This is a genomic window from Massilia sp. H6, from assembly GCF_024802625.1.
Taxonomy (GTDB): domain Bacteria; phylum Pseudomonadota; class Gammaproteobacteria; order Burkholderiales; family Burkholderiaceae_D; genus Telluria.
On sequence record NZ_CP103371.1, the window covers coordinates 3,594,996 to 3,652,666 of the forward strand.

General features: G+C 65.8%; 41 protein-coding genes and 1 tRNA gene (2 of these 42 cut by a window edge). 19 read left to right on the forward strand and 23 right to left on the reverse strand.

Annotation, left to right across the window (positions count from 1 at the left end; translation table 11 throughout):
• From NRS07_RS16195 to NRS07_RS16205, 3 genes are all read right to left on the reverse strand, one after another.
• Positions 1–42, reverse strand: the 5' end (the start) of a protein-coding gene (locus NRS07_RS16195; RefSeq protein WP_259208754.1) for a DEAD/DEAH box helicase. Its footprint begins 1,725 nt before the window's first position; only the first 42 of its 1,767 coding nucleotides appear in the window; its start codon is at positions 40–42; its stop codon lies off the left edge, out of view.
• 170 nt (positions 43–212) lie between these two features.
• Positions 213–1,733, reverse strand: a complete 1,521-nt coding sequence (locus tag NRS07_RS16200; RefSeq protein WP_259208756.1) for a tryptophan halogenase family protein — start codon at positions 1,731–1,733, stop codon at positions 213–215.
• A gap of 74 nt (positions 1,734–1,807) precedes the next feature.
• On the reverse strand, positions 1,808–4,708 hold the full coding sequence (locus tag NRS07_RS16205; RefSeq protein WP_259208759.1) for a TonB-dependent receptor: 2,901 nt from the start codon (positions 4,706–4,708) through the stop codon (positions 1,808–1,810).
• Between the two features lie 526 nt (positions 4,709–5,234).
• Between NRS07_RS16205 and NRS07_RS16210 the strand changes: the two genes are divergently transcribed.
• Positions 5,235–7,091, forward strand: coding sequence for a glycoside hydrolase family 13 protein (locus NRS07_RS16210; protein WP_259208761.1), 1,857 nt, complete (start codon positions 5,235–5,237; stop codon positions 7,089–7,091).
• Between the two features lie 23 nt (positions 7,092–7,114).
• On the opposite strand, the gene NRS07_RS16215 is transcribed toward NRS07_RS16210, so the two are convergent.
• From NRS07_RS16215 to NRS07_RS16230, 4 genes are all read right to left on the reverse strand, one after another.
• Positions 7,115–8,104 carry a diacylglycerol kinase family protein gene (locus tag NRS07_RS16215; protein WP_259208764.1) on the reverse strand — a complete coding sequence of 330 codons (990 nt, stop codon included), beginning with the start codon at positions 8,102–8,104 and terminating at the stop codon, positions 7,115–7,117.
• Between the two features lie 79 nt (positions 8,105–8,183).
• Complete coding sequence (locus NRS07_RS16220) at positions 8,184–8,732, reverse strand: GNAT family N-acetyltransferase (protein ID WP_259208765.1); 549 nt, start codon at positions 8,730–8,732, stop codon at positions 8,184–8,186.
• Positions 8,729–9,256 (reverse strand): GNAT family N-acetyltransferase, encoded by a 528-nt coding sequence (locus NRS07_RS16225; RefSeq protein WP_259208767.1) that lies wholly within the window; start codon positions 9,254–9,256, stop codon positions 8,729–8,731. The genes NRS07_RS16220 and NRS07_RS16225 overlap by 4 nt, the downstream gene beginning before the upstream one ends.
• Positions 9,257–9,298: 42 nt before the next feature.
• A complete protein-coding gene (locus NRS07_RS16230; RefSeq protein WP_259208770.1) occupies positions 9,299–10,615 on the reverse strand; it encodes an amidohydrolase family protein in 1,317 nt (438 codons plus the stop codon).
• A gap of 234 nt (positions 10,616–10,849) precedes the next feature.
• Here NRS07_RS16230 and NRS07_RS16235 point away from each other — a divergent pair, with 234 nt between their 5' ends.
• From NRS07_RS16235 to NRS07_RS16245, 3 genes are all read left to right on the forward strand, one after another.
• Positions 10,850–11,518, forward strand: a complete 669-nt coding sequence (locus NRS07_RS16235) for a phasin family protein (protein WP_259208771.1) — start codon at positions 10,850–10,852, stop codon at positions 11,516–11,518.
• A 133-nt stretch (positions 11,519–11,651) separates the two neighbouring features.
• Positions 11,652–13,418 carry an ATP-binding cassette domain-containing protein gene (locus NRS07_RS16240; RefSeq protein WP_259208774.1) on the forward strand — a complete coding sequence of 589 codons (1,767 nt, stop codon included), beginning with the start codon at positions 11,652–11,654 and terminating at the stop codon, positions 13,416–13,418.
• Between the two features lie 40 nt (positions 13,419–13,458).
• Positions 13,459–15,216: an ABC transporter ATP-binding protein gene (locus NRS07_RS16245; RefSeq protein WP_259213300.1), complete on the forward strand. Its 1,758-nt coding sequence runs from the start codon at positions 13,459–13,461 to the stop codon at positions 15,214–15,216.
• Between the two features lie 21 nt (positions 15,217–15,237).
• Here the strand turns inward: NRS07_RS16245 and NRS07_RS16250 are convergent, their stop codons facing one another.
• The 3 genes from NRS07_RS16250 to NRS07_RS16260 form a co-directional block, all read right to left on the reverse strand.
• A complete protein-coding gene (locus tag NRS07_RS16250; RefSeq protein ID WP_259208776.1) occupies positions 15,238–15,996 on the reverse strand; it encodes a DUF2243 domain-containing protein in 759 nt (252 codons plus the stop codon).
• Between the two features lie 83 nt (positions 15,997–16,079).
• The gene (locus NRS07_RS16255) at positions 16,080–17,642 is read right to left on the reverse strand and encodes a hypothetical protein (RefSeq protein ID WP_259208777.1); all 1,563 of its coding nucleotides are present in this window, start codon (positions 17,640–17,642) and stop codon (positions 16,080–16,082) included.
• Positions 17,639–18,508, reverse strand: a complete 870-nt coding sequence (locus tag NRS07_RS16260) for an ABC transporter ATP-binding protein (RefSeq protein ID WP_259208780.1) — start codon at positions 18,506–18,508, stop codon at positions 17,639–17,641. Before NRS07_RS16260 ends, NRS07_RS16255 begins: the two co-directional genes overlap by 4 nt.
• A 258-nt stretch (positions 18,509–18,766) precedes the next feature.
• Here NRS07_RS16260 and NRS07_RS16265 point away from each other — a divergent pair, with 258 nt between their 5' ends.
• The gene (locus tag NRS07_RS16265) at positions 18,767–20,842 is read left to right on the forward strand and encodes a GGDEF domain-containing protein (RefSeq protein WP_259208781.1); all 2,076 of its coding nucleotides are present in this window, start codon (positions 18,767–18,769) and stop codon (positions 20,840–20,842) included.
• A gap of 50 nt (positions 20,843–20,892) precedes the next feature.
• On the opposite strand, the gene NRS07_RS16270 is transcribed toward NRS07_RS16265, so the two are convergent.
• The 6 genes from NRS07_RS16270 to NRS07_RS16295 all read right to left on the reverse strand — a co-directional run bounded on the left by NRS07_RS16270 (position 20,893) and on the right by NRS07_RS16295 (position 29,337).
• Positions 20,893–21,189, reverse strand: a complete 297-nt coding sequence (locus NRS07_RS16270; protein ID WP_259208783.1) for a hypothetical protein — start codon at positions 21,187–21,189, stop codon at positions 20,893–20,895.
• Positions 21,190–21,282: 93 nt separating this feature from the next.
• Positions 21,283–22,134: a hypothetical protein gene (locus tag NRS07_RS16275; RefSeq protein WP_259208785.1), complete on the reverse strand. Its 852-nt coding sequence runs from the start codon at positions 22,132–22,134 to the stop codon at positions 21,283–21,285.
• A complete protein-coding gene (locus NRS07_RS16280; RefSeq protein ID WP_259208787.1) occupies positions 22,131–25,823 on the reverse strand; it encodes a tubulin-like doman-containing protein in 3,693 nt (1,230 codons plus the stop codon). Before NRS07_RS16280 ends, NRS07_RS16275 begins: the two co-directional genes overlap by 4 nt.
• 21 nt (positions 25,824–25,844) lie before the next feature.
• The gene (locus NRS07_RS16285; protein WP_259208789.1) at positions 25,845–26,315 is read right to left on the reverse strand and encodes a hypothetical protein; all 471 of its coding nucleotides are present in this window, start codon (positions 26,313–26,315) and stop codon (positions 25,845–25,847) included.
• Positions 26,316–26,341: 26 nt separating this feature from the next.
• Positions 26,342–27,844, reverse strand: a complete 1,503-nt coding sequence (locus tag NRS07_RS16290) for a hypothetical protein (RefSeq protein ID WP_259213301.1) — start codon at positions 27,842–27,844, stop codon at positions 26,342–26,344.
• Positions 27,844–29,337 (reverse strand): hypothetical protein, encoded by a 1,494-nt coding sequence (locus tag NRS07_RS16295; RefSeq protein ID WP_259208790.1) that lies wholly within the window; start codon positions 29,335–29,337, stop codon positions 27,844–27,846. The genes NRS07_RS16290 and NRS07_RS16295 overlap by 1 nt, the downstream gene beginning before the upstream one ends.
• Positions 29,338–29,608: 271 nt before the next feature.
• On the opposite strand from NRS07_RS16295, the gene NRS07_RS16300 reads away from it, so the two are divergent.
• Positions 29,609–30,709 (forward strand): hypothetical protein, encoded by a 1,101-nt coding sequence (locus NRS07_RS16300; protein ID WP_259213307.1) that lies wholly within the window; start codon positions 29,609–29,611, stop codon positions 30,707–30,709.
• Here NRS07_RS16300 and NRS07_RS16305 read toward each other — a convergent pair.
• Positions 30,679–31,395 carry an anti-sigma factor domain-containing protein gene (locus tag NRS07_RS16305; RefSeq protein ID WP_259208791.1) on the reverse strand — a complete coding sequence of 239 codons (717 nt, stop codon included), beginning with the start codon at positions 31,393–31,395 and terminating at the stop codon, positions 30,679–30,681. The two genes, NRS07_RS16300 and NRS07_RS16305, sit on opposite strands and share 31 nt — an antisense overlap.
• The gene (locus NRS07_RS16310; protein ID WP_259208794.1) at positions 31,392–31,919 is read right to left on the reverse strand and encodes a sigma-70 family RNA polymerase sigma factor; all 528 of its coding nucleotides are present in this window, start codon (positions 31,917–31,919) and stop codon (positions 31,392–31,394) included. Before NRS07_RS16310 ends, NRS07_RS16305 begins: the two co-directional genes overlap by 4 nt.
• Positions 31,920–32,195: 276 nt before the next feature.
• Here NRS07_RS16310 and NRS07_RS16315 point away from each other — a divergent pair, with 276 nt between their 5' ends.
• The 11 genes from NRS07_RS16315 to NRS07_RS16365 all read left to right on the forward strand — a co-directional run bounded on the left by NRS07_RS16315 (position 32,196) and on the right by NRS07_RS16365 (position 47,182).
• On the forward strand, positions 32,196–33,692 hold the full coding sequence (locus NRS07_RS16315) for a DUF4331 domain-containing protein (RefSeq protein ID WP_259208796.1): 1,497 nt from the start codon (positions 32,196–32,198) through the stop codon (positions 33,690–33,692).
• Between the two features lie 16 nt (positions 33,693–33,708).
• On the forward strand, positions 33,709–33,993 hold the full coding sequence (locus NRS07_RS16320) for a hypothetical protein (RefSeq protein WP_259208797.1): 285 nt from the start codon (positions 33,709–33,711) through the stop codon (positions 33,991–33,993).
• A gap of 64 nt (positions 33,994–34,057) precedes the next feature.
• On the forward strand, positions 34,058–35,239 hold the full coding sequence (locus NRS07_RS16325; protein WP_259208800.1) for a tetratricopeptide repeat protein: 1,182 nt from the start codon (positions 34,058–34,060) through the stop codon (positions 35,237–35,239).
• The gene (locus NRS07_RS16330; RefSeq protein WP_259208803.1) at positions 35,236–36,390 is read left to right on the forward strand and encodes a HupE/UreJ family protein; all 1,155 of its coding nucleotides are present in this window, start codon (positions 35,236–35,238) and stop codon (positions 36,388–36,390) included. Before NRS07_RS16325 ends, NRS07_RS16330 begins: the two co-directional genes overlap by 4 nt.
• A 106-nt stretch (positions 36,391–36,496) precedes the next feature.
• Complete coding sequence (locus NRS07_RS16335; RefSeq protein WP_259208807.1) at positions 36,497–37,936, forward strand: serine hydrolase; 1,440 nt, start codon at positions 36,497–36,499, stop codon at positions 37,934–37,936.
• Positions 37,937–37,950: 14 nt separating this feature from the next.
• Entirely contained in the window at positions 37,951–38,802 is an 852-nt protein-coding gene (locus NRS07_RS16340) for a phytanoyl-CoA dioxygenase family protein (RefSeq protein ID WP_259208809.1), read from the forward strand.
• 177 nt (positions 38,803–38,979) lie between these two features.
• Positions 38,980–41,355: a M1 family metallopeptidase gene (locus tag NRS07_RS16345; RefSeq protein ID WP_259208811.1), complete on the forward strand. Its 2,376-nt coding sequence runs from the start codon at positions 38,980–38,982 to the stop codon at positions 41,353–41,355.
• 86 nt (positions 41,356–41,441) lie between these two features.
• Positions 41,442–43,826: a M1 family metallopeptidase gene (locus NRS07_RS16350; protein WP_259208812.1), complete on the forward strand. Its 2,385-nt coding sequence runs from the start codon at positions 41,442–41,444 to the stop codon at positions 43,824–43,826.
• The gene (locus NRS07_RS16355) at positions 43,823–44,329 is read left to right on the forward strand and encodes a DUF6702 family protein (protein ID WP_259208814.1); all 507 of its coding nucleotides are present in this window, start codon (positions 43,823–43,825) and stop codon (positions 44,327–44,329) included. The genes NRS07_RS16350 and NRS07_RS16355 overlap by 4 nt, the downstream gene beginning before the upstream one ends.
• Positions 44,326–46,383: a TonB-dependent receptor gene (locus NRS07_RS16360; protein ID WP_259208816.1), complete on the forward strand. Its 2,058-nt coding sequence runs from the start codon at positions 44,326–44,328 to the stop codon at positions 46,381–46,383. Before NRS07_RS16355 ends, NRS07_RS16360 begins: the two co-directional genes overlap by 4 nt.
• 49 nt (positions 46,384–46,432) lie before the next feature.
• Positions 46,433–47,182: a 2OG-Fe dioxygenase family protein gene (locus tag NRS07_RS16365; RefSeq protein ID WP_259208818.1), complete on the forward strand. Its 750-nt coding sequence runs from the start codon at positions 46,433–46,435 to the stop codon at positions 47,180–47,182.
• 240 nt (positions 47,183–47,422) lie between these two features.
• Here the strand turns inward: NRS07_RS16365 and NRS07_RS16370 are convergent, their stop codons facing one another.
• Complete coding sequence (locus NRS07_RS16370) at positions 47,423–48,547, reverse strand: DUF1800 family protein (RefSeq protein ID WP_259208820.1); 1,125 nt, start codon at positions 48,545–48,547, stop codon at positions 47,423–47,425.
• A gap of 148 nt (positions 48,548–48,695) precedes the next feature.
• Here NRS07_RS16370 and NRS07_RS16375 point away from each other — a divergent pair, with 148 nt between their 5' ends.
• The gene (locus NRS07_RS16375; RefSeq protein WP_259208823.1) at positions 48,696–49,877 is read left to right on the forward strand and encodes an efflux RND transporter periplasmic adaptor subunit; all 1,182 of its coding nucleotides are present in this window, start codon (positions 48,696–48,698) and stop codon (positions 49,875–49,877) included.
• A 13-nt stretch (positions 49,878–49,890) separates the two neighbouring features.
• Positions 49,891–53,013 (forward strand): efflux RND transporter permease subunit, encoded by a 3,123-nt coding sequence (locus NRS07_RS16380; protein WP_259208825.1) that lies wholly within the window; start codon positions 49,891–49,893, stop codon positions 53,011–53,013.
• Between the two features lie 103 nt (positions 53,014–53,116).
• Here the strand turns inward: NRS07_RS16380 and NRS07_RS16385 are convergent, their stop codons facing one another.
• The 4 genes from NRS07_RS16385 to pepN all read right to left on the reverse strand — a co-directional run.
• Positions 53,117–53,944, reverse strand: a complete 828-nt coding sequence (locus NRS07_RS16385; protein WP_259208827.1) for a YqjD family protein — start codon at positions 53,942–53,944, stop codon at positions 53,117–53,119.
• A 545-nt stretch (positions 53,945–54,489) separates the two neighbouring features.
• Positions 54,490–54,565: transfer RNA gene (locus NRS07_RS16390), tRNA-Thr, on the reverse strand.
• A gap of 101 nt (positions 54,566–54,666) precedes the next feature.
• Entirely contained in the window at positions 54,667–55,668 is a 1,002-nt protein-coding gene (locus tag NRS07_RS16395; protein ID WP_259208829.1) for a class 1 fructose-bisphosphatase, read from the reverse strand.
• A gap of 79 nt (positions 55,669–55,747) precedes the next feature.
• Positions 55,748–57,671 carry the 3' portion of an aminopeptidase N gene (pepN, locus tag NRS07_RS16400; protein ID WP_259208830.1) on the reverse strand. 722 nt of this gene lie beyond the right edge of the window, so only the last 1,924 of its 2,646 coding nucleotides appear in the window; its start codon lies beyond the right edge, outside the window — the gene reads right to left on this strand; the stop codon is at positions 55,748–55,750.

The following is a 57,671-nucleotide window of genomic DNA, read 5'->3' on the forward strand; positions in this document are numbered from 1 at the left end:
AAGATTCAGGTCGGTAAACGTCGGGAGGGGGGTGTCTGACATAGAAAACTTTCGAAAACGGAACTAAACCGCCAGTTTACTCTCTTGCACGGAGAGGGCGGGCACTATTTGAACCGGGTTGGGATGCAGGGGTGGCGCAGGGGCCGGCCAGCCCCAGCAAAAACGGCCCCGCGCGCTGTCGCGCATGGGGCCGCGATTATAGTCGTTCTGCGCTAGTTTTTCCTGGCGGCGCACATTTTGGCAATGTACTCATCGTGTGTCGGCATCACTTTCACGCACTGGGCGATCACGCCACGCACGCTCTCGAGGTAGTCGGCGATGTCAGCCTCGGACTGGGTATCGGCCAGCGGATGGTAGCCATCGATCGGCATGTTCTGCCCTTCCAGCACCTGGATCCAGCCCACTTCGGAAAACAGTTCGTTGTCGACCCGGACCACGCGCCCATGCGAGCGGTACATGTCCATCTTGCGCTGCAGGGTCGCGGGAATGGCCATGTTGGCGCATTCTAGCCAGTAGCTTGAATCGGTGCGCTGGTTCAGCTTGTAGTGCAGCACGATGAAGTCGCGGATCCGCTCGTATTCGAAGCGCGACTGGCGGTTGAATTCCTCGCGGTCGATCGCGCTCCAGCGCTGGTCCGGGAAGAAGTCGACCAGGCGCTGGATGCCCGACTGGATCATGTGGATGCTGGTCGATTCGAGCGGCTCCAGGAAGCCGCCGGCCAGGCCGATGGCGACCACGTTGCGGTTCCAGGCCTGCTTGCGCATGCCGGTCTGGAACTTGATCAGGCGCGGCTCGCCCAGCGCCTTGCCGTCCAGGTTCGCCAGCAGGGTACTGGCCGCCTCGTCGTCGCTGATGAAACGGCTGCAGTAGACGTGGCCGTTGCCGGTGCGGTGCTGCAGCGGAATGCGCCACTGCCAGCCCGACTGGTGCGCGGTGGCGCTGGTGTAGGGGGTCATGCGGGCAGCCGATTCGCACGGCACCGCCAGTGCGCGGTCGGCCGGCAGCCAGCCAGTCCAGTCTTCGTAGCCGGTGTGCAGGGTCTGCTCGATGAGCAGGCCGCGAAAGCCCGAACAATCGATGAACAACTCGCCCTCGACCCGTTCGCCGTTCTCGAGCACCACGGCGTCGACGAAGCCATCGTGCTCACCACCCTGGCGCTGGGTGGCGCGCGCAATCTTGCCTTCGATGCGGGTCACGCCGCGCGTTTCTGCCAGCTTGCGCAGGTAGCGCGCATACAGGCTGGCGTCGAAATGGTAGGCGTAGGCGATATCGCGCAGCGGTGAATTGGGCACGTCGTGACGGGCCGGCATGAACCTGTTGGCCTTGGCGGCCATGCGCGAGATCGAATATTCCTCGAGCGGCGCGGCCTTGCCGGCACGGCGCATCTTCTGCCAGTACTGGTCGAAGGGCACCGTCGCCAGGTCTTGCCCGAGGCGCCCAAAGCCATGCATGTAGCGCTCGCCCTGCTTGCCCCAGTTAACAAATTCGATACCGAGCTTGAAGCTGCCCTGGGTCTCGCGCATGAACTCGTGCTCGTCGATGCCGAGCACGCGGTTGAAGCGCTGGATCATCGGAATGGTGGCTTCGCCGACGCCGACGATGCCGATTTCGTCGGATTCGACCAGGCGGATGTTGTAGCGGCCGTTGAGCATGGTCGACAGCGCCGCCGCGGTCATCCAGCCGGCGGTGCCGCCGCCGACGATGACGATGTCTTTGAGTGCTTGGTTCTGCATGGTGATTTGCCCGTGAATGAAAAACAACCCCTGAGGCGCGAGCCGTCAGGGGTTGCATTGTAGCCGTGCTTACATCAGAACTTGTAGCTGGCGCCGAAGTGGTAGGTACGGCCGTAGTCGACACGGTTGGACGGGTTGTTCTCGTCCGTGGTGAACTCGAGGAACGGTGCGTTGTTCCAGTTCTGGGCCTGGGCATACACGCTCACGCCCTTGAGCCAGCCGCTCTGGATCTCGTACGATGCCTGCAGGTCGACGATGGTGTCGCCCTTGATGAAGGTCAGCTGCTGGTTGTCCTGGAAGTCGGACACCTGGCCCAGGAAGCTCGAACGCTTGCGCGCCGCGGCTGCGACCTGGAAGCCGGCCTTCTCGTAGTACAGGCGCAGATTGCTCACTTTGCGCGACAGGCCCGGCAGCGGAATGCGCACCGCATCGCCACTGACGTTGGCAAAGCCCAGCTTCGGCAGCTCGATGCTGCTGCGGGTATCCGAGTGGTTGACCATCAGGCCAAAGCCGTCGAGGTACTCGCTGACCATCGAGAACGGCAGGTTCGCTGCCAGCTCGAAGCCATAGATGTTGCCGCCTTCGCCGTTACGCGGCTGGGTGAACAGGCCCACCGTCGAACCGGCGAATGGACCGGACAGCGGCAGCGGGGTGGTCGGCGTGATGAATGGCGCGTAGTCGTAGGCGCGCGGCGAACGGAAGATGTAGGTGTCGAGCTTCTTGTAGAAGGTCGCAGCGCTGACATAGGCCTTGTTGCCGAAGTACTTCTCGTACGACAGATCGAGCGCCTTGGCGCGGAACGGCTTGAGCTGCGGGTTACCGCCGCCACCGGTCAGGACAGGCACACCCTGGGTGGCGATACCAAAGCCCTGGCCGGCGCGCAGGTCGTCGAGGTTGGCGCGCGAGACCGCCTTGCCCAGGCCGAAGCGCAGCAGCTGGTCGTTCTTCAGGTCGAACGTCAGGTTCAGGCTTGGCAGCACATCCCAGTACTTGTCGCCCTCTTCGACGCGCTGCGCCGGGCAGGTCTGGGCGGTATTGCCGACGCAACGGGCGCGGTCGACCACGAAGCCGCCGCCGGTCTGGTCGGTGTGGATAGCCTGCACGCCGACATTACCGCGGTAGGACAGGCCGAACATTTCGCCGTCCAGATCAGCCATGAAATAGGCGGTCGAGATGCGTTCCTTGACATCCCAGAACTTGTTGTAGATATCGGCGTCGACCTTGTTGGCCAGCGCGTAGACCGAACCGAGCGAGCCGCGCGGATCCCACGACACCACGTTGAAGCCCGAGGCGCCGGCCTGGGCGATTTCGCTGCCTGGCGCGGCCGCGGCCGCGTATGGGCCACCGTTGCCGGCGATGATCAGGCGGCCTTCTTCGCCGGTACGCGCCTTGTCGCGCGCAGTGAGGTTAAAGCCATAGGTGGTGGCGATGACCGGACCCCATTCGACGGCCTTCTTGGCAGTCAGGCGAATCGCCTTGACTTCGTCTTCCACGTAAGGCTGGGCCAGGTAACCGGCCTGTGGCGAGGTTTCGCCGCCGGACCAGCCCATGACGTCGGTCAGGCGCGCCACCGAACGGTCGGCATAGTTGCTGCCCGGGGTGTATTTCACGCCAGTGACGTTGCTGCCGTCAAAATTGGTATAGCGCAGGGTATCCTGGGCACGGCCTGGCAGGCCGGCGGTGGTTTCGTAGCGCGAGGCCAGCTTGGTCGCTTTCGACCAGGTCAGGTCGGCGGCGGTGGTCCAGTCGTCGAACTTGAATTCGTTGTTCCAGCCGATCGATTTCAGGTCGTCTTCAGCGCCTTCGTAGTGGTTACGGACCACGCCCTTCCAGTTGCTGACGGTGCCGCTGGTGGCCACGCCATTGGCCACGGTGGCCTGGCTCAGCACGTGCTGCAGCTCATACTTGCCGCCGGCATTGTAGGCGACGCCGCTTTCGAAACCGGTCTTCTTCAGGCCGCTTTCGCCGGACGAGTAGAACATGTCGACGGTCGACTTGAAGTTACGGTTAGGACGGTATTGCAGCGTGGCGAAGGCGCCGTCGCGGCTGCTCGTGGCTTGCTCGGTGTCGTAGCCGAAGCCGCCCGGCACTTTCACGTCGACGCCGTTGTATGGCAGCGTGCCGACGCCCCACGAATTGAACTTGGACTGGCCGCCGCCGGTTTCTTCGTAGCTGGTGAAACCGACCGCCACGCCGATGGTGCGGTTGGCGAACTGGTCGATATACGACAGCGTGTAGCGCTCGCCATCGCCTTCTGGCAGGCCATCGCGCTGTTTCACGCCGGTGCGGCTCTTCTTGTAGCTGCCAGCGACGGTGCGCTTGCCGAAGTCGAGCGGCTGCACGGTGCGCAGGTCGATGGTCGAGGCCAGGCCCTGGCCGATCAGGCTGGCGTCAGGGGTCTTGGCGATCAGGATCGAACCGACCAGCTCGGCCGGGAACAGGTCGAATTCAGGCGAGCGGGCATTGCCGGTCGAGGCCATTTCGCGGCCGTTGAGCAGGGTGCCGTTGAAGCTTGGCGACAGGCCGCGCACCGAGATCTCGGCGGCCTTGCCCGAGCTGCGGCTGCGCTGGGCCGACACGCCTGGCAGGCGCGAGATCGACTCGGCGACCGACTGGTCGGGCAGCTTGCCGATGTCTTCGGCCGAGATGGCTTCGACGATCGAGCTGGAATTTTTCTTGATCGAGATCGCAGCTTCGATACCGCGGCGGATACCGGTGACCTGGACCGTGGCAACGCCAGGGGTCGCGCCCGGTGGCGTTGGCTCGGCGGCGGCGGCAGCCTGCTCGGCCGAGGCTGGAGCGGTCGCGACGCTGCTGGTGGCGTTGGTCGTGGTGGTGGTGTTGTCCGCGGTCGATTGCGCGTGGGCGCTGCCCGCGAGCGCGGCCAGGAAGATGGCGCAGCCGGTTGCGACCGGGCTCAGGTGAAATGCGAGGCGGACCGGTTCAGCGGTGCGCTTGGTTGCGAAGATGTTCATGTGTCCCCTCAAAAAGACAGATTTTTATTTTCTCGAAACTACAGCGCAACAGGCAGCACGGCAGCCCCAAGCAAACGATTTATACGTTCTACCGAGAATTTTGTACTAAAACTAGATGCACTGTCAACGAGAGTTGCTTGTGACTACGATAATGGCACGATTTCCCAAAATGATACACAAACACCATTGCAGCGCGTTGTATTTGGACTACAGCGAAGCCTCGCCGATGTTGTAGTCGAACTACAAACGCTTCGCCAAACTGCCGAATCAACGGCTATCAGGACGCCTGGAGAGTCAGAAGCCCCCCTTATAATTCACTTAGGAAAAGAAGATTGTCTTATGGTAATGTGTACTTTGACTAGATGAAATACCCGCTCCAATGTTTGATGTGCAAGGTATCTGTAGTACGCTTTGCCCACCACAACACTGCCAGGCGGTCTTCACGCTCCAGGCGTGGCACATAAGCTGTAGTCTGACTACGCAGTCAGCCCAGCTGCCATCCGGATGCTGGAGCGCCCACACCCTCATGAAACAGTTCTTTGCCAGCATCCTCCTCGGCAGCGCCATACTGGCCCCGGCCGCCGCTGCCCCTACCCCCGCCATCGCACATATGGAACCGCCCTTCTGGTGGGCTGGAATGCAGCACAAGACGCTGCAACTGATGGTGCATGGCGAACGCATCGCCGACCTGGAACCGTCGCTGTCCTATCCCGGCGTGCGCATCGCCAGCGTCACCCGCGTACCGAGCAAGAACTACCTGTTCATCGACCTGGAGATCGGCGCCGAGGCCAGGCCGGGCAAGTTCGACCTGCGCTTTAGCGGCTCCGGGCGCCAGGCCAGCTACGGCTACCAGCTCCTGGCGCGCGAACAGGGCTCGGCCCAGCGCGTCGGTTTCAATAGCAGCGATGCGATCTACCAGGTAATGCCCGACCGTTTCGCCAACGGCAAACCGGCCAACGACAGCACCCCCGACACACTCGAAAAGGCCGACCGCGCCAACGGCTCCGGGCGCCATGGCGGCGACATCGATGGCATCATCGGCCGCCTCGACTACATCCAGAAGATGGGCTTCACGCAGTTGTGGCCAACGCCGCTGGTGGAAAACAACATGCCGGCCTATTCGTACCACGGCTATGCCGCCACCGACCATTACCGGATCGACCCGCGCTACGGCAGCAACGAAGACTTTCGCCGCCTGTCGCAAGAGGCCAGGCGGCGCGGCATTGGCCTGATCCAGGACGTGGTGCTGTCACACATCGGCAAGTCGCACTGGTGGATGACTGACCTGCCCACGCCGGACTGGGTCAACTATGGCAAGTTCGTTCCGACCCAGCACCACCGCACCGCCGTCCAGGATCCGTATGCCTCGCAAGAAGACGCCGACAACTTCACCCGCGGCTGGTTCGTCGAGAGCATGCCCGACCTGAACCAGTCCAATCCGCTGGTTGCCAATTACCTTATCCAGAACAACATCTGGTGGATCGAATACGCCGGCCTGTCGGGCCTGCGCATCGATACCTTCGGCTATTCGGACGGCGCCTTCCTGACCGAATACACGCGCCGCATCATGCAGGAATACCCGAAGCTGAACATGGTGGGCGAAGAATGGAGCAAGCGGGTGCCGGTGGTGGCGCGCTGGCAGCGCGGCAAGGACAACGTCGACGGCTACCGCGCCTCGACCCCGAGCATGATGGACTTCCCGGTAGCTGAAAGCCTGCGCACCGCGCTGGCCGACAAGGATGGCCGCAACATCTTCGGCGACGTCTACGAGACGCTCTCGCTCGACTACCTGTATCCGGAGCCGGGCAACCTGGTGCTATTTACGGCCAACCACGACATGTCGCGCATCTGGAGCGTTGCTGGCGAGGACTTCGACCGCTACCGCATGGGCATGGTGTTCCTGATGACGATGCCGCGCATTCCCCAGTTCTACGTGGGCGACGAAATTTTGATGACCAGCGCCACCAAGGAGCGTGACGACGTCAGCTACCGCAGCGACTTTCCGGGCGGCTGGGCTGGCGACAAGGTCGATGCTTTTGCGGGCACCGGCCTGGGCGCGCAGCAGCGTGCGGCGCAAGACCTGGTACGCAAGCTGGCCAACTGGCGCAAGGGCCAGCCGGTCATCCACCATGGCAAGCTGATGCACTTCGGCCCGCACGACAATACATATGTCTATTTCCGCTACCACGGCAAGGACAAGGTGCTGGTTGCCTTCAATGCCAACCCCAGGGAAATGGTGCTCGATACCGGGCGCTTCCGCGAAATGCTGGCCGGGGTGGCTGGCGGCGTCGATGTATTGAGCGGAAAGCGCTTCGACTTGCGCAGCCAACTGCGCCTGCCGGCAGGCGCAAGCGTGATCCTGGAACTCGATCCGGCCAAATAAGCCGCTGCAAAGGGGCGCTTGCCTCAGGCTGGATCATCCAGCGCACTGTCGGCGGCGCTGCGCGCCTGGCTGCGCGACGGTCCCTGCACCATCAGGTGCAGGCGTCCTTCGAGCACGCGGAAATGCAGTGGCATCGCCATCTTTTCAATTTCGCCGTCGGTGGCGACCTTCAGGCGCTTGCGGCCGTAGACTGCGGGCGTGCTCACCGTCAGGCGCTTGAACGCGAAGGCCTCGACGTCGGCCTCGCCCAGGCGTCCCAGCGCGGCGCGCACCAGCAACCCGAACAGGCCGAGCTTGCCCATGGGGCGCGGCGCAATGGCCACCAGCTGCCCTTCTTCCACCGCCCCGGTGAGCCCGCCCATGCCGACCTGTTCGAGCTGCAGCCGGTTGTTACCGACGAACAGCGTCGTCGTGCGCAGGCGGCGTTGCTTGCCGTCTTGCTCGAGCGTGACGCGCAGGTGGCGGGCCGGACGCAGCATGATCTTGATCGCCGAAAAGATGGCCACCAGCCGGCTACGTCCGTAATGGCGTTTGTCGTGCTCGCGCTCCTCGAGCAGCTTCGGATACATGCCGACGCTGGCGTTCACCAGGAACACCTTGTCGTTGATCATGCCGACCTGGACCGCCCGCACGTGCGCGCGCAGCAGTGAGTAGACCGCTTCGGTCAGGTCTTCGGGAATGCCGTGGGTGCGGCCGAAGTAATTGAAGGTGCCTTGCGGGAGCACGCCGAAGGTGCAGCCGGCCAGCACCGCTTCATGGGCCACCGTGTTGATGGTGCCGTCGCCGCCGGCCGCCACCAGGATGCCGCCGCTGGCGACGGCGCGCCCGGCCATGCTGCGCGCGATGTTCTGCAATTGGGCCGGATCGCCGACCAGTTCAAGCTGGCAGCTGCGGCCGGCGGCGGCCAGCACGGTTTCGATGGTCGAGCGGCGCAGCTCGGTCTCGGAACTGCCCGATCCGGCATTGAGGACAATGAAAAAAGGGGCGTCGGGACGCGGCTCGGTGGTTGGCATCGATGGATCGGCTAGTTGTTGAAGTCTTGTAATAACACCATCGTAGCACCACAGCGCGCGCGCGCCCGTTACCCTTGCGTCAGGCCGGCGCGGGCGACTCCATCAGATAGATATTGACACCCGGCTGGCCCGGATCGAGCACCGCGAATCGGTCCAGGCGCATGCCCAGCTTGAGCAGCAGCCCGATCGAAGCGAGGTTGGCCGGGGCGGCGATCGCCGCCAGTTGCGCGATCCCCAGCGTACGGGCATGCCGGGCGACCGCCTGCGCGGCCTCGAAGGCATAGCCGTGGGCGCGATGGCGAGCCAGGAAGGCATAGCCGATGTCGACCTGGTCGAGCGCCTCGCGCTTGACCAGGCCCGACAGCCCGATGGGGACGCCACCGTCTTGCAGCTCCACCACGTAGAGCGAGTGGCCGCGGCTGCGCTGCATCGCCACCGGTCCTTGCTCAAGCGCCCGGGCTGCCGCATCGAGTGTGCGCAGGCCGCGGTCGCCGATATGAGCGATGAAATCCGGGTCGTTGGTCGGTTCAAGGTAGAAGGCGGCGTCGCCGGAATCGGCCAGCCGCAGGCGCAGGCGCGCGGTGCACAGAATTTCGCGCCGTGCGCAGCTGCCCGCACCTGCGCTCATGCATCCACCGTCGGCCAGTAGTCGGGGTCTTTCAGCAACTGGTACATCACGTAGGCGTCGACATAGCCCAGGTGCTTGTGACGATAGGCCTTGGGCAAGGTGCCGACGATCGAGAACCCGAGTTTCTTCCAGAGCCGCACGGCGGCGGTATTGGTGCTCACCACATAATTGAACTGCATTGCTAGATAGCCCTGCTTGCGGGCCTCGCCGAGGCTATGCTCTCCCAGCAGGCGGCCGATGCCGGCCCCCTGCGCCGACGGACTGACCATGTACGAGGCATTGGCCACATGGTGGCCGCGCCCGACCTGGTTCGACACCAGGCGGTACATGCCGAGCACGCGCGAACCGCCGGCGGTCGCCACGAAGCTGGCCACGTCGGGGCCGAGCCAGTAGGCGTGGCCCGCCTCGCGCGTGAGGGCGGTGGTAAACGGGTAGGTTTCGCCAGCGCTGACATGGACACTGAAAATGCTCCACATCGAGTCGAAATCGTGGTCGCCGGCGCGGCGGATCTGAATGTCTTTCACGGAGCTTGAAAAGTCGGTACCGACGCCTGAAAACGGCCTATTCTAGCCGGGATCGCCGGGCTTTTCTGGCGCCGCTTGCGTATCGTGCGCGGCATGGCGGAAATCGGTTGCGCAAGGCCGTCCGGGCAGGTACAGGCTGGCGCGCGCGGGCGGCGCCTCGGCCAGCACCTGGCCGCGCCGGATCACGATCTTGCGCGCCGCGCGCAGGCGGATCGCCTCCACCGTGGACCCGGCGTCGAGCAGCACCAGGTCGGCGTGGCAGCCCGGCGCCAGGCCATAGCCCTCGAGGCCGAGGATGCGCGCCGGGGTCGCGCTCACCGCCAGGAAGCATTCGTGCATCGCCGCGCTGCCCGTCATCTGCGCCACGTGCAGGCCCATGTGCGCCACTTCGAGCATGTCGCCCGAGCCCATGCCGTACCACGGATCCAGTACGCAGTCGTGGCCGAAGGCGACGTCGACCCCGGCCGCGAGCAGTTCCGGCACCCGGGTCATGCCACGCCGCTTTGGATAGGTATCGTGGCGGCCCTGCAGCGTGATGTTAATCAGGGGATTGGCGATCGCCGCCACGCCGCTCTCGGCGATCAGGGGCAGCAGCTTGCTCACATAATAGTTATCCATCGAGTGCATCGACGTCAGGTGCGAACCGGCCACCCTGCCCTGCAGGCCGAGGCGATGGGTTTCGTAGGCCAGCGTTTCGATGTGGCGCGACAGCGGGTCGTCGGTCTCGTCGCAATGCATGTCCACCCGCAAACCCTGCTCGGCCGCGAATTCGCACAGCAGACGGATCGACTCCGCGCCCTGCGCCATGGTGCGTTCAAAATGCGGGATGCCTCCCACCACATCCACCCCCATCGCGATGGCGCGCCGAAGATTGGCGAACGCGCTGGCACTGCGCAAGAGGCCGTCCTGGGGGAAGGCGACCAGTTGCAGGTCGAGATAGGGGGCGACCAGACGCTTGACTTCCAGCAGCGCCTCGACCGCCAGCAGCCGGTCGTCGCAGATATCGACGTGGCTGCGAATCGCCAGCAGCCCGCGCGCCACCGCCCAGTCGCAATAATGCATGGCGCGCTCGATCAGCGCTTCTTGCGCCAGCAGCGGCTTGAGTTCACCCCACAGGCGGATGCCTTCGAGCAGGGTCCCGCTGCGGTTCACGCGCGGTAGTCCATGGCTGAGCACCGAATCCATGTGAAAGTGGGCGTCCACGAACGGCGGGGTGACCAGGTCGCCGCCGGCGTCGATCTCGCGCGCGCCCCGGGCCGCGAGACGCGTTTCGACGGCGGCGATCCGGCCGCCGTCGATGCCGATGTCGATGCCGCGGCGGCCGTCGGGCAGGGTGGCGTTGCGAATCACGAGATCCATGCGGGCTCCTTGTCTTGGTCGGCTTATTGTAGCGGCTGCTGGCAAGGCGCAGGCGCCCCGACCACCCGGCGCGCCGGACGGTCCTGCTATGCCAGCCGCATCGTTTATGCTGCACCGCAATATTTCTTATCAAGAACAGAGTGTGAGCAGGACAAGTTTCCCTTTGCAAGCAAAGGCATTCATGGATACACTAGCCGATATTGCAGCGCGCCATAAATGACTAAAGGAAACACTATGACTTCACTTGCAGAGCAGTTTTTCGCAGCAGCAGCAGGCAAGACCGCGTTCCCGATGCCGTTTGCGCCAGCGCCCGGGGGGCAGATTCCCGCCCCGTTGCGCACCCAGGTCGATTTGCTGCAATCCTTCACCAGCCAGGCTTTCGACAGCGCCAGCCGCGTCCTGGCCCTGAACCTGGCCACCTCGCGGGCGTCGGTGGAATGCGCCACCCGTGCCGCGCAGTCGCTGCTCGCCTCGCGCGATCCGCGCGACTTCCTGACCCTGGGCGGCGCTGCCGAAGAACAGATGCATAGCCTGATGAGCTATAGCCGTGAACTGATGCGCATTGCGGGGGGTGTGCAGCCGGATGCCGCGGGCTTGGCGGCAACGGCGGCAGACACCGCCCATGCGGCCAGCCCGGCGTCGGACGGCGAAACCGAACTGGTGGTGGTGGCGCATTCTGGCCAAGAACAGCAACAGCAACAGCAGCGCGTAGCCGAGCAGCCGGCAAGCCAGTCCGAGCCGGTGCCCGTCGCCGAACAGACCGAGATCGTGATGGCCGCCGGCCAGGGCGAGCCGCAGGCCGGCGTCGCCCCGCATCCTGCCAGCGCGCCGGTGCCGGCCGCCGAGGCCACGGTCCAGGTGCCGAAAATGGCGCGGCCATCGTCGTCCAGGCGCCGCAAGTAAGCCACCTGAAGCGGGGGGCGGGCGCTACGCTTGACAGGCAAAGCGACTACACTAGCGGGCTTCGGCCCGCTTTGTCGTTCTTCGGCCACATCGTTGGCCACCTCGTCGGGCACTTCATTTTCAAGGAAACTGCATGAGTCTTGCACGGCTGATCGGCGGATTCGTCCGCCGGCATTGGCATGCCTATGTCTCGTCGGCCTTCATGCTGGCCGGTGTGTCAGTCTGCACGGTCTTGATACCGCGCCAGGTGGGCGCGCTGATCGACGGCCTGGCCGCGCACCGGCTCGACCAGCACGGGCTGCTGGTGGGGCTGGGCCAGCTGCTCGGACTGGGCCTGGCTATCTATGTGCTGCGCGTAGGCTGGCGCATCCGCCTGTATTCGGCCGCCTATCATCTTGGGGTCGAACTGCGCACCCGCCTGTATGCGCGCCTGGCGGCGCAGGGTCCGGCCTTCTACGGGCGCCAGCGCACCGGCGACCTGATGGCGCTGGCCACCAACGATATCGATGCCATCGAAATGGCCGCCGGCGAAGCCATGCTGGCCGGTTTCGACGGCACCCTCACCTTGTTGATGGTGCTCGGCATCATGACACTCGGCGTCGACTGGCGCCTGGCCAGCATCGCCCTGCTGCCCTTTCCGCTGATGGCGCTGGCGTTCTGGCGCATCTCGTCGCATATCCACCAGGCCGAAGGCGATGCGCTCAAGCGCTTTTCTGCGTTGAACGACCAGGTGCAGGAGTCGCTCACCGGCGTGCGTACGCTGCGCGCGCTTGGCCTCGAAGAGCGTAGCGCCGCCCAGTTCAGCGAGCTGGCGGGCAAGGCCGCGGACGCGAGCCTGGCCGCGCAGCGCTGGGAGGCGGCCTACGAGCCGGCGGTCGGCCTGACCCTGACCGCCGCTACCGGGCTGACGCTGGGCCTGGGCGGCTACCTGGTCTGGAACAACCAGTTGAGCGTCGGCGCGCTGACCAGCTTTTCGATGTACCTGGGCCAGCTGATCTGGCCGATGTTCGCGGCCGGCTGGGTGCTGTCGCTGATCGAGCGCGGACGCGCGGGCCTGGCCCGGCTGCAGCCGCTGCTGGACGCGCCGCTCACGGTCGACGACAACGGCACGCTGGAGCAGGTCGGGCATGGCCCCCTGGTCGTCGACGGCGTCACTTTCGCCTACGGCGACGCCGAGCGCCCGGCCCTGAGCGAGGTCTGCGTAACCGTGCAGCCGGGCCAGACCCTGGGCCTGGTCGGCCCGACCGGTGCCGGCAAGTCGACGCTACTGCGGGTCTTGCTGCGCCAGGCGACGCCACAGCAAGGCAGCGTCACCTGGGCCGGCCATCGGCTCGAAGACTACCGCCTGGACGCGCTGCGCGCGGCCATGAGCTGGGTGCCGCAAGAGTCCTTCCTGTTCTCGGCCACCATCGCGCAGAATATCGCCCTGGCGCGCCCGGATGCCGCGCGCGCCGAGGTTGAAGAAGCGGCGCGCATGGCCTCGATCCACGACGATATCCTGCGCTTCCCGCAGGGCTACGACACGCCGGTGGGCGAAAAAGGCATCACGCTCTCGGGTGGCCAGCGCCAGCGGGTGGCGATCGCCCGCGCGCTGCTGGCAGACAGTTCGCTGCTGCTGCTCGACGATGCGCTGTCGGCGGTGGACACCGGCACCGAAACGCGCATCCTCGCGCACCTGGCCGAGCTGCGCGCGAGAATGCGCTCAACACCGGGGCCCGCGCGCGCCGCCATCATCGCCAGCCACCGCCTGTCGAGCGTGGCCGCGGCCGACCATATCGTGGTGCTCAAGGACGGCCGCATCCACGAGGCGGGCACCCACGACCAATTGCTGCTGCACGACGGCTGGTACGCCAGCCAGTGGCGCTATCAACAACTGGAGGCCAGCATCGATGCGCAATGACACCGACGCTGCGGCCGGGGACGACCCGTCGGCCGCCACCATGAAAGACCAGGCCAGGCACGCCGCGCGCCTGCTGCGCCGCGCCGCCCACCCCGACCGCCTTCACCTGTACTGGGCCACGCTGTGGCTGGTGCTGGCCGCGGGCCTGGAAGTCATTGGGCCGCTGCTGGGCAAGATGCTGATCGACGACCACCTGTTGACGCGCAACCTGGACTGGAACCGCATCTGGCTGCTGCTCGGGGGCCTGGTACTCACCGGCTGGACCGCCTCGTGGATCCGCTACCTGCAGCTGATCCGCCTGTCGGGCCTGGCGATGCGCTCGGTGCGGCGCCTGCGCGAATGGGTCTATGGCCACGTGCTGCGCCTGCCGATGCGCTTTTTCGACCATGCCATCACCGGCCAGCTGGTCAGCCGGGTCACCAACGACACCGAAGCGGTCAAGACGCTCTACATCCAGGTTCTGTTCGTGATGCTCGATTCAAGCATCGTGCTGGTCGGCACACTGGCGGCAATGGCCTGGCTCGACTGGCGCCTGATGCTGGTGGTGCTGGCGCTGGTGCCGGCGGTGGTCGGCATCGTCTGGCTCTACCAGCGCCTGTCGGCGCCGGCGGTAACGCGCGCGCGCGCCCTGCGCAGCGACATCAACGGCCAGATGGCCGAGTCGATCGGCGGCATGAGCGTGCTCCAGGCCAGCAATGCGCAGCAGCGTTTCGGCGCGCGCTTCCTGGCCACCAACCGGGCGCACCGGCGCGCGCGCCTGGCCGAACTCAAGGCCAATGCGTTTTTGCTGCGTCCGGCGCTGGATTTGCTCAACGTGGTGCTGCTCACCGTCGTGATCTACGGCTTCGGCCGGCGCGAAATGAACGCCATCGAGGTCGGGGTGCTGTACGCGTTTATCACCTATATCGCGCGGGTGGTCGAGCCGCTGATCCAGATCACCATGCAGTTCAGCGGCCTGCAGCAGGCAGTGGTCGCGACCGCGCGCGTCGAGGCCCTCATGAATGAGGCCGGCGCCGCCGAACATGCGCTGGGGCGCATCGGCAACGATGCCGCGTTCGACGCGCAGGCTCCAGCGGTGCGGGTAAGCGGCCTGGACTTCGGCTACTCCGAGGGCCAGCGCGTGCTGCACGACCTGTCGCTGGACGTGCCGCAGGGCGCGTTCTTCGGCATCGTCGGCCATACCGGCAGCGGCAAGTCGACCTTGCTCTCGCTGCTGCTGCGCTACTACACCGCCGACCGGGGTAGCATCGAGATCGGCGGCCTGAACCTGGCCTCGATCGGCAACCAGCGCTTTCGCAACGAGGTGGGCCTGGTGCCGCAAGATCCCTTCATCCTGGCCGCCACCGCACGCGAAAACATCGACATGGGGCGCGGCCTGGCGCAGGCAGACATCGAGGCGGCGGCGCGCGCGGCGCATGCGCACGGCTTCATTTCGATGCTGGAACAGGGTTACGAGACCCAATTGGGCGAAGGCGGCTCGCGCCTGTCGTCCGGCCAGAAGCAGCTGGTCGCGGTGGCCCGCGCGCTGGCTGGCCGGCCGCGCATTCTACTGCTGGACGAAGCCACCTCGCGCATCGACAGCGCCACCGAACAAATCGTGCAGGAAGCACTGGAAGAACTGCGCGGCACGGTGACCATCATCGCGATCGCGCACCGCCTGTCGACCATCCGCGCAGCCGACCGTATCATCGTGCTCAACCACGGGCGCATCACCGAGCAAGGATCGCACGAGGCCCTGATGCGAATCGAGGGCGGGCTGTACCAGCGTCTGTATCTGCTGCAGCAGATCGCGGTGTAGCGATTATGGATATTGGCAGGATTAGCCACGGCTCCAGTTGAAGCACCCTGCCGGCACACCGGCGCCGCTTACCAACAGGGCGCCATGGCGGTAGAAGTCCCAGCGCCGCTGCGCGGGCACCGCCACCACCACCACAGCCATGGCGCGGTCGCTCCAGACCAGGCGCGCATCGAGGGCGTCGAGCGCGGCGAAGACCTGGCGCGGGCCGGCGCCGGGCGCGAACACCACCGTGGCCAGGCCGGTCTGCGCCGGCGGCAGCAGGGCCCAGGCGCCGGCGCCTGAGGTGACGGCGGCCAGCACCAGCATGGCGGCCGCGCCGTTGAGCCCCCCGCCTGCGCCCTTGCGCAGCAGGCGCAGCCCGAGTGCCAATGGCAAAATCCCGAACCCGGCCAGCCATAGCAGGTCCCATAGCAGCGGATTGGCGCTGTCGATGCGGATACGGTGGATCTGCAGCAGCCAGTGCGACAGCACCGTATCGGCGATGTGCCAGGCACCGAATCCGACCAGCAACGCCCCCAGCAGCGGCCATCCCGGGATACTGGCCGCAGCGCGTTGGTGCTGCTGCCACCACAAGCCGGCCAGTGCGGCCAGTGCGATCACATACATCAGCGCGTGGAAATAGCCGTCCCACAGAACCTGCAGGCGCAGGTCGTCCATGCCCGCTACCTGGCTCAGCAGATGATGCCACTGGAGGATCTGGTGCAGCAAGATACCGTCGAAGAAGCCGCCCAGCGCGAACCCCAGCGCAACGGCCCAGCGGACCCACGATGCTTTCCACATTGCACACACCTCGCGTCGATGCAGGACCGCTCCAGTATAGCCAACCTGCCCCCTGCACCAGGCACGCTTGCCAGCGGCAACCGCTAGCGGCGGCTCCAGGCGATCCCGGCCGCCAGCGCCGCGAATCCTGCCGCAACGAAGCTTGCTGCGGACAGCAGGCTGGCGGCGCCGTGGAAGCCCACGATATCCATCATCGGCACCCCCGTGACATTGATCATGACGTAGAGCCCGAACAGGAACAGGCCAAGGAACAGCCGCGGCGTACGGCTCAGCTGGCCGAGCAGGGCCGCCACCGAGGCCAGGGCCACCATGCCGGCAGCGGCGGCAAAGGCGCGCACCGGCTGGTCCATGCTCCAGCGCAGCACCAGCACGCCAATGAACAGCGCGCCGAGCAGCACCGATGCCGCCCACTGGCGCACGAAGCGCTGGCCCGCGCCTCCGGGCAGCGCGCCGCTCAAGCCATCGCAGCCGGCACTGAGGTCGCGCGTGGTGCTCTCGCTGCTCAAGATGCCCCAGTAGGCGAGCGCGCCGGCCAGTACGCCCGGCAGCAGCGCGCCGGGCAGCAGCGCCGCGCTCACGCTGCTGGCGGCGATGGCCAGGATCGCGCCGGGCGCCGTGGTCAAGACCAGGGCCAGCTCGGCCAGTACCTGCCCCGGGGCGCCCGGCGTGCGCGCGGCCAGCCGCATCAGCGGTTGCACCAGGCGCGCCAGCGGCCGCAGCCAGCCATTGAGCACGGCCAGTGGCGAACGGCGCCGACGCGCCCTGCCGGCCTTGACGCGGTCGGGCGAGAACCGGTGGAACAGCATGGCTGCCGCCAGCAACGGGGCCATTGCCAGCAGGCCAGTCAACAGGCGATTGGCGATGTGGGCGCCGCTCCATAGCCATTGCGGCAGCGCATGGGCCGGGAGCGCGGCATCGAAGGCGATGGCGCCGACGCCCACGTTGTCGGTGCCCAGCTGCAGCTGCATCACCTCCATGGTCAGGGCAAGGCCGGTGAAGTCGACGAGCGACACGGCCGGGGGCGCAACGCCCTGCTCGACCATCGGGCCGAGCGACAGCATCGCCATCCAGAGCAGGAAATACAGGATGTCTCCGCCCTTGCCCATCAGCGGCGCCCAGCTGTCGCAGAGCACCGCGCAGCTGGCAGCGAACAGCACCATCGGCAGCAGCATCACGCAATAGGTTTGCAGGTAGACCAGAGGCTGGACCGGGCCTTCGCCGCGTAGCAGGTGCAGCAGAACCATGGTGAGCATGAACGCACCGAGCAGGATCGCCAGGCCGCCGACGGTTCCGAGCCAGCGGCTGGCCACCAGCAGCAGGTTGCCCGCAGGGGTGGCGCCCACCACCGCGCCGATGCCGCAGCGCAGGTCTTCGCCGGTGCGCCCGCGTGCCAGGTAAAAGCCGGCCAGCGAGAACAGCAGGCCGGCGAGGCTGGCGCTGCCCAGCGCCAGCGCCGAGCTGGTGTACAGCACTCGCGCCCCGTCCACCACCAGCAAGGTACTGCCGCCCGCAGGGTCGGCAATCATGGCCCAGCTGATGGCGGCGATCGCCAGTACGGTAGCCAGGGTCGACAGGCGGCGCATGCGCAGCCGCACTTCGTTCGCCGCCAGCACGCCCACGGTGCGCAATGAGACATGCCGCATCATGCGGCCTGCGCCTGCAGCGCATAGCGCTGCGCCATCAGCGCTTCTTCCAGGCTCGGCTCGGCCTCGCAAGCGCCAAGGCAGGGCAGTTCCGGGTGGGCGATGCGCAGCGCCACACGCTCTCCCTGGCGCTGCGCCTGCAGCACATGGACGCGCTCGCGCAGCGCCGCGTAGTCGTGCTCGGCGACCTTGACCGTCCAGATCTGGCCACGGGCGCGCTGCAGGATCGCCGCTGGCGTCTCATGCGCCACCAGCCGGCCGGCGCGCATGACCACCAGTTCGGTCGCGATGCTCTCCACGTCCGACACGATATGGGTGGACAGCAGCACCAGCTTGCCCTGGCCCAGCTCGGCCAGCAGGTTGCGAAAGCGCAGCCGCTCTTCCGGATCGAGGCCGGCGGTGGGCTCGTCCACCACGAGGATGTCAGGATCGTTCAGCAGGGCCTGGGCAATCCCGAGCCGGCGCTTCATGCCGCCCGAGAACGATGCGGCGGCCCGGTGGGACTGGTCGTGCAGGTTCACCAGTTCGAGCAGGTGGCGAATGCGGGCACTGTCGCGTACCCCCTTGAGCGCGGCGAAATACTGCATGAATTCGAGTGCGCTCAGGTTCGGGTAGACGCCGAAATCCTGCGGCAGGTAGCCCAGCCGGTGCCGGATCGTCTCGGGCTTGCGGGCGATATCGACCCCGTCGAACAGGATCTGGCCGCTGGTGGGACGGGTCAGCGTGGCAATCATCTGCATCAGGGTCGACTTGCCGGCGCCGTTGTGGCCGATCAGGCCGGCAACGCCGTGCCCGAGGCTGAGCGTGACGTCCTGCACTGCCCTGACTTGTTTGCCAAAATGCTTGGTGACGCCGCGCAGTTCAAGCATGCGTATCTCCTTGTTGGAATAGTTGGCTCAACTATAAGAAAATGTCGCAGCGGTGAACAGAAATTTGCGACAGGCCGTCGAAACGGCGTCACGGGCGTCAGATGAGTGGTCCGGACCCGGCCTGCGTGGTGCTGTCAGCGCCTATTTGTATGTGTCATTTTAGTGACAAGCGAATAGATATTTAATTTCCTAAGCGCAACAGGAATATAATGTTTCATTCATCTTGTATTACTTTTTGTTGGCTACCCGAGACCGCTCATGCTTAATAGCCCGCCTCGCACCACCGCGCGTACCCGACGCATCGCGCTTGCCGCGGTGCTGAGCATTGCGGCAGCGACGGCCATGGCAGGCGCGGACAAGGTCAATGACGCGGCTCCGCTGGCGCAGCGCCTGGCCGATATCCGCGAAATCAACAAATACGCGGGCAAGCGCGCCCTGCCGCTGCTGCAGGCCATCGAGGCCGAGGGCCGCGCCGCGCCGCTACCCGAGCGCATTGAATTCCTGAACCAGCTGTCCAACGCCTATGACGCGGTAGGCAAGCTCGACGAAGCCAATGCGGTCGCGGACGAGCTGGTGGCGCTCGGCCGCCAGTACGAGAACAATGCCGCGCTGGCCAAGGGTTTGCTGCGCAAGGCGTATATGGCCTACCGCGGCTCCGAGCTGGCCGAGTCGCACCGCCTGGTGTGGGAAGCGGAAAAGCTGGCCGCTACCACCGATGACGCCGAGCTGAAAGTGCGCGCGGCGATCTCGTCGGGCGATTCCTGGGCCGAGGAAGGCAATTTTCCAAAGGCACTTGAGCGCCTGCAGACCGCGGCCACGATGGCGCGCAAGAACGGCGACCCGGTCCAGGTGGTCATGTCGCTCAACGCACTGATCAGCCTGTATGGTCAGATGCGCGAATACGACAAGGGCTTCGAAGCACTGGCCGAAGCGCTCGAGGCGGCGCAAAAGACCAATTCGCCTGGACGCATGGCAACGCTCAAGCATGCCGAATATGGCCTGGCCGTGTCCACCGGGCAGTACCAACGCGGCCTGAAGGCGCTGCTGGAAAGCCTGGCGATCGAGCGCAGCATCGGCGCCGATTCGATGGTGGCCTATTCGCTGGTCAACCTTTCGGACTGCTACCTGAAGCTGCGCGATTACCGTAACGCCGCCACGTATGCCGAGCAGGCCGTCGCTGCCGCCCGCACCCTTAACGACGCCGGACTCGAAGCGACCGCGCGCCTTAACCTGGGCCAGGCCTACCTGGCCCTGGGCCGCGTCGCCGAAGGCAAGCGCCATATCGAAGCCGGCATGACGGCCTACGAAAACCTCGGCGACCAGCCCGAACTGCAGATCGTGCTGGTCGAATACGGACAGGCGCTCGAGCGCATGGGCGACCTGCCCGGCGCACTGCGCGCCTACCACCGCGAGCGCAAGATCTCGAACGAGCTGTTCCAGAAACGCCGCCAGCGCGCGGTGCTGGACCTGCAGGAAAAATACGAGACCGAGAAGAAGCAGCGCCAGATCGAACTGCTGCGCAGCGAGAACGAAGTCAATCGCCTGCAGCAACGCATCATCTGGCTGCTGGCGGCGATCTTCGCGCTGACGGCGGTCGTGGTCGGCCTGCTGTACCGCAAGGTACGCCATGCCAACGCCCAGCTGTTTGAGAAGAACAAGGAACTCAAGCAGCAGAGCGTGCGCGATCCGCTGACCGGACTGTACAACCGCCGCCACTTTTTGGATTACATGCGCAGCGAGCCGCAGCCGCAGCCGCAGCCAAGCATGCGCGCCGCCGGTGCGATCGCCAGCGAGCAGTGCGGTGGCCTGTTCCTGCTCGACGTCGACCACTTCAAGCATATCAACGATACCTATGGCCACGCCGCCGGCGACGCCGTGCTGACGGCCATCTCGGCCAGCCTGCGCGAGATCCTGCGCGAAACCGACATGATCGTGCGCTGGGGCGGTGAAGAATTTTTGGCCTTCTTGCCGACCGTGCCGCGCCACCGCCTCGACGAAGTGGCGCAGCGCATCCTGAGCGGCATCTCGGCGGTATCGATCGCGCATGGCGGCCACACCCTGGCGGTCAATGTCTCGATCGGTTTCGCACCCTTCCCGCTGGCCTACGGCGACGAGGTACTGCCGTGGGAGCGCGCGGTCAACGTGGTGGACATGGCCTTGTACCTGGCCAAGGCGCATGGCCGCAACCGCGCCTATTGCGTGCGCAGCTTGGGCGACCCGGCCGAGGTCAGCCTCGAGGACATCGAGCAGAACCTGGAGCGGGCATGGCGCAATGGGCAGGTCGACCTGTCGGTGGTGCATGGCACCGTGCTGGAGCAACGGGCCAGCGCCTGAGGTGGTAGCGCACGCGCTTTAGCGATGCGCGCGGCCAGGCACGGCAACGACTAGTCGGCGATGTCCTTGATTTTCTCGCCGGCGTCTTCCACCTTCTTGCCGACCTGCTCGGCAGTGCGCTCGAGACCGCCCTTGGCGTCCCGGGTCGCGTCCTTGATCTTGTCGCGCGCTTCGGCGGTGGCGCGGTCGGCCCGGGCCAGCTCGTTTTCGACCTGGCGCGACACCCGCACGCCGGCATCGTCGAGCGCCTTGCCGGCCTTTTGGGCCGGCCCGACTGCGTCGTCATCACGGTTGCAGCCAGCCAGCGCGGCAAGCGCCAGCAGCATGACAAGGATCGGGGTTTTCATGTCGCACTCCTGCTATCTAGTTGCCAATAAGCATACACCGATGGTGCAGGACACGGTGGATCGATCGTCGCGTGCATCGGGGTCAGCGCAGGCTTATTCGCCACGCCTCGGGTCTGCCAGCGGATGCTCGCGCTCGTCGTTGATGTCTTGCATCAGCGCGCGGGTGGCGTCGTCCTCGCCCCAGCGTCTGGTAAAAGTCGCCAGGCGCGCCAGCGCCTTGTCATAGGCGCGTGCGCGGCGCAGTTTCTGCACTGCAGCGCCAGTATCGGTCCAGGCCCTGGCGCGCTGCTCGGCGCGCGTGCAATCGGCCGCCGCCTTGTTCAGCGACGACTGCACCTGGCGCAACTGCTCGGACGTGGCGCGGGTGCCGCGCAAGGCAATCAGTTCATCTTGCGCGTCGCGCGCCTTGCATTCGACCGCCAGCGACACCGCGCGTTCCATGCGGCGCTCGATACGGCTGCCTTCAGGCTTGACCACGGTCCAGACCACCCCCAGCAGCACCAGCGCGGCGACCCACGAGCGCAGGCGCACCGGGGGCCGCTGCGGCGGGCGCGCCGGCAGCGGCGCGGCGCGGACTCCCGGCGGCGGCGGTATGCCGGGTCCGGCCCCGCTAGCGGTGGCGGGCGGCGGCGTGGCCGGGACGGCCGGTGCCGAGGGCGGTGGCGCCGAGGTGGGCGCGCTGGAGACGGCAGGCGCGCCAGGAGCGACTGCAGCGACCGCAGCGGCCGCAGCGGCGACCGGCTGGACGGCAGGCGGCGCTGGCGCCGGGCGTGGCGCCAGCGGCGGCGGCTTGTCCAGCAGCGGCGGCGCGGTGACGGTCCGCTGCGCTACCTGCTGGGCAGTGCCGCACCAGGGACAAAAGTTCACCCGCCTCGGCATCAGGCGTGCGCAATGGGGGCCGATGCAGCGGTGGAGCGTGTCGTCTTGCACCATACCGTCCTTCATTCAGGATCCGGGATGGCGTTATCCACGTCATCCGGATCGGGAATCAAGTGATCAAACACCATTGCCAGTTCTGGCAGCGCGCCGACGGTGCTCCACTTGTCGGTTTTCGGGTTCCAGGCCATGCTCCAGGCGCGGGTCGCCGCATCGACCTCGCCGCGCGCCGCCAACTGGACGATCTCGTCGACCGTGAACGGACCGCGCTGGGCGCCCTGCATGAACAGCTTGTAGCGCGGCTGGTCCGCCGGTTGGGGGTCGTGACCGATCCGGGGCTTGGCCAGGTCGACCGCCGCTGCAGCCGGCGCTGCCAGCGCCCGGGCGGCGCCTTCCTCGCTCATGAGGTAGGCCGGCAGGATCACGCGCTTGTCCACCGGACGCTCGACTTCCCAGCTGTAGGCATCAAGGCTGGAGTCGGGCACCGTTTCGGTCCATTGCCCGATACTGGCCAGCGCGGCCTCGATTTTCACCGGCGCCAGCGATGGGTCGAGCGCGGCGGCGCGGCGAATCCACTCGTCGTAGAGGCGCCGCGCGGTGATGTTCGGCAGCGAGGGCGACGGCAGCTGGGCGCCGGTTTCGTCGACTTCGAGCCGCGGCTCGTACACGCGCAGCTGGTAGTGACGCATCAGCGCCGCCAGCAGCAGCAACTGGTGCGCACCAGCATTGGCCAGGCGATGTCGCACCGCGTTGATCACTCCGTCGCGGTAATACGGCGGCAAGCCGTTGGAGCGGACCGCGAATTCGTTGCCGATCTGGAGCCACTCGCCCGAGCCCGGCTCGACCTCGAACAGGTATTGTCCGCGCGGCTGGAAACTCGCCTCGCGGTCGCCCAGGTCTGGCTTGCGGCGGATGACGCCGAGCGCGATCGCCTGCAGGAACCATTCGTAGTCGTCGGCCAGGCGATTGAGTTCGTCCATCGATGGCGACAGCGGATGGCGAAAGCGGGTGGCGTCGAAATGCAGGTGGGTCGGGATCTTCGGGTTCTCGATCTGGTACGAGGCGCGCCAGGTCGGCAGCCCGCGCAGCACCGTCATCGGATAGCCCGACAGCTCGATATAGCAAACCGCCTTGCCCGCAATGCCCGTGTTGACCACGGATAGCAAGTCGCCATGGAAGTGGCCGGTCGGCACCGCCGCGCGTAGTTCGGCCTCCATCTTGCGCCAGGCGCCGGCGTCGCCGACGCCGATGAAGCATTTGAACTGGTCGGCGGCAGGCGTGAATTCGGCCGAGAAGCGCGCATTCACCCAGGGCATCGCACTACGGATCCATTCGGCAAATACACGCTGGCGCTCTGGCGGGCTCATGCTTGATAAGCGTTCCAGCAGCGGGTCGACCGGCTCGGGCTGCTCGAGCTCCTGGCTGGTCAGCTGCAACTGCGCCCGGCGAAACAGCTTGAGCAGCAGGTCGGCGCGCAGGCGCTCGTCGCCCAGCTGCGGGAACAGCCGCGCCGAGCCGCCGAATTCGAGCAGCACTTCTTCGCTCCAGGCGCCGACGTCGCCACTGAGGCGTAACGGCGGCGGCAGCACGTCGGCGGCCAGCTTGATATAGGTCGCATGTTCCTGGCGCGCATCGGCGCGCAGCTGGCTGATGCGCTGGTCGGCCGCTGCCAGCATGGCCTGGACCTGACGCCGGCCCTCCTGGAATTCGCCGGCGATGCCGCTCCATTGGGCCTGGCCCTGCTCGTCGGTGCTCTGGGGCTCGCCCAGCCAGGCCGACATGTTGCGCATTACTTCGATCGACTGGTTGGCCGCCACCGCCAGCAGGTGGAAGCGCAGGTAGTCGGCCAGGTCGCGCTTGAGGTGGTTCATTACTTCGCGTGCCTGCGGCTCCTTGCCGAACATGCGGTTCGACGCCTGCGACAGGTTATTGAGCGACTCTTCCACCTGGCGGGTGCGCAGCGCATCGCGGATGTCGCGGTAGCGCCGTCCATTGCGCTCGGCATTGGCCAGGTCGCGCTGCGACAGGCGCGCCTTGACCTGCTCCAGCAGCGACAGCACGAATTCGAGACCGCCCTGCTTGCGGTCGTCTAGCAGCGCGTAGAGCCGCTCGCGCACTTTATGTTTCAGTTCGCCACTGAGTTCCCCGGTCCTGCGCTTGATGCGGTCTTCGCTGGTCTCGGCGGTGGCGCCGGCTTCGCGGATCGCGTCGCGTTCGAGTTGCGGCAGCAGTTCGGCCACCTGCTCGCGCCACTGCCTGATGTCATACGAGGCCATGATGCGGTCGACCTCGAGCTGCACCTTGCTCTCGACGCGCTCGAGCAGCGAGCGCCCGTCCTTGTCGAGCAGGAGGGTGCTGGTCAGCGCGTATTCGGGGAACGGCGTGACGTCCACGGTGCCCTTGCGAAAGTCCGGAAAGGCATCGAACGGGCGCTCGCCCATGTCCATCTGCTCGCGCATGAAGGTGTCGCGTTCGCCGTCGCCGGCGCGGCGCGCGGCGCTGACGCCGTCGCGCGCGCCGCCCTTGCCGTCGGTACCGACCAGCCCAAAGAAGGCCTTTACCATCAAGCCGGCCAGTTCATAGGCGCGGATATCGTCGCGCAGGCTCTGCTGGGTATCGAGCACGGCCTGGCCAAAGGCCGAATAGACCTTGGAATAAGACAGGCGCATGTCGCCGAAACGCTGCTCGGGCACGCGCGGGTTATAGGGCCCCAGCTTGTGCTGCTGCTGGTTGACCGCCACCGAGCGCTTGCGGTTGGCAAAGTCGGCCGAGGCAAAATCTTCGAACAGGGTGTCGGCTACCATCTGGTAGAGGTCCTTGACGTCGAGCGTGGCCTTGTTGGCGAGATTGGCGGTGTCGACGAAATACACGTCATCGAACGGAGCACCCTTGCCCGCGATGCTGTCCGGGTCCATCCACTGCACCTGCGCATTCATGTCGCGCATCGCGGTTTCGAGTTCCATCAGGGTGGCATAGGCGTTCGCCTCGGTGCGCTCCTTGTTGGCCTTGGCAAAGCCGCCCGGCATGAACATCACCAGGTCGACCTGGCTGTCCGACACCTCTTGCCGGGCGATGGCCTTCGACAGCCAGCCCAGGTCGATGGCACTGCCGGCGCCGGTGCCGCCGGCACACGAGGCGATGACGACGATGCGGAACTTCGAGGTGTCCACCTGCAGGCCGAGGCGCTGGTAGTTTTCCTTGCGTTCGATACCGGCATTACTGCTCAAAAAATTGAGTGCGCCCTTGATGCGTCCGCGCAGCTTGGGATATTTGTCGTACAAGTATAGGCGCGCCAGCGCGCGGATCTGGCCGGCGCCCTTCGAAGGATCGATGCCGAGCGAGCGCAGCTTCTTGGGCCGCAGCGGCATCCAGCTTTCGATCAGCGGAAAGCGCGCCAGGCTGTCGTCAGACTCGTGGTATTGCGGCAAATCGAGCGGCTCGACCAGGCGCTCTTCTTCGGTGAGTTTCACCAGTTCGTACCAGGGGTCGGTGCGCTGCGACTTGCCTTCGTCGATCACGGCATTGTTGTCGAGGTCGAAGTGCAGGAAGCGCGCCACCGGGAAGTCGCCGATCGATTCGACGCGGGTCGGGTGGTGCCGGTTCCAGACCGCCGACAGGATGCGGCGGCGGATGCGCATCATGACTTCCATGCCGGTGCCGCCGGCGCCGATGAACAGCGTCGGGCGCAGGTCGACCTTGAGCTCGGATTTGGCGTTCACGCCGGGATTGAGGCTAGCAGGAGTAGGAAATTCAGCCATGGCATAGTTCTTTCAATGATCTTAACGACGGCCGACGAACAGGGCCGCGACCAGCGCGATCAGGCCTACCGCCACCAGCGGGCCGGTAACGGCGAAGGTCAGGAATTGGCTGGCATTAATGATCGCCAGTACTGCGGCCGCCGATAAAAAGGCCAGGCCCACGAACAGCATCCAGCCGGCGCTGCCCGCCGACGACGGCGCCACGCGCCGCACGACCAGGTGGTGCACATACGCGTTACGCACGAAGAAATACACCACCAGCAGCACCACGAACACCAGCGCGCCGATGGCCAGGTCGCGCGTCGAGGTGTCGGTCACGGGTGCCGGTGCACCAGTGGTGCCGGACACCACTTCGACCGGGCGGCCGGCGCGATCCGACCCGGCATCGGGCGTGGCCTCGGGCAGCCCGTCGCGCGAGCCAGTCGATTCGTCGGGCAGCTTGAATCCCGGGTCGGCCTGGGATGGTGTCGATGGAGACTGGTTTGCCTGCATGGTTCGGTTTCCTTTGTTGTTGTTGTCTAGCGGCCGAGCCGTACCTGCGCGCCTTCGCGCACATCAAGCAGCTGGTGGCCGAACAGGGTGGTCTTGAGCTGCGCCACCTGGGCGCCTGCCTTGTCGTAGATGGGTTGGACCGTGCCGGGCCGGGCGCGCATGGTGCGCGGCTCGTCCTCGACGGTGAGCTGGGCTAGCCGCGGCCGGCCGTAAGCCCAGGCTGCGGCGCCAAGCGCCGCCAGCAGCGCCGCCGCAAGGCCGCCCAGCACTGCCAGCGGCGCCATGCCGTAATGCACGCGCACCTCCAGGGGCAGCACCGCGCGCGATGCCTGCACGGTGCTGGGCGGCGTGAAGATGTCGGGTAGCGGGTCGCCCGGGAACAGCGCGGCCATGCGCTGGCGGAAATCCTGCGACAGCGCCAGTTTCTGCTTCGCCAGGCGCAGTTCGATCTGTCCTGGCAGCACATAGGCCGACCCGGCCGATTTGAGCGCCGCCATCGACCATTTGTCGGGCAGCTGGGCGACCGGCAGCTGCATGGTCGAGCCCAGCGGCACCGGCCTGCCCGGCGCCAGCTGGTCCACGCGGCTGCTGGCCAGCACGATCTTGCGGTCTTCGCCGGCCAGTATCGAACGCGCGCTAAGCTCGGCCGAGGTGATGGTGTACGGGTACATCGCGTTTTCGAGCTGCCATCGGATGCTCGCCTGCGGCGTGCGGGCATCTGGATCGACGTCGGCGCGCAGCGTTCCGCCGGGCGCCTGCGAAAACGCCACGCCGGGCGCGTTTTCCACCTGCGCGGGGCTCAAGCGCACGGTATCGCGGTCGAGCGGCTTGAGGCGGGCCGGCCGCTCGGTGATCACGCTGGCCACGCGCCCCGACGCTAGCAGCGCGTCGAGCGCACGTTCGCCGGGCGCGCCGACCGCAAAAGCGTAGACCATGAGCCCGTTGGCGCTGTAATGCCTGCCCTGCACCGGCATGCGCAGCGCAAAGGCCACCACCTTGTCGATTGCCGCGCCGCGGTGGATCAGTTGGTAGAACTCGCGGTTGCGGGCGGCAGTGGCCTGGTCGTTATTGGGGCTGTTGCGGTTGTTCGTCACCAGCCAGACGATGCCCGGTTTGCCGCCCAGCGCGCTGACGATCGCAGCCTGCACGGCTTCGCCCAGGTCGGTATCGGCCAGTGCGGCGCTGCCCGGCTTGCGCGCCACTTCGAGGCCGGCCAGCGCCTGGTCGACGCGGCTGCGCACTGCCTTCGGCTCGGCTTTGAACGACAATAACGCCCGCGGTGAAGGGGCATTCGGCATGGACTGGTTAAAGGCCGCCAGCACCAGCGCGTCGCCGGGCTGCACCACGGCCCCGGCCAGCGCACCGACCAGCGGCTTGAACTGCGAGGCCGGATCGGTATAGAACGGCTCCATCCAGCCCGAGTTCTGCACCAGAAAAACGTGGGCGGTGGCGGACGGCGCCGCGCCAGCCGGCAGCGCCGCGCACAGCAGCAGCAAGGCCGCGGCGAGCGATCGGCATGCGGCGCCCATCACGCCGGCTCTTCCAAGCGCCAGCCGCGGATCTGGTTCCAGTCCGGATGGTGCAGCCACAAACAGCCGGCGTAAACAAAGGGCAGGCAGTCGAGGGGCCGCGACAGGCGAACCACTTCGTCCAGGATGACATTGCGCCGGCCAATCCATTCGACCGTGGTACGGGGCAGCACACGCGCTTCGAGCGCATCTTCGGCGCGCCCGGTGTATTTGTGAAACCGCAGCACCAGCCCGCTTGGCTGGCTACGGTTGTTATTAAAGCCGCGCAGCAGCGGCAGCACCAGCGTATCGTCCTGGTTCGGGTCTTCGACATGCTCGCCGGACCAGGGCTCGTCGAGGACCGGGTGGCCGCGCCGGAACAAGAAGTTGGCAAAACCCAGGCGTGCACCGTCGATCGGCGCACTTTCGGGCCGGTCGGCGCCCAGTTCAAGGAAGGAATAGCCCTGGCCGTCGTGGCCGATCTGCCACAGGCGGCCATCGCGGCTCTGGGTCGGGCCGCCGAAATCGAGGCGCGGCTGCCAGCCCGGCGGCCACGGCGTGAACAGCGGCGGCGCGCCCGGACGCCAGGCTAGCTGGCCCTGTTGGTGCAGCCAGAACAGCCGGCCGTCGTAGCCGATCGGGCGCGACCAGCCGGCCCGGGGCAGGTCGGGGCAGGCGTATTCTTCGATCTCGAGCAGGTCGCTGCGCGCGCTCCACAGGCGCACCGTGCCATTCATATCGGCAGCGGGCCCGATCAGGCAGGCGATGTGGCGGCGCATGGCGCCGGGCGCGGCCACCAGCGGCGCCTCGAGTACCGGTTCGGTGCGGTAGGTTTCGCTGACCGGGTTGATCCACAGGCGCTGCAGGCCGCTGCTGGTGGGCACGATCGCCACCTCGCCGCGGCGCGGTTCGAGCACCGGCAGCCAGGCATAGGCAGAGGCGGTAAAGGCCAGGCTGGCGGCGCCATCGTCGGGCGTCATCACATGCCACAACCCGGCCAGCGGATCCCAGTATTGCAGCACGCCGCGCGTGTGCGCCAGCGCCAGCAGGCGCTGCTCGGGAAAACCGTAATGGGACGCCGCGAACACGCACTGCGCGTTGGGCGGCGCCGGCAGGGCCAGGTCGGGGCGGCCGACGTGGGGCGCGGCCGGACGCTCCTCGAGGCTGTCGCCCAGCGCCAGCGAGGTCACCGGCAAACCATGCGGAACATGCCGCGGCAGCTGGGCATCCATGCCCGGCCCCCACCAACCGGGCTGGCGCGCAGGCGTCCCCGGCAGCCGCAGCAGGCTGCGGCCGCAGTGCGGGCAAAAGGCGAACCCTTCGGGAAAGATCGGTGCGCAGTCGCAGGCGACCGGCAGCGAGGCGCCGAGCAGATGGGCGACGTCGGGCAGACGGCCCCGGGCGTGGTCACGCCAGTCGATGCGGCCCAGCCCTTCGGTGGCCAGCAATGCGAACTCTCCGCTGCGCTCGTCTTCCTGCCAGACGCTGGCAGGGGTTTCCCATCGGTGGTTCATTGTCCTCGGCTTGCCTCGTGTTGTCGACGTCGTTGATCGTCCAGGCTCGGGTTGCAGGACGATCCAGGTAACTGTCCAGCCTCCGGGCCGGTACAGGATGTTGTTGTTGCTCAAATCATAGCAATGCCTACTGTCGCGCGTCGCCCTGTACACGGGGTAGCGCACCATGACACTTTCGGGATCAATAAACAAGCCAATTGGCCGCCGGCGCGAGGAACTTTTGCCTGGCATACGTATAATGGCTGCCCCTCTCCTGCTCTTCCGGCCAGACATGCACGCCATCGACACCACCGAATTTCCGCACCCCGGCGCCCTGCCGCTAGAGGCCATCGATGCCGCCACCGGGCACCTGCGCGATGTGCTGGCACATGCCCTGGAACACGGTCCGGCGCAGGCCGCGCTGGTGGTGCACGACGCGCGCACCCCCTTGTCGCGCGCGCTGTTTGAAGCGTATCGCCGCAACCTGCCAGACGCGCTCTTCATCGACTTCGACACCGCAACCCCGGAGGCGGTGCTGGCGGCCTTTCGGGCGATGGCGCCGCATGACCTGGTGGTGCTGGTGCAGTCGACCAATTTCCGCCTCGACGGCTTTCGCATCCGGGTCGAGCTGTTCAAGCTGGGGCTGAAGGTCATCGAGCACGTTCACCTGTCGCGCATGCCGGGCGCGCAATCGGAACACTATATCGAGGCACTGGCCTATGACCGGGCCTACTTCCGCGGCGTGGGGCACGCGCTCAAGGCGCGCATCGACGCGGCGCCGCATGCGCGCGTGCTCGGCGGCGGCGACACCCTGTACTTTACTTCGCCGCTGGAGCCGGCCAAGCTCAATATCGGCGACTACAGCGGCATGCACAATGTCGGCGGCCAGTTTCCGATTGGCGAAGTGTTTACCGAAGCGCGCGAGCTCGAAGCGGTGCACGGGCGGGTGCAGGTGCATGTCTTTGGCGATACCGCCTACCGCAGCAACCGGCCCGACGTCCCGGTCACGCTGGTCATCGAACGCGGACGCGTGGTGGCAACCGAGAACGCCACGCCGGCTTTCCAGCAGGTGCTCGACAATATCGCGGCTGACGAGGGCGAGGTGTGGGTGCGCGAACTGGGCTTCGGGATGAACCGCGCGTTCACGCGCGAGCGCCGGGTCGACGATATCGGCACCTATGAACGCATGTGCGGCATCCACCTGTCGCTCGGCGCCAAGCATGGCGTGTACCAGAAGCCTGGCTTCAAGCGCAAGGACGCGCGCTATCACATCGATGTATTCGCGGTGACCGACGCGGTGTACCTGGGCAAAGAGCGTGTCTACGCCGATGGCGCATGGATCTGCGCCATCGACGCGCCCGCTCAGGTTACCGGGATCCAGCCGCCCTTGTAGAGCACCGGCCCGCTCGGGCCGTTCGGGTCGGGCGAGCCGCCTTTCGGTTCGAGGCTGACCGCCAGCAGCGCCACGTCGGCGCCGATCCCCTGCGCGGTGAGCGCCAGGGTAAGCGGCTGCCCGCTACCCTGCTCGCCAGGTTCGAGCAGGCCGAGCGAACGCGGCTTGCCTTGCTGCGGAATCGCCCACAACTGCAGCACCTGGCCGGGACCGATCGGCGCGCTTGCCACCAGGCGCACCGTAAGCAGCTTGCGTTCGCGGTCGGCGGTGACGAGCAAGGCGGCCTGCGCCTTGTCGTCGAGCAGGGTGGCGATATCGCTCACGGCCGGTTCCGGCGCGCGCTGCATGACAGTCACCAGCAGCAGCGCCGCCGACATGCTCGTGGCCAGCCCCAGTCCACGCCAGAAGCCGAGCGATCCATGACGCCAGAACTGCCAGGCCGGCGCCGCTGGCTGCAGCCCGAGCCGGGCCTGGATCGCGCGCCAGACCTGCTGGCGCGGCGCGGCCGCCGGAACGAATTCTGCCATGGCACCGATCCGGTCGCGCCATTCGGCGACCGTGCGCCGCAGCGCCGCATCGCCATGCATCAGGCCTTCGAAGCGGCGCCGCGCCCGACCCCGCAGGGTGCCGAGTACATACTCGGCAGCCAGCTGCTCGCGCAAGGGTTCATTGTCGCGCAGGTTCATCCCGTCTTCCTTCCATTCAGGCAGGCGTGCAGCCGGGTCAGGCTGCGCCGGATCCAGGTCTTGACGGTCCCCAGCGGCAGCGCCAGCTCGCGCGCCACCTCGCTATGCGACAGATCCTGGAAAAAAGCCAGTCCGACCGCGTTGCGGTGGGTTTCCTCGAGCGCCGCCATGCAAGCGGCCAGGGCTTTTGCCTCGCTGCTCACCTGCAAGAGGTCGGCCGGGTTCGCTGCCGGATCGCGCAGGGTTGCCAGCACCGCGTCGTCCAGCTCAGCGCTGCCGAGCTCGAGCTCGTGGCGGTGGCGCCGCAGCACATCGAACGACTTGTTGCGCACGATCGTCGACATCCATGCCATGGGCGCCGACATGCCCTCTTGGTAGTCGCGCGCATGGTGCCAGATCGAGACGAAACTTTCCTGCAGCGCTTCCTCGGCCAGCTCGCGCCGGCGCAGGATATGCAGGGCCAGGCCGTACAGCCGGGCCGAACTTGCTTGATATAAGTTTTCAAAAGCACAAGCGTCGTTCATCGCGGCGCCACGAATCCAGCCGTTGAGTTCTAATGAATTTGGCAAATTTGCCGATTGGGCCATAATTGCTTTCGATGCACGGTGGAAAGTTACCGAAATTGCCGGGATGGAACAGTGAATTTATCACATTCGTCTTATCTCGATAAATTTCAAATAATTTGAATCCGAACATGCACGCGCTGCGTATACGTTGTACCAGGCAGTGAAAAATGGTGAAGAACGCATCAAAAAACAATGACCTCCCCGCGAGGGGATTACAAATCAGAGGAGATTCACATGCAATTCGGTAAGAAAAAACAACTATGGGCCGCAGCCCTCGCGTCGGGCGCAGCCCTGGCAGCGTTTTCCCTGCCTGCGGCGGCGTCGAGCCACCGCGAAGCACCGTTCCTGACCAACGCGCCCAAGGTCGACGGCACCGACTTCTACATGTTCCGCAGCTACGCACCAGGCCGCGAAGGCTTCGTGACGATGATCGCGAACTACATTCCGTTCCAGGATCCACAGGGTGGACCGAACTTCTACCAGTTCGACAACAACGCCCTGTACGAGATCCACCTGGATAACAACGGCGACGCGAAAGAAGACATTTCTTTCCAGTTCCGCTTCAAGAGCACCTCCAAGCGCACCGCCCTGAACATCGGCGGCAAGCAGGTGCTCATCCCCCTGATCAACTCGAACACCATCAGCGGCGTCAACCCGGCTTCGCTCAACGTGCGCGAAACCTATACCATCGACATGGTCAAGGGCGATCGCCGTACCGGCACCCGTACCCGCCTGGCTGGTAGTGGCGGCGCAACAGAATTCGACAAGCCGGTGGACAATATCGGCGAGAAGACCTTCGGCGGCGCGAATGGCTACGAGACCTATGCCAACCAGCATATCTATGACGTCGCCATTCCGGGCTGCGGCACCGGCCGCGTGTTCGTCGGCCAGCGCAAGGAATCGTTCTATATCGCAGTCGGCAAGATCTTCGACCTGATCAACCTGAACCCGCTCGGCGCCGAAGTAAACGGCAACAAGAACGATCTCGAGAACAAGAACGTGAGCTCGATCGCGATCGAAGTGCCGATCAGCTGCGTGGTCGCCGCGGGCGAGCCGGTGATTGGCGGCTATGCCACCGCCAGCATGCGCCAGGGCCGCCTGATCAACCCGACGCCGGCCAGTGGCATCAACAATGCCGTGAAAGAAGGCGGCGCCTGGACCCAGGTCTCGCGTCTCGGCATGCCTCTGGTGAACGAAGTCATCATCGGCCTGGACGACAAGGACCGTTTCAACGCTTCCAAGCCGAAGGATGACGGACAGTTCATCAACTACGTCACCAATCCTTCGCTGCCGGCCATCATCGAGACGCTGTTCCCATCGGCCAAGGCACCGACCAACTTCCCGCGTAACGACCTGGTCACCGCCTTCCTCAAGGGCCTGCCGGGTGTTAACCAGCCGAAGAACGTCGTGGCTTCGGAAATGCTGCGCCTGAACACCGCTATCGCACCGACCGCGCTGGCCGCGCAGAACGCCATGGGCGTGGCAGGCGGCGACAACGCCGGCTTCCCGAACGGACGCCGTCCGGCCGATGACGTGACCGACATCGCGCTGCGCGTCTCGATGGGCGCCCTGTGCGCACTGACTGGCGCCAACGACGCTCTGGGCGTGGGCTGCAAGCCGGCCGATGCACCAGCCGGTGGCCTGGCGCTGACCGACGGCGTGCGCAAGACCGCGGTGAGCTACAAGCCGGCCTTCCCGTACCTGAATACGCCGCTGCCGGGCAACCAGTAAGCGCAAGGAGAATGCCATGACTTCAACTACTCCCCGCAAGCACGCGCGCAACGCCGCGCTGCTGCTGTCGGCCGCCCTGTTGCTGGTGGCCTGCGGCGGCAGCAGCGACAGCGACAATTCGACGACGCCGCCGCCAACCGGAGGCACCGTCGTGCCGCCGGTGGCGTCCACCGACACGTTCTTCGAGATCGTGCTGGCGCGCGTCAAGGCGCTGCTCGATAACGACGAACCGATCCAGATCGAAAACTTCACCGTGACCGCGCCTGAAACCACGGAACCGGAGCCGGTGCCGTCGAACTGATGCACCATAATGGCGGGAATGGGGACGCAAGTCCCCTTCCCGCCTTTTTTCTTATGGAGAACCGATGATCGCGTTCGTCTACCCGCTGGTACTGCTGGCGGCCCTGTACACCGGCGCGGCGCATGCCGCGCCTTACATTCCGGCAAGCGGCAGCCAGGTGCTGGAACGCCTGCCGGGACGGCTCGATCCGGCCCAGCGCGAACTGGCACGCCTGCGCGCCGAACTGACTGCCAGTCCGAATGACCTGCCCCGCGCGACCGAACTGGCGCGGCGCTATATCGAACAAGCGCGCCGCGATGGCGATCCGCGCTACCTGGGCTATGCCCAGGCGGCCCTGGCGCCCTGGTGGAGCGCCGAGCGCGCCACCGCGCCGGCCGACGTGCTGGTGCTGCGCGCCACACTCGAACAAAGTACCCATTCCTTCGATGCCGCGCTGGCCGACCTGAACGAGGTTGTACGGCGCGACAGCGGCAACGCCCAGGCCTGGCTGACGCGCGCCACCATCGAACTGGTCACCGGCGACTATGCCGCGGCGCGCACCAGCTGCGCGCGGCTGTTCGGCCGCGCCGGCGATCTGGTGATCCACACCTGCCTGGCCTCGGTGGGCAGCGTAAGCGGCACCGCGCCCGCCAGCTACGAGCGGCTGCGCCAGGTACTGGCTTCGCGCGCCGACAGCCCGGCGCCCCTGCGTGCCTGGAGCGCGACGCTGCTGGGCGAAATGGCCGAACGGCTCGGCAAGCACGCTGTCGCGGAAACCCATTTCCGCGAGGCGCTGGCGGCCGATCCACAAGACAGCTACCTGCTGGCGGCGTACGCCGACTTTTTGCTCGAACGCGGCCGTGCCAAGGAAGTGCTGCCGCTGCTGGCCGAGCGCACGCTGGCCGACGCCCTGCTGCTGCGCTATGCGATTGCGCTCAAGACCACCGGCTCGCCCACGGCCGCCCCCCACATCGCGGCACTGCGCGCGCGTTTCGAGGCCGCACGGCGGCGCGGCGACGTCGTGCACCGGCGCGAAGAAGCGCGCTTCGCCCTGGCGCTGGACGGCAATCCCGCCGCCGCCGTGCGCCTGGCGAAGCTCAACTGGGCAGTACAGAAAGAACCGGCCGACCTGCGCATCCTGGCGCAAGCCGCGGCCGCCAGCGGCGATGCCGAGGCAACGCGCCTGGTGCGCGACTGGATGCGCCGCCACGCGCTCGAAGACCGCTCGCTTGACGCCACCTTGCGCAAGCTGGGAGCGCCAGCATGAGGCGCGCAGCAATGCAAGGCGCGCTGCACCCCTGGCTGGCCCTGTTCGCGGCACTGCTGCTGCTGTGCAGCCAGAGCGCCCATGCCCACAAGGCCAGCGACAGCTACCTCAACCTCGAAGTGCGCGAACGCCAGATCGAAGGACGCTGGGACATCGCGCTGCGCGACCTTGAACTGGCGGTCGGCCTGGACGGCGATGGCGACGGCGTGCTGACCTGGGACGAAGTACGCAGCCGCCACGCCGCGATTGCCGCTTACGCACTGTCGCGCCTGAAGCTCTCTGCCGACGGCGACAGTTGTCCGCTGCAGGTCACCAGCCAGCTGGTCGACAACCATACCGACGGCGCCTATACGGTGCTGATGCTGCGCGGCGAGTGCGGCGCTCCGGTAACCACGCTGGCGCTCGACTACAGCCTGCTGGCCGACATCGACCCGCAGCACAAGGGACTGCTGGCGCTGCGCCATGGCAGCTCGACCTCCACCGCGATTTTCAGCCCGGAACAGCCGCGCCAGCAACTGCAGCTGGCCGAGCCTTCTCCTGGCCGCCAGTTCCTCGACTACCTCAAGCACGGCGTCTGGCATATCTGGATCGGCTTCGACCATATCCTGTTCTTGCTGTCGCTGCTGCTGCCGGCGGTGCTGGTCTGGCGTGATCGCCGCTGGCACGGGCGCGACAGCCTGCGCGCCGGCGCCTTCGACGTGGTGCGCATCGTCACCGCGTTCACGCTGGCCCATTCGATCACCCTGAGCCTGGCTTCGCTCGGCATCGTCACGCTGCCTTCGCGCCTGGTTGAATCGGCGATTGCCGCCTCGGTGATCGTGGCCGCTCTCAACAATATCTGGCCGATCGTGCACCGCGGCCGCGCCTGGTTCGCGTTTGGCTTTGGCCTGTTGCACGGTTTCGGCTTCGCCAGCGTGCTGGCCGGCCTGGGCCTGCCGCAGGACGCCTTGCTGCTGCCGCTGCTGGGCTTTAACGTCGGCGTCGAGCTCGGCCAGCTCGCCATCGTCGCGGTCTTCCTGCCAGTGGCCTACCTGCTGCGCAACGGCGTGTTCTACCGGCGCGCGGTCATGGTCGGCGGCTCGGCCGTCATCGCGCTGCTGGCCGGCGTGTGGCTGACCGAACGGGTGTTCGACCTGAGCTTGCTGGCATGAGCTGACCCAACTTGACCTGGCGGCCTGTTACCGGGCCCTTGCGCTGCCTGTCCGTTGTCCGGATACTCCTTGTAGAGCTATCAAAAAAAAACTACAAGGAGAGAGCGTGCCTGGACACAAGAACATCGCAGCGCTGGCAATCTATGCGCTGAGCATGCCGCTGGCAGCGGCGACGACATCGCCACAGGATGCGCAGGCCATCGCCCGCATCGAACGCAGCCTGCCGTCGGCGCTGGCGATCGCAGGCCAGACCATCGCAACGCGCACGCTGGCCGCCGAGATGCAGCGCCTGCACGTGCCCGGCGTGAGCGTCGCCGTCATCAAAGACGGCAAGATCGCGTGGGCCAAGGGCTATGGCGTGACGCAGGCGGGCGGCGCGCCGGTCACGCCGCAGACTCTGTTCCAGGCTGCCTCGATCAGCAAGCCAGTCACCGCACTGGCTGTCTTGCGCATGGCCGAAGCTGGCCAGCTGGCGCTCGACGCCGACATCAATACCATCCTGACCGGCTGGAAGCTGCCGACCGGCGCCGCCACGCGCCCGGTCAGCCTGCGCCAGCTGCTCTCGCATACGGCCGGCACCACGGTGTCGGGTTTTCGCGGCTATGCGGCCGGAGCGCAGGTGCCGACCCTGCTCCAGCTACTGGAGGGGCAGGCCCCGGCCAACAGCGGCCCGGTGCGGATCGAAGCGGCGCCTGGCGAGGCCTGGAACTATTCTGGCGGCGGCTACAGCGTGGTGCAGCAGGCTATGATCGACCGCGCCGGACAGCCTTTCGATACGCTGATGCACGCGACGGTGTTCAAGCCGCTCGGCATGACGGACAGCAGCTTCGCCCAACCGCTATCTAGCGCCTCTTTAGCGCGCGCGGCCCTGCCCCACGACGCCAGCGGTGCGTTGATTGCCGGCGGTCCGCACACCCATCCCGAACTGGCGGCAGCCGGCATGTGGACCACGCCTAGCGACCTGGCCAGGTTTGCGCTCGCGCTGCAGCGCGGGATGGCAGACGCCGGAGCCGATGGTGCGCTGTCCCCGGCCATGACGCGCACGATGCTGCGCCCGGTGATGAACAACTACGCGCTCGGCCTCGAGATCGACGGCAAGGCGTCGCAGCAGGCGTTCGGCCATGGTGGGCGCAATGTGGGTTATCACAATTCGCTGTACGCCTACGTGCAGCGCGGCGACGGCGTCGTCGTCATGACCAACGGCGACGGTGCGCGAGAACTGGTGCAGGGACTGATCCGCGCCATTGCCGCCGAATACCGCTGGCCGAGCTACCAGACCGTCCAGCGCAAGGCGATCGCGCTGCCGGGGGCGACCCGCGCCAGGCTGGCCGGCCGCTATGGCATCAATGGCGCGACCGCATTCGAGATCGCCGACCGCTCGGGCAAGCTGATGATCGCGCTGCGCGAAAACCAGTGGGAGCCGCTCTACGCCGAATCGGCGCGCAGGCTGTTCGTGCTCACGCGCGAGCTCGATCTGCACATGGCGGACAAGGGTGGGCGGCTCGAGAGCGGGTCGTTCAAGACCGACTTCCAGCGCATGCCTTAGAATTCGCGTCCATCATGCTCACACCAGAACAGCGCGAACGCTACCAGCGCGACGGTTTCCTCGTCATCCCCGATTTCAAGAGTCTTGACCAGATCGCCGCGTTGCGCCGCCGCGCCGAAGAAATGGTCGCGGCTTTCGACCCGACCGAATCGCGCGCCATCTTCACGACCAAAGACCAGGCGCGCGCCAGCGACGACTGGTTCCTGGGCTCGGACAACACGGTGCGCTGCTTCTTCGAAGAAGAAGCCTTTGGCGCCGACGGCCAGCTGCGCCAGGCCAAGTCCCTGTCGATCAACAAGATCGGCCACGCGATGCACGATCTCGACCCGGTGTTCGACGCCTTCGCTCGCGACCCGAAGCTGGCCGGCGTGGCACGCGGGCTTGGATTGGCGCGCCCGCAGCTCTGGCAGTCGATGTATATCTTCAAGCAGCCCGGCATCGGCGGCGAGGTGCGCTGGCACCAGGACGCCACCTTCTTCGACAGCGACCCGATTACCGTGACCACCTTCTGGTTCGCCCTGGAAGACGCCACCATCGACAATGGCTGCCTGTGGGCCGAGCCAGGCGGCCACCGCGGCCCGCTGCGCGAACGCTTCCTGCGCGATGACGACAAGATCACGATGGAAAAGCTCGATGCCACCCCGTGGCCGGATGACAGCACGGCAGTGCCGCTGGAAGCGAAGGCCGGCACACTGGTGTGCTTTCACGGATTGCTGCCGCACTACAGCGCTCCGAACCGGTCAACGGTGTCGCGCCACGCGTTCACGCTGCACGCGACCGACGCGTCGTCCGTCTATTCGCCGCGCAACTGGATCCAGCGCGACGACGGTTTTCCGGTGCGCGGGTTCGACCCGGCCGGGTCTTGACCGGCGAGCACTGCCCAAGGCCTGTCCAGTATCTGACCAAAATCTGCCCAGCTCCCGGCCCGGCGCGCCCGGGCTGCATATGCATCATGTATCCGTTTTTTTACAAATCCACTGAGCAATGCAGAAGTGGTAAAGCTAGAATACTTTTCTTATTCTAAATAAAATATCAGGGGAATCATGATCCGTTTGCCCATCGGGCTGGCCGCGCTATGCCTGAGCGCTTCCGTTCTCGCCGCCGCGCCGTTTGACGACAAGTTCCGCCAGCTCGACGAGTTGCTGCCGACACCGGGCAGCGTGCGCACCGCCTCGGGCGCGCCGGGACACGCTTACTGGCAGCAGCGCGCCGACTACACGATGCGCGCCACGCTCGACGAAGCCAGGCGCGCGATTACCGGTACCGGCACGGTCACGTATCACAACAATTCCCCCGATACGCTCAAATACCTCTGGCTGCAGCTCGACCAGAACATCTACAACCGCAATTCGGACGCGCGCACCACCGCAGTCCTGCCCTCGCGCCAGGCCTGGGCCCAGGCCAATACACCTGAAACGGGCGTGAAGTTCGACGCCCTGCGCACCCTGCTCGAGGCCGGCACCTTCGATGGCGGCTTCAAGATCAGCAATGTGCGCGACAGCAGCGGCCGTGCGCTCAAGTACGTAATCAACCGCACCATGATGCGGATCGACCTGCCGCAGCCGCTCAAATCCGGCCAGCGCGTGTCGTTCAACCTCGACTGGAACTACAACATCAACGAGCAGAAGGTGCTGGGCGGGCGTTCCGGCTACGAGAAATTCGACGACAAGAACGACCTGTTCGAAATCGCCCAGTGGTTCCCGCGCATGGCGGCCTATTACGACGTGGCTGGCTGGCAGCACAAGCAGTTCCTGGGCGCTGGCGAGTTTACGCTGGAATTTGGCGACTACGATGTGCGGATCACGGTGCCGGCCGACCATATCGTTGCCTCGACCGGCGAATTGCAGAACCCGGGCGAAGTGCTCACCAGCACCCAGCGCGAGCGCCTGCGCCAGGCGCGCGGCGCTAGGAAACCGGTCCTGATCGTGACCCAGGGCGAAGCCGAAGCGGCCGAGAAGTCGCGCGCCACCAGCGTCAAGACCTGGCATTTCAAGGCAAAAAACGTGCGCGATTTCGCGTTCGCGTCGAGCCGCAAATTCATCTGGGACGCCCAGGGCATCAAGTCGGGCGACACCGACGTGATGGCGATGTCTTACTACCCGAAAGAGGGCAACCCGCTGTGGGAGCGCTATTCGACCCAGGCGATCGTCCACACCATCGAGCAGTACAACAAGTATGCGTTCGACTACCCCTACCCGACCTCGATCTCGGTGAACGGTCCGGTGGGCGGCATGGAATACCCGATGATCACCTTTAATGGTCCGCGACCAGTCAAGGACAAGAAGACCGGTGAACTGACCTATTCGAAGCGCACCAAGTACGGCCTGATCGGCGTGATCATCCACGAAGTGGGCCACAATTACTTTCCGATGATCGTCAATTCGGACGAGCGCCAGTGGACCTGGATGGACGAGGGCCTCAATTCCTTCGTGCAGTCGATGGCCCAGGAAGCCTGGGAAGAGACCTGGGACGGCATGCGCGGCGACCCGCGCACGATCGTCAACTACATGCGCAGCGCCAACCAGGTGCCGATCATGACCAACTCCGAGTCGGTGCTCCAGTTCGGCAACAACGCCTATGCCAAGCCTGCCGCCGCGCTCACTATCCTGCGCGAGACGGTGCTGGGCCGCGAACTGTTCGATTTCGCCTTCAAGGAATACTCGCAGCGCTGGAAGTTCAAGCGGCCGACGCCGGCCGACTTCTTCCGCACCATGGAAGACGCCTCCGGCACCGATCTCGACTGGTTCTGGCGCGGCTGGTTCTACACCACCGATGCGGTCGACGTGAGCGTGGACGGCATCAGCGAATACACCATCAGCAGCAAGGACCCGGAGATCGAAAAAGCCTGGCAGCGCGCGCGCAAGCAGGCCGAACCAATCTCGATCACCGACCAGCGCAATGCAGGCATGCCGCGCCGGGTCGATGCGCATCCCGAGCTCAAGGATTTCTATAACGAGAACGACGACTTCACCGTCACTAACAAGGACCGCAACAAGTTCGCCGAGACGGTGCAGGAACTGGAAGACTGGGAAAAAGCCTTGCTCAAAGAGGGCAAGCACCTGTATCTGGTCGACTTCTCGAACAAGGGCGGCCTGGTGACGCCGCTGGTAGTCGAAATCGAAACCAGGAGCGGCAAGAAATACATCGAGCGGATTCCGGCCGAAGTGTGGCGCTATTCGCCGCAAAAGGTGACCAAGCTGTTCATCACCGACGAGCCGATCGTGGGCCTGGTGCAAGACCCTTACTGGGAGACCGCCGACATCGACGTGAGCAACAACGCCTGGCCGCGCAAGGCGACGCCATCGCGCCTGGAGCTGTTCAAGACCGAGCGCGATCCGGCCACGGGTAACCTGATGCGCGACTTCAATACCAAGCTCAAGACCAAGGAGCAGAAAGAAGAAGCGCCGAAGTCCGAGTAAGGACGACCGACGTCGTGGGCACTTCGCCCATCCTCCGGCAGGGCTGCATGCCCTGCCGTTTCTATATTGAAGATGACGCCATTCGCATGAACATCACACCACTGCAGGCGGCCTTTGGCGCCGTATTGCTCGCACTATCTCTAGGCGCTGTTGGCGCGCCGGCGTTCGACGATAAATTCCGCCAGCTCGACGAGCTGCTGCCGACACCGAATGACACCCGGGCCGCCTCCGGCGCGCCGGGCCACCGCTACTGGCAGCAGCGCGCCGACTACCGGCTGCGCGCCACACTGGACGAAAACAGGCGCAGCATCAGCGGTTCGGGCACGGTCACCTACACCAACAATTCGCCGGACACCCTGCCCTACCTGTGGGTGCAGCTCGACCAGAACATGTTCCGCGCCGATTCGGACAACCGCCGCATCGCAACCCTGCCGGGGCGCGATGCCTGGCAGGCGCGCGGCAACGACGGCGTCAAGTTCGACGCCCTGCGCGCCACGCTCGAGCAGCACCGCTTTGTGGGTGGCATCAACATCACCAGTGTGGTGGGTGCCGATGGGCGCGCCTTGCGCCACACGATCAACAAGACCATGATGCGGATCGACCTGCCGCAGCCGCTCAAGTCCGGCCAGCGCGTGTCGTTCAGCCTGGCCTGGAATTTCAACATCCCCGAAATGAACGTCGTCGGGCGCCGTACCGGCTACGAAAAGTTCGACGATGGCAACGATATCTTCGAAATCGCCAAGTGGTTCCCGCGCATGGCGGCCTACTACGACCTCAAGGGCTGGCAGAACAAGCAGTACCTGGGCGACGGCGAGTTCACGCTCGAATTCGGTGACTACGACGTGCAGATCACCGTGCCGGCCGACCATATCGTTGCCTCCACCGGCCAATTGCAGAATCCTGACCAGGTGCTCACCGGCACCCAGCGCGAGCGCCTGCGCCAGGCGCGCAGCGCCAGGAAACCGGTCCTGATCGTGACCCAGGGCGAAGCCGAAGCGGCCGAGAAGTCGCGCGCCACCACCACCAGGACCTGGCATTTCAAGGCCAACAACGTGCGCGATTTCGCGTTCGCCTCGAGCCGCAAGTTCATCTGGGACGCCCAGGGCATCAAGTCGGGCGAGACCGACGTGATGGCGATGTCTTACTACCCGAAAGAGGGCAACCCGCTGTGGGAGCGCTATTCGACCCCGGCGATCGTCCACACCATCGAGCAGTACAACAAGTATTCGTTCGACTACCCCTACCCGACCTCGATCTCGGTGAACGGTCCGGTGGGCGGCATGGAATACCCGATGATCACCTTTAACGGGCCGCGACCAGTCAAGGACAAGAAGACCGGCGAGATCACTTATTCGAAGCGCACCAAGTATGGCCTGATCAGCGTGATCATCCACGAAGTCGGCCACAATTACTTTCCAATGATCGTCAATTCGGACGAGCGCCAGTGGACCTGGATGGACGAGGGCCTGAACAGCTACCTGCAGTTCCTGGCCGAGCAGGCATGGGAACCCGACTACCCGGGCCGCCGCGGCGAAGCGCGCGACATCGTCGACTACATGCGCAGCACCAACCAGGTGCCGGTCATGACCAATGCCGAATCGACTCTCCAGCGCGGCAACAACGCCTATGCCAAGCCTGCTACCGCGCTCAATATCCTGCGCGAGACGGTGCTGGGCCGCGAACTGTTCGACTTCGCCTTCAAGGAATATGCCGACCGCTGGAAGTTCAAGCGGCCGACGCCGGCCGACTTCTTCCGCACCATGGAAGACGCGTCCGGCACCGACCTCGACTGGTTCTGGCGCGGCTGGTTCTACACCACCGACGCGGTCGACGTGAGCGTGGACGGCATCAGCGAATACACCATCAGCAGCAAGGACCCGGAGATCGAAAAAGCCTGGCAGCGCGCGCGCAAGCAGGCCGAACCGATCTCGATCACCGACCAGCGCAATGCAGGCATGCCGCGCCGGGTCGATGCGCATCCCGAGCTCAAGGATTTCTATAACGAGAACGACGACTTCACCGTCACTAACAAGGACCGCAACAAGTTCGCCGAGACGGTGCAGGAACTGGAAGACTGGGAAAAAGCCTTGCTCAAAGAGGGCAAGCACCTGTATCTGGTCGACTTCTCGAACAAGGGCGGCCTGGTGACGCCGCTGGTAGTCGAAATCGAAACCAGGAGCGGCAAGAAATACATCGAGCGGATTCCGGCCGAAGTGTGGCGCTATTCGCCGCAAAAGGTGACCAAGCTGTTCATCACCGACGAGCCGATCGTGGGCCTGGTGCAAGACCCTTACTGGGAGACCGCCGACATCGACGTGAGCAACAACGCCTGGCCGCGCAAGGCGACGCCTTCGCGCCTGGAGCTGTTCAAGACCGAGCGCGATCCGGCCACGGGTAACCTGATGCGCGACTTCCGTACGCCCTTGAAGAAACCAGCCGACAAGCCGGCGGGCGACAAGGCGGCGCAATGATGCCCGGACGCTGCAAGCTGTTGTTCGCTGCCGCGCTGCTGTGCCTGAGCGCCGCCGCTGGCGCCCACCGCTTCCATAGCGGAATCACCGAACTGGCGTTCAACCCGCGCACGGGCAGCACCGAGATCGTGCATACCTATATGGCGCACGACATCGAAGCGCTGCTCATGAACACCTACGGGCGCCAATTCGACCTCGGCGACCCTGACGACCAGGCGGTGCTGCGCAAGTACGTCGACACCCAGTTCTGGCTCAAGGGCGCAGACAATGCGCGCTTGCCGGTACGGTGGGTAGGCTTGACTGCAGACTCGCAAAGCGTCGTCATTTACCAGGAACTCGACAATGCTCCGCTGTCGAAGACCGTCACCATCCGCCAGGGCGTGCTGATCGACTTTTTGCCTGACCAGGTGAACACTGTCAATGTCAACAATCTGGGTAAAATCCAGTCGCTGACATTTACCCACGCTACGCTCGAACAACCCCTCCACACCCGCGCCCCATGACCCTTCGCCCGCTGCACCTTGCCATCGCCGCATTAATGTTCCATAGCTCGGCCAGCGCCGACGATTTCGTGCTGCAGCGCGTGCTGGTGGAAGGCGCGCGCGCCAACCAGATCGGCCTGAGCGACGCTGCCAGCGCCGGCAGCATCGGCGCCAGGGAGCTCGACAAGCTGACCGTGTACCGGCCCGGCGAGCTGCTCGAGGCCACGCCCGGCCTCATCGCGAGCCAGCATAGCGGCGAAGGCAAGGCCAACCAGTTCTACCTGCGCGGCTTTAACCTGGACCATGGTACCGACCTTGCCACCTGGGTCGACGGCATGCCGGTGAACCAGCGCAGCCATGCGCATGGCCAGGGCTGGACCGACGTCAACTTCTTGATTCCCGAACTGGTCACGCGTCTCGACTACCGCAAGGGTCCGTATTCGGCGGCGGATGGCGACTTTTCCTCGGCCGGCAAGGCGTCGGTCGCCTATGCGAACCGGCTGGTGGCGCCGCTCGCCTCGGTCACGCTGGGGCAGGACCGCTACGCGCGCAGCGTCGTTGCCGTCTCCCCCGAGGCGGCGGGCGGCAATCTGCTGGCCGCGCTGGAGCTGCTCAGCAACGACGGCCCCTGGACCCGGCCAGACGGCTACCGCAAGATCAATGCAGTGCTGCGCTACAGCCGCGGCTACGAGAACAATGGCTGGCATGTCGCGGCGATGCATTACCGCGGCCACTGGAACGCTACCGACCAGGTGCCGCTGCGGGCAGTCGCCAGCGGCCAGCTGGGACGCTTCGATACGATCGACCTGAGCGACGGTGGGCAAGCCCAGCGCACCAGCATCTCGGGCGCCTGGCGCCGCACGACCCAGGAGACCGCGACCAGCCTGAGCGCCTATGTCATTCGTAACCGCGTCGACCTGTATTCGAACTTCACCTATTTTCTCGACGATCCGGTCAACGGCGACCAGTTCAGCCAGCCGGACCGGCGCGTGACCGCGGGCGTCGGCGCCAGTCATACCTGGCATCTGCTGCGCAGGGGCGCGCTGACCACGGACATGACGGTGGGCCTGCAGGCGCAGAACGACAATATTTTCAATGGCCTGTACGCCACCCGTGCGCGCCAGCGGCTGGCAACTACCCGCGAGGATCACATCACCCAGGGTAGCGTCGCCGTATACGCGGAAAATGCGACCAAATGGAGCGAAGCCCTGCGTACCGTGGTCGGGGTGCGCGCCAATGCCTTCCGCTTCGAGGTCGACGGCGACCGCCCCGAGAACGCCGGGCGCGCCAGCGATTCGCTGGTGACGCCGTCGCTGAGCGTTGCCTACGGCCCCTGGAAGTCGACCGAGTTGTACTTCAATTATGGGCACGGCTTCCATAGCAACGATGCCCGCGGTACCGTGGCGACGGTCGATCCGAAAACCCTGGCAGCGGTCGAGCGCACGCCCGGACTGGTGCGCTCGCGCGGCATGGAGCTGGGCCTGCGCACGGTGGCGATCCCGAAAATGGAAACCACGCTGTCGCTGTACAGCCTCGATTTCGATTCGGAGCTGGTCTATATCGGCGACGCCGGCAATACCGAAGCGGGCGACCCCAGCCGCCGCGTCGGCATCGAGCTGTCCAACAGCTACCGCGCCAACAAGTGGGTGTCGGTCAATCTCGATGCCGCTTATGCGCACGCGCGCTCGCGCGGCGGCAGCCCGGCTGGCGAGCGCGATGCCGGCCGCCGCATTCCGGGGGCGGTCGAAGGCGTGGCCCAGCTGGGCCTGAGCGTCGATCGCGCCGGCCCGTGGTCGGGCGCGCTGCGCCTGCGCTATTTCGGCCCGCGGCCGCTGATCGAAGACGACAGCGTGCGCTCGCAAGCGAGCGTTACCCTCAATGGCCGCATCGCTTACCGGATCAGCAAGGAGCTGCGGCTGGAGCTGGAAGGCTTTAATCTGGGCAACCGGCGCGACTCGGCGATCGACTACTATTACGCCTCGCGCCTGGCCAACGAAGCCGAAGGCGTGGACGACATCCATTTCCATCCGATCGAGCCGCGATCGTTCCGACTTACCCTCGTCAAGAACTGGTAGAAAGCTGGCTGGCCAGACCGGGAGCGTAGAAAAATGCTACGCTAACCGGATGACAATACGTGAACTCCCCTATACCGCCCCGGCAGACCTGGCGCAAGCCGTGCGCAGCGAAGGCTATGCCCTGCTGCGCCCCCTCGATGTAGCGCGCCTCGCCGGCTGCACCCTGGCTGAACTCGAGGCGCTCGCACCGAGCTGGGATCGGCTTGAAATCGACAACTACCTCAAGGATGGCGGCCGCTATCGTCGGCGCCGCCATTCCTGCTTCATCGACGAAGGCGGCAACCAGGCCAGCGCGCTGACCCAGACCCCCCACCGCGCCCACTGGCAGCCAGTCGAGTACAACGCCCTGCACGGCGGCATGCACCGTTTGTTCGAACCAATCGAGCCGGCAACCGTCGCCAAGCCTGCCTGGGGACGGCTGCTGCGCGCGCTGGGCGAAGTCTGTTCGCAGGTCGCCGGACGCCACACCTGGCACGTCGAAGCGCACCAGTTCCGTATCGACACCGCCGACGGCATCGGCCGCCCTACCCCCGAGGGCGCGCACCGCGATGGCGTCGACTTCGTCGCCGTCATCCTGGTCGAGCGCACCGGCATCAAGGGCGGCGAAACGCGGGTCTTCGAAGCCGAAGGCTCGATGGGCAAGCGCTTCACGATGATCGAGCCCTGGACCTTGCTGCTGCTTGACGATGCCGCCGTCATCCACGAATCGACCCCGATCCAGCCGCTGGGCGAGCATGGCCACCGCGACACCCTGGTCCTGACCTGGCGCGCCGGCGCCTTCCAGGGCCAAGGCGTCTGAACCGGCACGATCGACAACAGGATAAAAAAACAGGATAAAAAAACGCCCACCAGTCTTGCGGCTGGCGGGCGAGAATCCAATTTCCGGAGAAAACTGGAGGAGACAGATTCAATATAGCGCAGTTTTTTGTGCGCCGCAATACCGTACGATTACTGCCATCATTGGTGCAAGGAAACGTTTCCACAGCATGACAAGAAAGGCCTGTTTGCTGCATTGCGCAAAAGCATTTTCGTGCCCGTATCAATAGCGCAGGAAGGCTGCGCTCGACAGCGTTTCACGCAAGCCTTCCGGGTCTGCTGGCCGGTTGCGCGCAGCTGCCATTGCCACAGCCGACGGTGTTGGCGCTACCATCAGCACCGGTCCGGGCCGGGCCAGCTCCCCCGCCTGCCCGGGGTCTTGCACCGACGCGCGCAGCGGCGGCGCCGACGAAGCCTGCTGGTGCGCTGCTGGCGCGGCGCCAGCCAGCATCAAGCGCCCCTGCACAAGCTGCGCCACGAAGCAGGCGCGCTCGTCGGCACTCATCGGCACCGCCCGCCCATAGACCGGGGCGCCGGCCCGTGCCAGCAGCGCCACCAGCGGCGCCGCATCGTTCACCGCGATACCGCTGGCGCGCACCGCCGACACCACGAACCGCAGCGCGTCCTTGCGTTTGCTGCCTGCTTGCGCCGGCGCCAGGAATGCCGGGCTGGTCAGCAAGCTACGCAGCACGGCGCGCAGGTCGCCCCCGGTGTGTTGCCACGCACCTTGCAGCGAGCGTAGCAGCGCGGCGGGCGGGGCGGAGACGAAATGCGCGGCCAGCGCGCGCAGCGCGGCGCGCTCGCCGCGTCCGCCGATGCGGCGAGCGCGCATGTCAGGGTGCTGCGCCACGGCGGCGCGCAGCGCGCCATAGTGGCCGAAGACGTGGGGGCGCACCGCGTCGCGCGCGATGGCGTCGATCTCTTGCACATCCATCCCCTTGCCTTCCAGGATGCCGAAATGGGCCAGCCAGAATGCGGTCAAGACTTCTTCGAGCTGGCGCGGGCTGGCGACAGCGCGCAGCAGGCGCTGCGCGCGCAGCTCGGCGCCGGTGCCGCCGGAGGCATCGAGGTAGGCCGGCAGGGCCGGCGGCGCGAGCTGGCTCTCGACATAGGCGCGCAGCCCCATGGCACGCACGCGCGCGAGCTCGCCGGGCGCGGGCCCATAGCCCAGCCGGTTCAGCAGGTGCCGCGCCATGGCCTCACCCATGGCCTCACCGCTGGCCTCACCGATGGCGTCGTCGGGGTACTCGCCTTCTGCGGCGTGCGCGCCTGGCGCGCACAGCACCGACAACGCCAGCAGCGCGGGCGCGGCGGCGCGCAGGATCTTTGAACACAATCGCAACAACATGGTGGTCTCCCAGGAGCGGCACGCCAGCTTGCCGGTTTCGTCAATCGTTGCAAGCACCCGATTCTGGCCGCGAAACCGGACCATTGCGCGCTCAGGAGATTGCATATTTGCTACACTCCACAGCTTAACCGAAAGCCTGTCGACGAATATGCCCAGCCTCCGCCACCTTCCCCCGGCCGCCCTCGTGTGCGCAGCCGGCGCCACCCTGTGCTTTGCCATTGCGCTGGCCATTCCGAACCGCGCCACCGCCGAGGACAAGAAGCCTGCCGCGCCGACACCGGCCCTGACCGTGACCACCACCGTGCCGACCAGCACGACCCTGCCGCTGGGCTTGAAAGCCAATGGCAGCGTCGCCGCCTGGCAGGAAGCGATCATTGGCAGCGAGTCGAACGGCCTGCGCCTGACCGAAGTGCGGGTCAACGTCGGCGATGTCGTCAAGAAAGGCGACGTCCTGGCCGTCTTCGCCAGCGAGACCGTACGCGCCGACGTCGAGCAGGCCCGCGCCGCGCTGCAGGAAGCGCAGGCCAATGCCGCCGAGGCGAAAGCGAACGCGGATCGCGCCCGCGCCCTGCGCAGTTCCGGCGCGCTGAGCGAGCAGCAGATCACCCAGTATTTCACCGCCGAACGCGCCGCGCAAGCGCGCGTGAGCGCCGCGCGCGCGACCCTGGAGCAGCAGAACCTGCGGCTGCGCTTTGCCACCGTCACGGCGCCCGACAGCGGCATCATCTCGGCACGCAGCGCCACGGTTGGCGCCGTGGTCGCGGGCGGCACCGAACTGTTTCGCATGATCCGCCAGGGCCGCCTCGAGTGGCGCGCCGAAATTACCTCTGCCGACCTGGGCCGCATTCGGCCCGGCATGCGCGCGGCGGTGCGCGCCGCCAGCGGCAGCGAGATCAGCGGCAAGGTACGCGCCGTGGCGCCCACCGTCGATCCGCAAACCCGCATGGCGCTGGTCTATGTCGACCTGCCGCCTTCGTTATCAAGCAACGCGCCGCTCAAGGCCGGCATGTTCGCCAGCGGCCGCTTCGAGCTGGGCAAGTCGACCGCCCTCACCGTGCCGCAGCAGGCGGTCGCGGTGCGCGACGGCTTTAGTTATGTATTTCGCCTGAACCGGGACAACCGCGTGAGCCAGCTCAAAGTCCAGACCGGGCGCCGCCTCGACAACCAGGTCGAAATCGTGGGCGGCCTGGCGGCCGGCACGCCGATCGTGGTCAGCGGCGCCGGTTTCCTCAACGATGGCGACCTGGTACGTAATGTGCCAAACCCGGTTCCAAACCCGGTGCCAGGCCCGGCATCGAAGCCGGCGCCGCGTTCCGCCGCGACACGCTGAGCAGGGCGTCATCATGAACTTTTCCGCCCTGTCGATCCGGAATCCGATTCCGGCCATCATGCTGTTCACCCTGCTCACGCTGGCGGGGCTGCTGGCCTTCAAGGCCAACAAGGTCCAGGACTTTCCGGACATCGAGCTGCCCATCGTGACCGTTGCCGCCACGCTCGAAGGCGCGGCGCCGGCCCAGCTCGAAACCGAGGTGGCGCGCAAGATCGAAGACTCGGTCGCCACCTTGCAGGGGGTCAAGAACATCTACACCCAGGTGCTCGACGGCGTGGCCACCGTGACCGTTGAATTCGTGCTTGAGAAAGACTTGTCCGAAGCGGTCAACGACGTGCGCGACGCGGTTGCCCGCGTGCGCGCCGACCTGCCGCCCGAGATGCGCGACCCGAGCGTGACCAAGGCCGCCACCTCCGGCCGCGTGATCGCAACCTTCACCGCGACGGCCAGCCCGACCGCGGGCAGCGCCATGGACGACCAGGCGCTGAGCTGGTTCGTTGACAACGACGTGTCCAAGCGCCTGCTCAGCGTGCCAGGCCTGGGCGCGGTCAAGCGCGTCGGCGGCGTCACGCGCGAGATCCGGGTAGAACTGGACGAGGCGCGCATGGCGGCGCTGCAGGTGTCGGCACTGGACGTGTCGCGCCAGCTGCGCAATGTGCAGCGCGAGGCGCCGGGCGGACGCGGCGACGTCAACGGGGCGGAACAGTCGGTACGCACCATCGCCACCGTGCAGTCGGCCTCGGCGCTGGGCGAGATGGAGATCCCGCTGCCCGGAGGGCGTCATGTGCGCCTCGACCAGGTCGCGACCGTGCTCGATACCGTGGCCGAGCCGCGCTCGATCGCCGAGCAGGATGGCCGCAGGGTGGTCGGCTTCGAGGTGTTCCGCACCCGCGGCGCCGGCGAAGTAGAAGTAGCCGAAGGCGCGCGCGCGGCCATCGCCCAGTTGCAGAAAGAGCACCCCGACGTGGTGCTGCGCCAGGTGGTCGACAACGCCGAACCGGTCCAGGAAAACTTCGATGCCTCGATGGAGATGCTCTACGAGGGTGCAGTGCTGGCAGTGCTGGTGGTGTGGTGGTTCCTGCGCGACTGGCGCGCCACCCTGGTCGCGGCGGCGGCCCTGCCGCTGTCGGTGATTCCGGCCTTTCTTGGCCAGTATTTGTTCGGCTACACCCTCAATATGGTGACGCTGCTGTCGCTGGCGCTGGTCATCGGGGTACTGGTCGACGATGCCATCGTCGAGATCGAGAACATCTCGCGCCACCTGCGCATGGGTAAAAGTCCGATGCAGGCGGCGCTGGAAGCGGCCGACGAAATCGGCATGGCGGTCATTGCCACCACCTTCTCGCTGGTGGCGGTATTTCTGCCAACCGCCTTCATGGGCGGCATTGCCGGCAAATTCTTCAAACAGTTCGGCTGGACCGCCGTCATCGCGATCCTGGCTTCGCTGGTGGTGGCGCGCCTGCTCACGCCGATGATGGCCGCCTATCTGCTCAAGCCGGCCAAGCACATCGGCGAGGAAAAAGACGGGCGCATCATGCGCCTGTACCTGCGCACCATGCAGTGGTGCCTGCGCCACCGCCTGGTCACCGCGATCGCCTCGGCGCTGTTCTTCATCGGCTCGCTGCTGCTGGTGCCGCTGCTGCCGACCGGCTTCGTGCCGCCGGCCGACCGTTCGCAGACCCTGGTCACGCTCGAACTGCCGCCCGGCTCGACCCTTGCGCAAACCCATGCCGTGGCCGAGCAGGCACGCCTGGCCGCGATGCAGGTGCCCGACGTGAAGAGCGTCTTCAGCTCGATCGGTGGCGGCTCCAGCGGCGACGCCTTTGCGCCGGGCGCGGCGGCCGAAGCGCGCCGCGCCGTGCTGACCGTGACCACCACCCACCGCGACGATCGCGATACTGGCTTGTCGAGTATCGAGCGTGCGCTGCGCGAGAAGGTCGCGCAGATCCCGGGCGCGCGCTTTAACGTGGGCGCCAACGACACCGGCACCAAGATGCAGCTGGTGCTGCGTAGCGAAGACCCGGCCGCGCTGAGCGCCAGCGCGCGCCAGGCCGAGCGCGAACTGCGCACGCTCGAGGGCATCGGCAACGTCAGCTCCAGCGCTTCGCTGGTGCGTCCCGAGATCATCGTGCGGCCCGACTTCGCGCGCGCCGCCGACCTCGGCGTGACCGCCGCCGCCATCGGTGAAACGGTGCGCGTGGCCACGGCTGGCGACTACGATATCGCGCTGGCGAAGATGAACCTGGCCGAGCGCCAGGTGCCGATCCGGGTCAAGCTGCCCGATGCGGTGCGGGCCGACCTCGATGCGCTGGGCCGCTTGAGCGTGCCAGGCGCGAACGGTCCGGTGCTGCTGGCGAACGTCGCCACCATCACCATGGAAAGCGGCCCGGCCCAGATCGACCGCCTCAACCGCAGCCGCAACGTCACGCTCGACGTCGAACTGCAGGGCCGTTCGCTGGGCGACGTGAACGAAGAGGCGCGCGCCCTGCCGGCCTTCCAGAACCTGCCGGCCTCGGTCGAGATCGCGGAACTGGGCGACGCCGAAGAGATGCGCACGCTGTTCGCCAGCTTCGGGGTGGCGATGCTGATCGGCGTGCTGTGCATCTACGGCGTGCTGGTGCTGCTGTTTAACGACTTCATGCAGCCGGTGACGATCCTGGCGGCGCTGCCGCTGTCGATCGGCGGCGCCTTCGTGGCACTGCTCATCACCAGCAGCGCGCTGTCGATGCCGAGCATGATCGGCCTGATCATGCTGATGGGGATCGTGACCAAGAACTCGATCCTGCTGGTGGACTATGCGATCCTGGCGCGCAAGGCAGGCATGAATCGCTTCGATGCGCTGGTGGACGCCTGCCACAAGCGTAGCCGCCCGATCGTGATGACCACCATCGCCATGGGCGCCGGCATGCTGCCGCTGGCGCTGGGCCTGTCGGGCGACCCGAGCTTCCGCGCGCCGATGGCGATCGCCGTCATTGGCGGATTGATCACCTCTACCCTGCTCAGTTTGCTGGTGGTGCCGGCGGTATTCACCTATGTGGACGATATCGAGCACTTGATCAAGCGCGGGACGGGCCGGCTGCGACGCAAAGGCAAACAGGTGCCGGCGCAGGTGACGACGAGCGATCCGGTGAAGTAGCACTGTTTCTGCAAAATGGGGGCGGGTGTCTCGCCCCCAGCATCCAAACGTAAAAAAACCGGCAGGCTTGAGGCCTGCCGGTTTTCATTGCGCGCTAAAAAGATCAGTCGCGGTAGTAACGGTACTCTTTGCGCTCGGTGCTGCTGCCACCGAGCAGCTTGGCCAGCAGGAAGCCGACACCGGCCGCGACCAGCAGGGCGGTGCCTGGATTGGTCTTGACGTATTCGGTGCTCTTTTCCGAATAGTTATGATAGGTCTCGCCCAGCTGGCCTTTGCGCTGGCCCAGGCTATCGCCTGCGCCGCTGAGCATGCCGCTGAGGCGATCGACGCCTGCATGCGCGCTGCCGACCAGGCGCTCGACCAGTGGCTGTGCAGCCTCGGCGGCCTTGTCGATGGTCTGGTGCAGCTTCTCTGGCGACACCGATGCCGACACGCTGGCCATGGCGCCCTTGATGCCGCCAGTGCTTGCCTTATCTGTCGATTCGGACTGGAAGCTTGCGCCACCCATGCTGCTACCGGTGCTGCCGGTGCTGCTGCCGCTCGAACCGAGCGCGCTATTGGTGCTGTTGCTGCCGCTCAGGCTGCCGCTGCTGCCGGCTGCGCTCGACGGCGACGAACCGCTCTGCAGGCTGGAGCCGGTGCTCGATGGGCTCGACGGAGTCGATGCCGAGCCGCTCAGGCTGCCGCTACCCATGTTGCCCGACGTGTGCGAGCCGCTTTGCTGGCTGCCTGGATTGCTGGTGCTGCTGGTGCTGCTGGTGGCAGGCTTGTTATTGCCGAGGCCGTTGCCCGACGAGCTGCTCTGGCTGCTGCCCGATGCAATGCTGCTGCCCTGGCTCGAACCAGGCGTCTGATTCTTACCAATGCTCGCGCCTGCGTTATCGCGGCTTGCGTCGCTGCCTTTTCCCTCGGTAGATTTCTGATTATCCATGATGTATCCCTCGTTAAAATGTAGACCAACGCGAAGTAGACCGAAACTCGACTATCACCACATTCTTCCTTGATTCCGCCGAAAACAGAACGAAGGGACGAGACTGGCGTGCGCTGTATCAATCGGCACCTTGCTCTCACGCTATAGACCAAGATCTAACACAAGTGATCTGAAGCGAGCGCAAAAGTTCCAAGTCTAGCGCCGACAGCTTCGTCGTCGCTCGTGGGCGGTCGCTTGTGGCGGTCCGGAAATGCGCGCAGTATTGCTGCGACACGATACAAAAAATACAATGGATCAGGTCCAGCGACCGTGCGGTAACGAACAGAGTCGGCCGATCGGCGTGGAAGAACCGAATCGCCTGTGGGCAGCGTCATCAGCTCAGCTGCGCCATTTCCATAGAAAAACGCCAGCTTCACCAGCCCTGCCAGCAGCACTGCACTCAGGGCATTTGTCTATATTGGAGGACGGCCGGCGCGGGGGCAGCACCAAGCAAAAAAAGGGTTACATGCCGAAGCCTGCAACCCTTTGATCTTGCTACTTATTCTTGGTGCCGCTGACCGGAATCGAACTGGTGACCTTCGCATTACGAATGCGCTGCTCTACCGACTGAGCTACAGCGGCTCTACGTGGGCGAACCCGACGAAGAGCCGTATTCTAGCAAACAACCCCGCGAACGTGCTAGTCCGACTCGGCAATTCGCACCAGAATTGCCACAAAGTCATTTAGTCGGCATGGTAGCGGGTGATCAGCTCGACTTCCGCCTTCGAGCCCAGGAACACCGGCACGCGCTGGTGCAGCTTGCTTGGCGGGATGTCCATGATGCGGGTGCGGCCATCGGTAGCGGCGCCGCCGGCCTGTTCGACGATCATCGCCATCGGGTTGGCTTCGTACATCAGGCGCAGCTTGCCGGGCGAGGCCGGGTCGCGCAGGTCGGCCGGGTACATGAAGACGCCGCCGCGGCTGAGGATGCGGTGCACGTCGGCCACCATCGAGGCGATCCAGCGCATGTTGAAATCCTTGCCGCGCGGGCCGGTGCTGCCTGCCAGCATCTCGTCGACGTAGCGCTGCACCGGCGGGTGCCAGTGGCGCTTGTTGGACATGTTGATCGCGAACTCCTTTGTGGTTTCCGGGATCTGCATGTCGCTCTGGGTCAGCACCCACGAACCCATCTCGCGGTCGAGCGTGAAGCAGTGCACGCCGTTGCCGGTGGTGAGCACCAGCATGGTCTGCGGGCCGTAGACGGCGTAGCCGGCCGCGACCTGCTCGGTGCCCGCCTGCAGGAAGTCCTGCTCGGTCGGTTCACGCATGCCTTCCGGCGCCTTGAGCACCGAGAAGATGGTGCCGATCGAGACATTGACGTCGATGTTGGACGAGCCGTCGAGCGGATCGAACAGCAGCAAAAACTCGCCCTTCGGATAGCGGCTCGGGATCTGGCGGATGGTTTCCATTTCTTCGGAAGCCATGGCCGCCAGGTGACCGCCCCACTCGTTTGCCTCGAGCAGGATCTCGTTCGAGATCACGTCGAGCTTTTTCTGCACTTCGCCCTGGATATTCTCGGTGTCGGCGCTGCCCAGCACCTCGCCGAGTGCGCCCTTGCTGACCGAATAGCTGATGCGCTTGCAGGCGCGGGCCACGACCTCGATCAGCAGGCGCAGCTCGGCGTTGATGGTCTGGCGGTGGCGCTGTTCTTCGACCAGGTATTGGGTAAGACTGACGCGTTTCATGGACTTCCTTTGGTGTGGTGTTGAATCGGTTTTATGGCCTGCAGTGTTTGTCGGGCACCTGGCCGGTGTCGGGTCATCGTCAGTTGGCAAGCGCCTTGGTGACCACCTCGCGAACGTCGTTCGACAGGCGCTGTTGCCCTGCCACCTGCTGCAGCGCGGTCTTCATGTGCGCCTGCAGGCTCGGGGTGTACCGGCGCCAGCGGTCCAGCGCCCGGGCCAGGCGGGCGGCTACCTGCGGGTTCAGGCCGTCGAGCAGGATCACGTGCTCGACCCAGAACAGGTAGCCGCTGCCGTTCGGCGCGTGGAACTGCACCGCGTTGTTCATGCAGTAGTTGGCGACCAGGCTGCGGGCGCGGTTCGGGTTGCGCAGATTAAAGGCCGGATGGCGCATCAGTTCGCGCACCTTGGCAATGTCGGTGGTCGGGGCCGTGGCCTGCATGGCGAACCATTTGTCCACCACCAGCGCCTCGTCCTGGAATTCGTCGTAGAAGCGCGCCAGCTCGCTGTCGGCTTGCGGCGCACGCGCATGGATCAAGGTGCCGAGCGCGGCGGCGCGGTCGGTCATGTTGTCGGCCTCACGGCACTGGCGCGCCGCCAGTGCGATGCTCTGCGCGTCGGGCGCGGCGTTCAGGTAGGACAGGGCCAGGTTCTTGAGCGCGCGCTTGCCGCTCGAGGCAGCGTCCGGGCTGTATGGGCCCGGCGTCAGGTTGGCGTCGTACTGGGCCATCAGCTCGGTGCGCAGGGCGGCGCCGATCGTGGCGCGCATGAACTGGCGCGCCACATGCACGGACAGCGGATCGACTTCGGGCAGCTGTTCGGCAATCATGGTTTCCGATGGCAGCAGCAGCGCCTGTTCGCGAAACGCCGGGTCGAGCGACTCATCGACCAGCATCTTGCGCATCGCCTCGATGAAGGTGTCGTCGATGGCGAGCGTAGCGTCGGCCGCGGTGTCGCCGGTGAGCTTGAGCAGGCGGCCCATCGCCAGGCGCTGGCCGGCTTCCCAGCGGTTGACCGGGTCGCTGTCGTGCATGAACAGGTGCAGCAGGTCGGCATCAAGATAGCTGCCCTGCAGGATCACCGGCGCCGAGAAGTCGCGCAGCACCGACGGCACTGGTTGCTCGGACACGCCGCTGAAGACGAAGGTGTGCTGCTCTTTGAGCAGCTCGAGTACGGCGGTGCTGCCCATGTCCTTGCCGTCGACGGTGAGCGGCATGTCGCGCCCTGCGCGGTCGAGCAGGCCGACCGCCACCGGAATGTGGAAGGGCAGCTTGTCTGGCTGGCCGGGCGTGGCCGGGCAGCTCTGGAACAGAGTTAATTCGTAGGTCTGCGCTGGCGCATCGTAGCGTGCCTCGAAGCGTAACTGCGGGGTACCGGCCTGGCTGTACCAGCGCTCGAACTGGGTAAAGTCGCGCCCGCCGGCATCGGCCATCGCCTGGCGGAAGTCGTCGCAGGTGACGGCTTGCTCGTCGTGGCGTGCGAAATACAGGTCCATGCCTTTGCGAAAGCCTTCGCGACCAAGCAAGGTCTGGTACATGCGCACCACTTCGGCGCCTTTTTCGTAGACCGTAACGGTATAAAAGTTATTAATCTCGACAAATGAATCCGGACGTACCGGGTGCGCCATGGGCCCCGCGTCTTCTGGAAACTGGGCCTGGCGCAGCGTGCGCACATGGTCGATGCGGGTCACCGCGCGGCCGCTGTCGGTACCGATCATGTCGGCTGTAAATTCCTGGTCGCGAAACACCGTCAGGCCCTCTTTGAGCGAGAGCTGGAACCAGTCGCGGCAGGTCACGCGGTTGCCGGTCCAGTTATGGAAGTATTCATGCGCCACCACCGCCTCGATGCCCTGGAAATCGATGTCGGTCGCTACCCGCGGGTTGGCCAGCACGAACTTGGTATTGAAGATGTTCAGGCCCTTGTTTTCCATCGCGCCCATATTGAAGTCGCTGGTGGCGACGATCATGAAGCGGTCCAGGTCGAGCTCCAGGCCATAACGCTCTTCG

Coding starts and splice junctions, on each gene's coding strand:
- NRS07_RS16385 (WP_259208827.1), bottom strand. CDS start 53,944: ATGGATAATCAGAAATCTACCGAGGGAAAAGGCAGCGACGCAAGCCGC.
- NRS07_RS16370 (WP_259208820.1), bottom strand. CDS start 48,547: ATGTTGTTGCGATTGTGTTCAAAGATCCTGCGCGCCGCCGCGCCCGCG.
- NRS07_RS16365 (WP_259208818.1), top strand. CDS start 46,433: ATGACAATACGTGAACTCCCCTATACCGCCCCGGCAGACCTGGCGCAA.
- NRS07_RS16255 (WP_259208777.1), bottom strand. CDS start 17,642: ATGATGCGGCATGTCTCATTGCGCACCGTGGGCGTGCTGGCGGCGAAC.
- NRS07_RS16345 (WP_259208811.1), top strand. CDS start 38,980: ATGATCCGTTTGCCCATCGGGCTGGCCGCGCTATGCCTGAGCGCTTCC.
- NRS07_RS16355 (WP_259208814.1), top strand. CDS start 43,823: ATGATGCCCGGACGCTGCAAGCTGTTGTTCGCTGCCGCGCTGCTGTGC.
- NRS07_RS16245 (WP_259213300.1), top strand. CDS start 13,459: ATGAAAGACCAGGCCAGGCACGCCGCGCGCCTGCTGCGCCGCGCCGCC.
- NRS07_RS16375 (WP_259208823.1), top strand. CDS start 48,696: ATGCCCAGCCTCCGCCACCTTCCCCCGGCCGCCCTCGTGTGCGCAGCC.
- NRS07_RS16340 (WP_259208809.1), top strand. CDS start 37,951: ATGCTCACACCAGAACAGCGCGAACGCTACCAGCGCGACGGTTTCCTC.
- NRS07_RS16280 (WP_259208787.1), bottom strand. CDS start 25,823: ATGGCTGAATTTCCTACTCCTGCTAGCCTCAATCCCGGCGTGAACGCC.
- NRS07_RS16310 (WP_259208794.1), bottom strand. CDS start 31,919: ATGAACGACGCTTGTGCTTTTGAAAACTTATATCAAGCAAGTTCGGCC.
- NRS07_RS16260 (WP_259208780.1), bottom strand. CDS start 18,508: ATGCTTGAACTGCGCGGCGTCACCAAGCATTTTGGCAAACAAGTCAGG.
- NRS07_RS16305 (WP_259208791.1), bottom strand. CDS start 31,395: ATGAACCTGCGCGACAATGAACCCTTGCGCGAGCAGCTGGCTGCCGAG.
- NRS07_RS16270 (WP_259208783.1), bottom strand. CDS start 21,189: ATGAAAACCCCGATCCTTGTCATGCTGCTGGCGCTTGCCGCGCTGGCT.
- NRS07_RS16240 (WP_259208774.1), top strand. CDS start 11,652: ATGAGTCTTGCACGGCTGATCGGCGGATTCGTCCGCCGGCATTGGCAT.
- NRS07_RS16220 (WP_259208765.1), bottom strand. CDS start 8,732: ATGAGCGCAGGTGCGGGCAGCTGCGCACGGCGCGAAATTCTGTGCACC.
- NRS07_RS16315 (WP_259208796.1), top strand. CDS start 32,196: ATGCAATTCGGTAAGAAAAAACAACTATGGGCCGCAGCCCTCGCGTCG.
- NRS07_RS16285 (WP_259208789.1), bottom strand. CDS start 26,315: ATGCAGGCAAACCAGTCTCCATCGACACCATCCCAGGCCGACCCGGGA.
- NRS07_RS16320 (WP_259208797.1), top strand. CDS start 33,709: ATGACTTCAACTACTCCCCGCAAGCACGCGCGCAACGCCGCGCTGCTG.
- NRS07_RS16250 (WP_259208776.1), bottom strand. CDS start 15,996: ATGTGGAAAGCATCGTGGGTCCGCTGGGCCGTTGCGCTGGGGTTCGCG.
- NRS07_RS16215 (WP_259208764.1), bottom strand. CDS start 8,104: ATGCCAACCACCGAGCCGCGTCCCGACGCCCCTTTTTTCATTGTCCTC.
- NRS07_RS16265 (WP_259208781.1), top strand. CDS start 18,767: ATGCTTAATAGCCCGCCTCGCACCACCGCGCGTACCCGACGCATCGCG.
- NRS07_RS16350 (WP_259208812.1), top strand. CDS start 41,442: ATGAACATCACACCACTGCAGGCGGCCTTTGGCGCCGTATTGCTCGCA.
- NRS07_RS16235 (WP_259208771.1), top strand. CDS start 10,850: ATGACTTCACTTGCAGAGCAGTTTTTCGCAGCAGCAGCAGGCAAGACC.
- NRS07_RS16200 (WP_259208756.1), bottom strand. CDS start 1,733: ATGCAGAACCAAGCACTCAAAGACATCGTCATCGTCGGCGGCGGCACC.
- NRS07_RS16300 (WP_259213307.1), top strand. CDS start 29,609: ATGCACGCCATCGACACCACCGAATTTCCGCACCCCGGCGCCCTGCCG.
- NRS07_RS16210 (WP_259208761.1), top strand. CDS start 5,235: ATGAAACAGTTCTTTGCCAGCATCCTCCTCGGCAGCGCCATACTGGCC.
- NRS07_RS16205 (WP_259208759.1), bottom strand. CDS start 4,708: ATGAACATCTTCGCAACCAAGCGCACCGCTGAACCGGTCCGCCTCGCA.
- NRS07_RS16295 (WP_259208790.1), bottom strand. CDS start 29,337: ATGAACCACCGATGGGAAACCCCTGCCAGCGTCTGGCAGGAAGACGAG.
- NRS07_RS16290 (WP_259213301.1), bottom strand. CDS start 27,844: ATGGGCGCCGCATGCCGATCGCTCGCCGCGGCCTTGCTGCTGCTGTGC.
- NRS07_RS16360 (WP_259208816.1), top strand. CDS start 44,326: ATGACCCTTCGCCCGCTGCACCTTGCCATCGCCGCATTAATGTTCCAT.
- NRS07_RS16395 (WP_259208829.1), bottom strand. CDS start 55,668: ATGAAACGCGTCAGTCTTACCCAATACCTGGTCGAAGAACAGCGCCAC.
- NRS07_RS16330 (WP_259208803.1), top strand. CDS start 35,236: ATGAGGCGCGCAGCAATGCAAGGCGCGCTGCACCCCTGGCTGGCCCTG.
- NRS07_RS16230 (WP_259208770.1), bottom strand. CDS start 10,615: ATGGATCTCGTGATTCGCAACGCCACCCTGCCCGACGGCCGCCGCGGC.
- NRS07_RS16380 (WP_259208825.1), top strand. CDS start 49,891: ATGAACTTTTCCGCCCTGTCGATCCGGAATCCGATTCCGGCCATCATG.
- NRS07_RS16325 (WP_259208800.1), top strand. CDS start 34,058: ATGATCGCGTTCGTCTACCCGCTGGTACTGCTGGCGGCCCTGTACACC.
- NRS07_RS16275 (WP_259208785.1), bottom strand. CDS start 22,134: ATGAAGGACGGTATGGTGCAAGACGACACGCTCCACCGCTGCATCGGC.